Here is a 57671-nt window from a genome sequence, read left to right as displayed (position 1 = left end):
CGCGCACCCAGGCGGTTCATGGCTTCGGCCAGGGCTTCGTGAGCTTCCGGCGACAGGGCGCCCAGCGAGATACCGGCGGAGTCGAAGCGCTTGAGCACCGATTCCAGCGGTTCGACTTCACTGATGTCCAGTGGCTTGTCGAGGGTCTTGACCTTGAACAGGTCGCGGATCATCGACACCGGACGGTTGTCCACCAGCGAGGTGTATTCCTTGAACTTGGCGTAGTCGCCCTGCTGCACGGCGGCTTGCAGGGTGTTGACCACGTCCGGGTTGTACGCGTGGTATTCGCCACCGTGGACGAACTTCAGCAGACCGCCCTGCTGGATCGGCTTGCGCGGACTCCAGGCTTCGGTGGCCAATGCTTTCTGCTCGGCTTCGATGTCGACGAAACGCGCGCCCTTGATGCGGCTCGGCACACCACGGAAGCTCAGCTCGCAAACTTCTTCGGACAAACCAATGGCTTCGAACAGCTGCGCACCGCGATAGGACGCGATGGTCGAGATGCCCATCTTCGACAAGATCTTCAACAGACCTTTGGTGATGCCTTTGCGGTAGTTCTTGAACACCTCGTAGAGGTCGCCCAGCACTTCACCGGTACGGATCAGGTCGCCCAGCACTTCGTACGCGAGGAACGGATAGACCGCCGAGGCGCCGAAACCGATCAGCACCGCGAAGTGATGCGGATCGCGGGCGGTTGCGGTTTCGACGAGGATGTTGGAATCGCAGCGCAGGCCTTTTTCGGTCAGGCGGTGGTGTACCGCGCCGGTAGCCATCGAGGCGTGGATCGGCAGCTTGCCCGGCGCGATATGGCGGTCGCTCAGAACGATCTGGGTACGACCGGCGCGCACGGCTTCTTCAGCCTGATCGGCGACGTTGCGGATCGCCGCTTCGAGGCCGACGCTTTCGTCATAGTTGAGGTCGATGATCTGCCGCTCGAAACCCGGGCGGTCGAGGTTCATCAGCGAGCGCCACTTGGCCGGCGAGATCACTGGCGAGCTGAGGATCACGCGCGAAGCGTGCTCCGGCGATTCCTGGAAGATGTTGCGCTCGGCACCGAGGCAGATTTCCAGCGACATCACGATCGCTTCACGCAGCGGGTCGATCGGCGGGTTGGTCACCTGCGCGAATTGCTGGCGGAAATAGTCGTACGGCGTGCGCACACGCTGGGACAGCACGGCCATCGGCGTGTCGTCGCCCATCGAGCCAACGGCTTCGTAGCCTTGCTCGCCGAGCGGGCGCAGTACCTGATCGCGCTCTTCGAACGTGACCTGATACATCTTCATGTATTGCTTGAGCTGATCGACGTCGTAGAAAGCCGAACCGTGATCGTTGTCTTCCATGGTCGCCTGGATGCGCAGGGCATTCTTGCGCAGCCATTGCTTGTACGGATGACGGGATTTCAGACGGTTGTCGATCGCGTCGGTGTCGAGGATCTGACCGGTTTCTGTGTCCACAGCGAGGATCTGCCCAGGACCGACGCGGCCCTTGGCGATCACGTCTTGCGGCTGGTAGTTCCAGACGCCGATTTCCGAAGCGACAGTGATAAAACCGTTGGTGGTGGTGACCCAGCGCGCCGGGCGCAGACCGTTACGGTCGAGCAGGCACACCGCGTAGCGACCGTCGGTCATTACAACGCCGGCCGGGCCGTCCCACGGTTCCATGTGCATCGAGTTGTACTCGTAGAACGCACGCAGATCCGGGTCCATGGTTTCGACGTTCTGCCACGCAGGCGGAATGATCATCCGCACGCCACGGAACAGGTCGATGCCGCCGGTGACCATCAGTTCGAGCATGTTGTCCATGCTCGAAGAGTCGGAGCCAACGCGGTTCACCAGCGGGCCGAGTTCTTCCAGATCCATCAGATCGTTGCTGAACTTGGTCCGACGGGCCTGGGCCCAGTTGCGGTTGCCGGTGATGGTGTTGATCTCGCCGTTGTGGGCGAGGAAGCGGAATGGCTGAGCCAGCGGCCATTTCGGCAGGGTGTTGGTGGAGAAGCGCTGGTGAAACACGCAGATTGCGGTTTGCAGGCGCTGGTCACCCAGGTCCGGATAGAACGCAGCCAGGTCGGCCGGCATCATCAGGCCTTTATAGATGATGGTCTTGTGGGAAAAGCTGCAGATGTAGTGGTCGGTGTCAGCGGCGTTGGCCACGGACGAACGACGACGTGCGCTGAACAGCTTGACCGCCATGTCCTGATCGCTCAGGCCTTCGCCGCCGATGTACACCTGCTCGATCTGCGGCAGGCGCTCAAGGGCGAGGCGGCCGAGGACGCTGGTGTCGATCGGCACTTTGCGCCAGCCGATCAGTTGCAGACCTTCGGCCAGGATCTCGCGGTTCATGTTCTCGCGAGCGGCTTCGGCCTTGGCCGGATCCTGGTTGAAGAAGACCATGCCCACGGCATATTGCTTGGGCAACTCGACGCTGAAGGCTTCCTGGGCAATCGCGCGCAGGAAGGCGTCAGGCTTTTGAATCAGCAGACCGCAACCGTCACCGGTCTTGCCGTCGGCATTAATCCCACCGCGGTGGGTCATGCAGGTCAGGGCCTCGATGGCCGTTTGCAATAGGGTATGACTGGGTTCGCCCTGCATATGGGCTATCAGGCCGAAACCGCAGTTATCCTTGAATTCATCTGGTTGGTACAGACCTGCTTTCATAGACACTTTCTCACCAGGCTGCCTCTTTTCGAGGCAAATTTCTTTTCAATTCAACCACTTGCATCTCGCGCCGAACGTACGCCGGCTTAGCGGGGGCAAAAGGGTGGTCATTGTACACAGCGACACAGAGGCTCACAAATTTGACGACGAAATGTCGCAAATTCATGTCGCATTTGTGAAAGGTTTAAAGCGATCTGCTGTGCTAGTCAAAACTTTTTTTAATTTTGACCGCAACGACTCAAAGACTACTGTGACGCAGACACCACAAGGCACGCGGTCTGTAGAGACGGCGCGCACTTGTAGAGATTTTGAGGTGCTTGGAGAGGCGGCCTGGGTAAGGCCGCCGAATCTTCAGCGAGTTGTTGCCAGTTCCTGTTGGACGCTGGCGACAGTGCGAGGCCAAGGTTTACCAGCCTGAACCTTCGCTGGCAAGGCCTTGATGGCAGAAACGGCCGCATCACGATTGGCAAAGCTGCCATAGGTGATCACGTAGAGCGGCTTGCCGTTGAGGACTTTCTTGAAATAACGGTACTCGCCGCCCTGCTCCTTGACGAAGCTTTGTGCGGCCGATTCGGAGCTGGTGCCGAGGATCTGCACCACGTAGTTGCCCGGTGCTTGACCGGCGTACCAGCTACCGCCAGCGGCTTTGGCGACAGTGACCGGCTTCTCGGCGGCTTTCTCGACAGGTTTGGCGGCGGCGACAGGCTTGGCCGGCGCTGGGGCAGGCTTGGCGACTGGAGCGGCCGGAGCAGGCACTGGCTTGGCCGTGGCAACCTGAGTCGGTGCCGGTGTCGGTTTGGCCGCAGGGACCGGAGCCGGCGTCGGTGCAGGACCGGCCGGCACACCGACAGGCGGCGCAGTAGTGGTCACGGTTGGCGGCGTATTGCTGGAACCTTCCAACGGCACACCGTCGTCACCCTCGGTAATACCGCCCGCCGCTTCGGCCAATGGCTTGCGCATGACCGGTTGCGAATTGCCGACCAGCGGCAACGGCATCGGCTGGGTGTTACCGGCGAACTCCACGTTCGGTGCGCCACCCTGGCCCAATGGCAGCTGTGCCTGTTCATTGGCCGGTGCGCCAGTGGTCGGCGCCTTGTTGCGACCGGGCATCAGCCAGGCGGCAGCGACCGCCACCACGACGACGGCGGAAATCGCCAATACGTGTTTCTTCGGCATGTTGAACCCCATACTTGGACGCTTGACCGCAGAGCGGCTGGCAATCATGACTTCGATCAGAGCATCGCGAGCGACCTGGTTGATGTTGCCCGGCCAACCCTCGGAGCTTTCGTGAATATCAGAGATCTGATCCGCGGTGAAAAGTTCGACGCCACGGCCGGCGCCTTCGAGCCGCTGGTCGAGATATTCGCGGGTTTCTTCTTCGGTGTACGGCTGCAATTCGATGACGTGGAAGCGCTCTTCCTCAAGGTGCAGCGCCTCAAGCTGAGCAATCAGCGACGACTCACCGAACAGGAACACATGCGGACGGCCTTCCGGCGCGCCGGCGCCCAACGCCATGAGAGCTTCGAGGGCAGACTCGTCGAGCTGCTCGGCATCGTCCACCAGCAGATAGACTTCCTGACCGGTCAGCGCCAGTTGCACGACCTGATCGAGGATCGCCCCGACGTCGGCCTGGGCCACGTCCAGCGCCTGGGCAACCTGACGCAGCACACCGGCCGCATCGCCGGCGCCACGGGCGGAAACCACAACACTTTGAACCGACTGCTTGTTGGTGCTGGCAACCAGCGCCTGGCGCAGCAACGTCTTGCCGCTGCCCTGAGGGCCGGTGACCACCAGCAGCAACTGGCTGTAACGCGCCAGGTGGTGCAGTTGACCCAGCACCGGCTTGCGCTGGGCCGGGAAGAATTTGAAGCCCGGGACCCGAGGAGCGAAAGGGTCATGACTTAACTGGAAATGGCCGAGGAACGCCTCGTCGGCATGCAAACTAGTCATCGGAATCTTATTAACCTTTAAGCTGAGCCAGAGCGCGGTAATCCGCTCCCAGCGTGGCCTGTAGAACCTCTTTCGGATAATCGTCGGTCACTACCGCTTCGCCCATCCGGCGCAGCAGCACCAGGCGCAAACGACCGTCGATCACTTTTTTGTCAATTGCCATGTGTTCGAGAAAATCGGCTTCGGTCATCTCTGTCGGCGGCACCACCGGCAGGCCGGCACGCTGGAACAGACGAATCCCGCGATCGCGCTCCTGCTCGCTGATCCAGCCCAGGCGCGCGGACATTTCCAGCGCCATCACGGTGCCAGCGGCAACCGCTTCGCCATGCAACCAGACACCATAGCCCATGTGGGTTTCGATGGCGTGGCCGAAGGTGTGGCCGAGGTTGAGTGTGGCGCGCACACCGGTTTCTTTCTCATCGGCGCCGACCACCGCAGCCTTGGCCGCGCAGGAGCGCTCGATGGCATAGGTCAGGGCTTTCTGATCCAGCGCGCGCAGGGCGTCGACGTTGTCTTCGAGCCAGGTCAGGAACGGCTCGTCGCAGATCAGGCCGTACTTGATGACTTCGGCCAGGCCTGCCGACAGCTCGCGCGCTGGCAGGGTTTTCAGGGACGCAGTGTCGATCAGCACCACGTTCGGTTGATAGAAGGCGCCGACCATGTTCTTGCCCAGCGGGTGGTTGATTCCGGTCTTGCCGCCCACCGACGAATCGACCTGGGACAGCAGCGTGGTAGGAATCTGGATGAAATCGACGCCGCGCTGGTAGCAGGCGGCTGCAAAACCGGCCATGTCGCCGATCACTCCGCCACCAAGGGCGATTACCGTGGTGCGACGATCGTGACGCGCGGTCAGCAGGCCGTCGAAGATCAGTTGCAGGGTTTCCCAGTTCTTGAAGGCTTCGCCGTCCGGCAGCACCACGGAAACCACAGAGAATTGCGACAGGCCGCGGGTCAGACGCTCGAGATAGAGCGGCGCAACGGTCTCGTTGGAGATGATTGCCACTTGCCGCCCATGGATGTGCGGAGCCAGCAATTCAGGCTGATCCAACAGTCCTTCGCCAATATGAATCGGGTAGCTGCGCTCGCCTAGATCGACCTTGAGTGTCTGCATGTGTCCCCACAGTGAAGATGGAAGCAGGCGTCCTGCCTTGAATTATCGGATGTCCCCGGTCTTGAGTGATGTGACGCCGCTTGCATGCGATCCGCCACAACCCTCGACAGAACGCCGAGGATAGCGCATTTCGAGCGGCGCTTTAACGGGGCGGAAGCTGCTGCAGGCGGTCGAGAATATCGAGCACGACCATGCGTGGTGGCCGCTCGTCGGTTTCCACCACCAGATCGGCGATTTCCCGATAAAGCGGATCACGGATCGCCAGCAGGTCGCGCAAGGTTTTCTCGGGATTGGCCGTGCGCAGCAGCGGCCGATTGCGGTCGCGAGAAGTGCGGCCGACCTGCTGCTCGACGGAGGCATGCAGATACACCACCCGTCCACCCTCATGCAGGGCCTTGCGGTTGGCATCGCGCATCACCGCACCGCCGCCCGTCGCCAGCACGACGCCGTCGAACGCGCACAGCTCGGCGATCATCGCCTGCTCACGATCACGAAAACCGGGCTCGCCTTCCTTGTCGAAGATCCACGGGATATTGGCGCCCGTACGCAGTTCAATTTCCTTGTCGGAATCCTTGAACGGCAGGCGCAGCTCTTTGGCCAGTAATCGGCCGATGGTGCTTTTTCCAGCACCCATCGGTCCTACAAGAATCAAATTTCGCACAGAATCAACGACTCACAGCAATCGCCTGGTTATTCATGATACGCGGAGTGAGGAATACCAGCAGCTCGGATTTTTTCTCCGAAACCACATCACGCCGGAAAAGGCGGCCAAGATACGGCACATCGCCAAGAAATGGCACCTTATCTACGACCTTGCTTTGAGTATTTGAGAAAACCCCACCAATCACGATGGTCTCGCCGTCGTTCACCAGCACTTTGGCGTTGACCTCGTTTTTCTTGATCGGCGGTACATCCTGCACTTTGTTCAGGTAGTCCGGTTCGTCCTTGGTGACCTTCACCTCCATGATGATGCGGTTGTCCGGGGTGATCTGCGGCGTGACCTCCAGCGACAGCGAGGCCTCCTTGAACGACACCGACGTAGCGCCGCTGGAGCTGGCTTCCTGATAGGGGATCTCGGTGCCCTTGAGGATCTTCGCGGTCTCTTTGTCGGAGGTAACCACCTTGGGCTGCGAGACGATTTCACCGTTGCCGGTCTTCTCCATCGCCGTCAGCTCAAGGTCCAGCAAGACGTTGTCGGTGATGAACGCAATGCCGATCCCGGACGTGTTGTTGACCGTACCCATGTCGACGAACGGCGAGTTGGTGCTGGTGCTGCCCGGCGTACCAATGGTGGTCGACGAGCCATTGCTGACCCCTGAAGTATTCCAGTTGCCCTTGTTCTGGATCGATCCGCCCCAGCGCACGCCCAGACTTTTGTCGTAATCGACGTTGGCCTCGACGATCCGCGCCTCGATCATCACCTGACGCACCGGGATATCCAGTTGCGCCACGATCCGCCGCAGCTCGTCGAGACGATCCTGGGTCTGGTAGGCAATGATGTTGTTGGTCCGCTCATCGACGGTGATCGAACCCCGTTCGTCGACCTTGGCTTCGGCACTGGTGACCGACTGGAACAGCTTGGCGATGTCCGCAGCCTTGGCGTAGTTCACTTGCAGCAGCTCGCGGCGCAGCGGCGCCAGCTCGGCGATCTGTTTCTGCGATTCCAGCTCCTGCCGCTCACGAGCCGCGATCTCATCCGCCGGCGCCACCAGCAACACGTTGCCGACCTTGCGCTTGTCCAGGCCTTTGGTCTTGAGCACCAGATCCAGCGCCTGATCCCATGGCACATTCTGCAGGCGCAAGGTGATCCCGCCCTGCACCGTATCGCTGGCCACCAGATTGAGGTTGGTGAAGTCGGCGATCAGTTGCAGCACCGAACGCACATCGATGTCCTGAAAGTTGAGAGAGAGCTTTTCGCCGTTATAGGTGTTGCGGTCGGCGTTGCGCTTTTGCAGGTCATCGACGGTCAACGGCCGGATGCTGACGGTCAGCTTGTTGTCGGTCTGGTAAGTGGAATAGTCGAAGGTGCCGCTGGGCTCGACGGTGATGGTCGCCCGATCACCGCTGACGCCGGCATTGACGAACTGCACCGGGGTGGCGAAGTCCTTGACGTCGAGGCGCACCCGCAACGGCTCGGGCAATTGGGTGCGAGCAAAATTGAGAATGATCTTGCCGTCATGTTCCTGGATGTCCGGCGCAATGGTCGGGTCGGACAGGTCGATGACGACATTGCCCTCGCCCGCCGTGCCACGCTGGAAGTCCACGCCACGGATAGCCTTGGCCGTCGGCGCGAACGCCCGAGCCGGTGCCGCCACGGGTGTGGCGCGCGGAGCTCGAGTCGCTGGCTTCGCGGCGGCGACCTTGGAGCCCTGCCCGACCACCACGAACAGCGTGTTCCCCTCGACCCGGGCGTCATACGGCGCCAACTGCGTCAGGTTGATGATCAACCGGGTACGGTCGTTGGCCTCGACCACTGTGGCAGTGCGCGCATTTCCGCTACCGAGGTCGCGAGTCTTGCTCGCGAGCTGGCTGGCCACTCCCGGCAGATCCAGAGCAATCCGCGCAGGCGAATCGGTGGTGTAGCCCTTGGGCTGTGGCGGTGGGCCGTCGAACGACAGCTTCAACTCGACGCGATCGCCCGGCAGCGCCGCAACGTCCAGCGTCTTCAGATTGGCCGCTTGAACCATCGGCGACAGCAGCGCTATCCATAGCGAAAAACCGAGGGTGGAGAAAATCCTGTTCATTGTTCGACTTCCACTATGAGTGCTCTTTCAAAGGAATGGTGCGCGGCCGCTCCAGCCAGGCCCCTTCGCCATCGGGAACGATTTCGACCACATCGACCTGGGAGGCGCTGATCGCGACGATGCGCCCGTCATTGCGCCCCAGGTAATCGCCGACTTTCAGCCGATGCACCCCGCCCGCCCCGCGCAGCAGCGCAAAGGAGCCGGAGGCATTGGCAATCGTGCCGACCATCTCGAATTGCTCGATGTTGAAACCTTCGAGGTACTGCTTGACCCGGTTCGGGTCCGGCTTGACGTTGCGCGAACCATGCTGCTGCCCGGCCAGATCGACCCGCACCTGACGCGAGAACGGGCTGCGCAGGCTGGCGGCGCTGTAGGTGAACGTCGGGTAGGAACGGAAGGTCGGCGTCGGCTCGATCTTGCCCGGCGGTCGCAGGCGCACTTCATTCATGTAGGCGTCGAGATCGCTGAAGTCGTTGCCGCCGCAACCGCTCAAGCCCAGCGTCAAGGTCGACAATAGAAGGAAACGGATCGGGCTCATTTTTGCAGCCCCTTGTCGTTGTAGCGGTACGTCTTGGCGAGGATGCTCATGCGCAACTTCGTCCCGCCTTCCGGGTTGGCCGGCGCCAGCTCGAAGTCGTGCAGGGTCACGATCCGCGGCAATCCGGCCACACCGCTGACGAAGGTGGCGAGGTCGTGATACGCGCCTGTGACGGTGATCTGGATCGGCAATTCGATGTAGAACTGCTGCGTCACCTCCGGCAACAGCTTGATCTCCTCGAATTCAAGACCGCTGCCCAGACCGGTGCGCGTGATGTCTTCCAGCAGCCCCGGCACTTCGGTGTCGCTGGGCAATTGCCGCAGCAGGACGCCGAACGAGTTCTCCATTTCCTTCATCTGCTGGGTGTACAGCTCGAGATTGGCCGCCAGGTGCGCCTTGCTGGTGAACTGCTCCTTGAGCGTGGCCTCCTCCGCACGCTTGAGCTCAAGCTGGTTTTCCATGTCGCTGACGAAAAAGTTGTAGCCCAGCGCCAGGACCAGGATCATCAATAGCGCCCCGGCCAGGCCTTTGACGGCCGGCGGCCAGGAGCCGATGTTGCTGGTATCCAGGTCGTTGAAATCGATATTGCGCAGGCTTGCGAACCATTCGGACGGTTTCATTGATCGTCCTCCAGGTTCTTGGGCCGGGTCTGACGTACGGTCAGTTGAAAGACGTTGGCCTGATCCAGTTGCCCGGCCGTGGTCGCCTTGACCTCGTTCAGGCTCGGCGCATCGAACCAGTCGGATGCATCGAGATTGCGCATCAGGTCGGACACCCGATTGTTCGACTCCGCCGCGCCGCTGATCGACAGGGTCTTGCCGACCATCTTCACGCTGGTGAAATACACCCCGTCAGGCAGGGTGCGCGCCAGTTGATCGAAAATCCGCCCGCTGACCTGCCGGTTGGCCTGCAGGTCCTGGATGATGCGCATCCGCTCCACCAATTGCTGGCGACGTGCCTTGAGCTCGCTGATCTGCTGGATCCGCTCATCGACCACCGCGATCTGTTTGCCGATGTAATCGTTGCGCGCCTGCTGCCGCTCAATGGCGGTGCTGAAAACCTGAGCAGCAATGAAGACCGCGCCGACCGAGCCGACCACTACGCCGGTCAGGGTCAGCAGGAAGCGTTTGCGTCGTTCTTCGCGGCGTTCCTCACGCCAGGGTAAAAGGTTGATCCGCGCCATCAGTCGAAACTCCTGAGCGCGAGCCCGCAGGCAATCATCAGGGCCGGCGCATCACTGGCCAAGGCCCCGGCGTTGACCTTGCTGCTCAAGGCCATGTCGGAAAACGGATTGGCGACCTGGGTCGGCGTGCCCAGGCGCTCTTCGATCAGCCGATCCAGCCCAGGCACCGACGCCGTGCCCCCGGCCAGCAGAATGTGGTCGACCGCGTTGTACTGGCCGGAGGCGAAGAAGAACTGCAGGGAACGCGAGACCTGCTGCACCAGCGCCTCGCGAAAGGGCTGCAGAACCTCGCTGACATAATCGTCCGGCAGACCACCCTGCTTCTTGGCCAGCCCGGCCTGCTCAAGGGTCAGGCCATAACGGCGCTGGATTTCCTCGGTCAATTGACGCCCGCCAAACAGTTGCTCGCGGGTGTAGATGATCCGGCCGTTGTGCAGGACGCTGAGGGTGGTCATGGTGGCGCCGATATCGACCACCGCAACGGTCAGGCGCTCCTGGGAAGCCGCCAGTTGCGTGGCCAGCAGGCCGAACGAGCGCTCGAGCGCATAGGCCTCTACATCCACCACCCGCGCAGTCAGGCCGGCAAGGGCCAGCGCCGCCTCACGGACTTCGACGTTTTCCTTGCGACAGGCGGCCAGCAGCACGTTGACCCGCTCGGGGTTACGCGGTGAAACGCCCTGGACTTCGAAGTCAATGGCGACCTCGTCCAGCGGATAGGGGATGTATTGATCGGCTTCAATCCTGAGCTGGTTTTCCAGCTCGTCGTCGGACAGCCCGGCGTCCATTTCGATGACCTTGGTGATCACCGCCGAACCGGCCACCGCCACCGCCACGCTCTTGAGCCCGGTACGCGCCTTGACCAGTACCCGGGACAGGGCATGCCCGACGCCTTCGAGTTCGGCAATGTTCTTCTCGACCACGGCGTTGGCCGGCAACGGCTCCACCGCGTACGCCTCGACCCGGTAGCGCTCACCCTGACGGCTCAGCTCCAGCAGCTTCACCGATGTGGAGCTGATGTCGATCCCCAGTAACGTGTTGTTCTTTTTGTTGAAGAGTCCTAGCACTACCAATTCCCTATGACTATCCGTGAGTTACGGACTCTGTAATGCGCATTGCGTTCCCTCGCCCCGTCTTGACAGAAGCGCAAATGACGCCCCCAGCGGAAAAGTGCTTATAATGCCCAGCGATTTTTTCCGCTTTTTACTGCCGGCGCGGGCCGTTCTGTGTGTTTCCGGAACCCTGTCGCCCAATTCATTCTTTGCCCTGGATGTCCAAAAGCCTTGATTCGTCTGCTGAAATTCTTCGGTTGGTCCATCGTCGCCGTTTTTTGCGGACTGCTTTTAGGTCTCAGCGGCGCGTTTCTTTACCTTAGTCCGGGTTTGCCATCTGTGGAGGCGCTGAGAAGCATTCAGTTGCAGATTCCGCTCCGGGTGTACAGCAGCGACAACAAGTTGATCGCGGAATTTGGCGAAATGCGCCGCACACCGATCCGTTTCGCCGACATTCCCCCCAATTTCATCAATGCGTTACTAAGTGCTGAAGACGACAACTTCGCCAACCACTATGGCGTCGATCCGAGCAGCCTGATGCGCGCCGCGACCCAACTGGTCAAGAGCGGACACATCCAGTCCGGCGGCAGCACCATCACCATGCAGGTGGCGAAGAACTTCTTCCTGACCAGCGAACGCAGCTTCTCGCGCAAGACCACGGAAATCCTCCTGGCCCTGCAGATCGAACGGCAGCTGACCAAGGACGAGATCCTTGAGCTGTACGTGAACAAGATTTATCTGGGCAACCGCGCCTACGGCATCGAGGCGGCGGCGCAGGTGTATTACGGCAAGTCGATCCGTGAGGTCAGCCTGGCGCAGATGGCGATGATCGCCGGCCTGCCGAAAGCCCCGTCGCGCTTCAACCCGCTGGCCAACCCGGCGCGCAGCAAGGAGCGTCGTGACTGGATCCTCGGGCGCATGTACAAGCTCGGCAAGATCACCGAGGCCGACTACACCGCCGCCATCAACGAGCCGCTGAACGCCAGCTATCACGTGCCGACCCCGGAAGTGAACGCGCCGTACATCGCCGAGATGGCCCGCGCCGAAATGGTCGGCCGCTACGGCAGCGATGCCTATACCGAAGGTTTCCGCGTCACCACCACGGTGCCGAGCAACCTGCAGGAAATGGCCAACACCGCGCTGCACGAAGGTTTGATGACCTACGACCAGCGTCATGGCTACCGTGGCCCTGAATCGCGTCTGCCGGGCAAGACCCATGAAGCCTGGGCCACCGAGCTGACCAAGCAGCGCACCATCAGCAGCCTCGAGCCGGCCATCGTCACCCAGGTCGACAAGAACGGTTTGCAAGTGCTGACCCGCACCGGCGAAGAGCACGTGGCGTGGGACACCATGAAATGGGCCCGTCCGTTCCTCAATACCAACAGCATGGGCGCCGCGCCGCGTCAGCCATCGGATGTCGCGCAGGTCGGCGACCTGGTGCGCGTACAGCGCCAGCCGAACAACTCGTTGAAGTTCAGCCAGATTCCTCAGGCACAGGGCGCGCTGGTCTCGCTGGACCCACAGAACGGCGCGATCCGTTCGCTGGTCGGCGGTTTCGCCTTCGAGCAGAGCAACTACAACCGCGCGATGCAGGCCAAGCGTCAGCCGGGCTCGAGCTTCAAGCCATTCGTCTACAGCGCCGCACTGGATAACGGCTACACCGCCGCCAGCCTGGTCAACGACGCACCGATCGTGTTCGTCGACGAGTACCTGGACAAGGTCTGGCGCCCGAAGAACGACACCAACACCTTCCTCGGCCCGATCCGTCTGCGTGAGGCGCTGTACAAGTCGCGTAACCTGGTTTCGATCCGCTTGCTGCAGGCGATGGGCGTAGGCAAGACCATCGACTACATCACCCGCTTCGGTTTCAACAAGCAGGACCTGCCGCCCAACCTGTCCCTGGCGCTGGGCACCGCGACCCTGACACCAATGGAAATCGCCACCGGCTGGAGCACTTTCGCCAACGGCGGCTTCAAGATCACCCCGTACATCATCGACAAGATCGAAAGCCGCAACGGCGACACGCTGTTCGTCGCCAACCCGCCGACCGTACCGCAGGGCGGCGCGGCGACCGACGGCATCGCGGCACCGGCGACCCAATCGATCACCGTCAACGCAGCGCCGGTCCCGGGTGAAGCGCCGGGCAGCGCAGCAATGCCACAAGCTCCAGCAGTCGCCGAGCGCATCGTCGATGGTCGCACCACGTACATCCTCAACAGCATGTTGCAGGACGTGATCAAGCTCGGCACCGGTCGTCGTGCACTGGCCATGGGTCGCAGCGACATCGCGGGTAAAACCGGTACCACCAACGAATCCAAGGATGCGTGGTTCTCCGGTTACAACGCCGATTACGTGACCACGGTCTGGACCGGTTTCGACCAGCCGGAAAGCCTTGGTCGCCGGGAGTTCGGCGGCACCGTGGCGCTGCCGATCTGGATGAACTACATGAGCGCTGCGCTCAAGGACAAGCCGCCGCATGTCCAGCCAGAGCCGGAAGGCATCCTCAGTCTGCGGGTGGACCCGGTCAGCGGCCGCGCGGCCACGCCGAGCACACCGGGCGCCTACTTCGAACTGTTCAAGGCCGAAGACACGCCGCCGTCGGTCAACGAGATCGGCAACGGCACCGTGCCGGGCAGCCCGCTGCCAGCGGATGAGCAGGCGCCGATAGACTTGTTCTGATCCCGATCCTGATCCGCTAAAAAGCCCCGCCTTCGTGAGAAGTGCGGGGCTTTTTTATTGCCTTCAGGATTAGTGCTGGATGAACCGGCCACTCCCGACACAAAACCCTCAGGCACAAAAAAGCCCCGACTCTCACGAGCCGGGGCTTTCGGTTGAAGCGCTACAACGACTTAGCCGTTGAACACGTCATCCACGCTTTTCAGCGGGTAGTGCTTCGGATACGGCAGGGTGGCCACACCGGTCTCGATCGCAGCCTTGGCCACGGCGTCGGAGATCAGGGTGATCAGGCGCTTGTCCATTGGCTTCGGAATGATGTACTCACGACCGAATTCCAGCTTGATGCCGCCGTAGGCGTCGCACACTTCCTGTGGAACCGGCAGTTTGGCCAGTTCACGCAGAGCGTTGGCAGCAGCCACTTTCATTTCTTCGTTGATGCGCTTGGCGCGAACGTCCAGGGCACCACGGAAGATGAACGGGAAACCCAGCACGTTGTTGACCTGGTTCGGGTAGTCCGAACGGCCGGTGGCCATGATCACGTCGTTACGGGTGGCGTGAGCCAGTTCCGGGGAGATTTCCGGATCCGGGTTGGAGCACGCGAAGACGATCGGGTTGGCCGCCATGCGCTTCAGTTGCTCGGCGCTCAGCAGGTTCGGGCCCGACAGGCCGACGAATACGTCAGCGCCTTCGATGGCGTCGTCCAGCGTGCGTTTCTCGGTAGCGTGAGCAAACACAGCCTTGTACTGGTTCAGGTCGTCACGGCCAGCGTGGATCACGCCGGTACGGTCGATCATGAAGATGTTCTCGACCTTGGCGCCCATGCTCACCAGCAATTTCATGCAGGAGATAGCGGCAGCGCCGGCGCCCAGGCAGACGATCTTGGCTTCGCCGAGGGTTTTGCCAGCGATTTCCAGGGCGTTGATCATGCCCGCAGCGGTCACGATCGCGGTGCCGTGCTGGTCATCGTGGAATACCGGAATGTCGCACTGCTCGATCAGAGCGCGTTCGATCTCAAAGCACTCAGGCGCCTTGATGTCTTCCAGGTTGATGCCACCGAAGGTGATGGAAATGCGTTTTACGGTGTCGATGAAGGCTTGCGGGCTTTCGGAGTCGACTTCGATGTCGAATACATCGATGCCGGCGAAGCGCTTGAACAGCACGCCTTTACCTTCCATCACTGGCTTGGAAGCCAGTGGGCCGAGGTTACCCAGGCCCAGAATCGCGGTGCCATCGGAAATGACTGCAACCAGGTTGCCCTTGCCGGTGTACTTGTAGGCCAGTTCAGGATCGCGAGCGATCTCGCGCACTGGTTCAGCTACGCCGGGGCTGTAGGCCAGCGACAGGTCGCGGGCAGTAGCAGTGGCCTTGGTGAGCTCGACACTCAGCTTTCCTGGACGAGGATGGGCGTGATATTCGAGAGCGGCAGTTTTCAGATCAGACATTTTGGCATTCCGCTTTTTACTGTTGGACAGACTGGTCAGCGAGGATACGCGCCTCGCAAAGTCCCCACAAGACTGCCCGGTCACCCCTGTCAAGCGCCCTGCCCTACGACTTTGGGCCAAGAGCCACGGCGCACAAGGGCTTGACTGTTCACAATCGACAGAAAAAATGTCTACAATTTTTATTCAGCGAGACGATTGCAACATCGAAGGATCGGTCAGCGGCAACAACCAGCGGGCCTGACCCGGTTTCAATCCGCCCCGTCGCGAACGGTCGACCACCCAGCCCCGGGCCTCGATCTGCTTGCCCTTCAGCGCTTGCAACGACGCGTCATCGAAACGCTCCAGCAGATTGGGTGCAACACGCAGTACAAGCTTGTCCTGCAATTCGATCCAGATTCCGCCACGATTGCGCTGAACCTTGCTCACACGACCGCTGACCACGGCGAAACCCGATCGCTCGATCTGCTCCGCTTTCAGTACAGGTGAGCGCTTCCACAGGCCAAGACCGGCCTGCCGTGCACGTCGTTCGGCAGCCTGCTGGCAATCGACAAGATCGACATTCGGCGCCACCGCGACCTGGAAACCGAGGCCATCGGCGAGCATTTGCGCTTCGAGATTCTCACCCTTGGCGCTGAAAACATGGGCCAGGGTCCGGCCGTAATGATCTTTGGACTCGGCGCCGAGTTGCAGGCCGACCCGACCGCCGCTCTCTGCGACCAATGCTTCGAGACGCTTGCGCGCCGCTACCGCGAATGGCTCGTCGCTGCGACCCTGCTTGCCGAGCTCAGGGGTGTTGAGCCCGATCATCCGCACGCTGCGCCCGTCGCTCAGGCGCAAGGTGTCGCCGTCGACCACGCGCTGCACGGAGACGCTGGTCAGGCCGGCGGGCGCCGGACAGAAAGCCTGGGCGCCGGACAGCCAAATCGCGGACACAAAAAAAGCGCCCGCAAGGGACGCCTTTTTCATCAGACCGGAAAAACCATTGAGGCTTTCCAGAATGAAGGGCCTTAGGCCTTTTTCGCGCCGAAAGCACCGAAACGGTCGGCGAACTTCTGAACGCGACCACCGGTGTCCAGAGTCTTCTGCTTACCGGTGTAGAACGGGTGGCACTCGTTGCAAACGTCGATCGCCAGGGCTTTGCCGAAGGTCGAACGGGTTTCGAACTTGTTGCCGCAGCTGCAGGTAACAGCAACTGCTGGGTATTCTGGATGGATATCAGCTTTCATGGTGTCTTCCTCAGGCTAGCGTGCCGCCACCCAACACTATTGTTGAATACCGCACGTAATTAGGCCGCGGATTCTACCAGACAATGCTAATCACGCAAGCTGTCACTGAGACCGACCGTCTGCTAGGCTCCCGCCCTTCTTCACCGCCCCGCCTATGAGAATCCTCCGCGTGCCCGACGCCATTCTGCGCCTCGCCCTGCCTTCGCCCCTGCGCCGCCTGTTCGACTATCGGGCCCCGGCCGGCGTGCTGCGTTCGCAGTTGCAACCGGGCATGCGCCTGCGAGTACCGTTCGGTCGGCGGGAAATGATCGGGATTCTGGTGGAAGTCACTGACACCAGTGAAGTGCCGGTGGAGAAGCTCAAACCGGCGCTGGCCCTGCTCGATGCCACGGCGCCGCTGCCGCCGGCACTGTTCAAGCTGTGCCTGTGGACCGCCCAGTATTATCAGCACAGCCTCGGCGACACCTTGAGTTGGGCACTGCCGGTCCTGTTGCGTCAGGGCGAATTGGCCGAGGCCCGCCAGGAACGCTTCTGGTCCGCCGCCCCCGGCGCCAGCCTCGATGACCCGCGCATCGCCCGCGCGCCGCGCCAGCGTGAAGCCCTGGCGACTTTGGCCCAGCATCCTCACGGCGTCGCCCATCAGTTGCTGAGCAAACTGATGCTGAACAAGGACAGCCTCGATCTGCTGCTGGCCAAGGATCTGGTGCAGGTCGAAGTGCGCCGCCACGCCCCCGGTGCACGCCACGAGCACTGGCTGGCCCAGCCGGAGTTGCCGCTCAACAGCGAACAACGCGCCGCGTATGAAGCGATTCGCGCCGGTTTCGACAGTTATCACGCGTTCCTGCTGGCCGGTGTCACCGGCAGCGGCAAGACCGAAGTCTATCTGCAACTGATCCGCGAAACCCTCGAAGCCGGCAAGCAGGCGCTGGTGCTGATCCCGGAGATCAACCTCGGCCCGCAGACCCTGGCGCGCTTCGAACAACGCTTCAACGCCCGCATCGCCCTGCTGCACTCGGCAGTCAATGATCGCGAACGGCTCGACGCCTGGCTCGCCGCCCGCGACGGCGAGGCCGACATTATTATCGGTACCCGCTCGGCGCTGTTCACCCCGATGAAAAAACCGGGGCTGATCATCATCGACGAAGAACACGACGGTTCCTATAAACAGCAGGAAGGCCTGCGCTACCACGCACGGGACCTGGCGCTGGTGCGGGCACGGCAGGAAAACATCCCGATCGTCCTCGGTTCAGCGACGCCATCGCTGGAAAGCCTGCACAACGCCTACACCGGTCGCTACGGGCTCCTGCGCCTGAACGAGCGGGCCGGCGGCGCCAAGCAGCCACGCTTCCTGCGCCTGGATGTGAAAAGTCGTCCACTGGACAGCGGCATTTCCGGGCCGATGCAGCAAGCCATCGGCCAGACCCTCGCTGCCGGCCAACAAGTACTGGTGTTTCTCAACCGCCGGGGGTTTGCCCCGACTCTGCTGTGCCACGATTGCGGCTGGATGTCCGAGTGCCAGCGCTGCGATGCGCGGATGACCGTGCACCAGCGCTACGGCGAACTGCGCTGCCACCACTGCGGTTACGTCGAGCGCGTGCCGCGCCAGTGTCCGAAGTGCAACAAGGTCGATCTGCGGCCGGTGGGCGCCGGTACCGAGCGGGCCGAGGAGCGGCTGGCGATTCTGTTCCCGGACTATCCGGTACTGCGCGTCGACCGCGACAGCACGTCGCGCAAGGACGCCATGAATCAGTTGTTCGCCACGATCCAGAAAGGTCAGCCGTGCATTCTGGTCGGCACGCAGATGTTGGCCAAGGGTCACCACTTCCCCCGGGTCACCCTGGTGTCGATCCTCGATGCGGACGGCGGATTGTTTTCCGGTGACTTCCGCGCCAGCGAGCGCATGGCGCAGTTGATCGTGCAGGTCGCCGGTCGCGCCGGACGGGCGGAAGAACCGGGCAAGGTGATCATTCAGACGCACCTGGCCGACCATCCTTTATTGGTGCAACTGACCGAACAGGGCTATTTCGCCTTCGCCGAACAGGCCCTGAGCGAACGCCGCGCCGCCGGCCTACCGCCGTTCTCGCATCTGGCACTGTTGCGCGCCGAAGCCCACAAGCCGGGGCAGGCCGAAGGTTTTCTTGATGAAGCCTGCAGCGAAGCCGAGCGCTTGCTGGCCGAGCAGAACCTGAGCGGCATCGAACTGCTGGGACCGGTGCCTGCGCCGATGGAACGTCGGGCCGGACGCTTCCGCGCGCAGCTGCTGTTGCAGGCCACGGCCCGGGCGCCGCTGCATCGGTTGCTGGCGAGCTGGCTGCTGGCGCTGGAGCAGATGCCGAGCGGCCGGGCGGTGCGCTGGTCGCTGGATGTCGATCCGGTGGATCTGTACTGACCGGGCAAAACCGCTCGAATTGTCACCACACATCCACATCCTGCCTGCTAAGGTTGGCAAGCCCGTCTTCGCAACGGATAATGCCCAGTTTTTCCACCCGCGCATCGATGCGCCGCCGCGCTTGCGGTCGAAAGAGAAGACCATGAAAGACACCATTCGCCAGCTGATCCAACAAGCCCTCACCCAACTCGTCAACGAAGGTGTGTTGCCTGAAGGCCTGACGCCGGCGATCCAGGTGGAAAACGCCCGGGACAAGACCCACGGCGACTTCGCCAGCAACATCGCGATGATGTTGGCCAAGCCTGCGGGCATGAAGCCGCGCGACCTGGCAGAGAAAATCATCGCAGCCCTGCCGGCTGACGAGAACGTCACCAAGGCCGAAATCGCCGGCCCAGGCTTTATCAACTTCTTCCAGAACACTCAAGCGCTGGCCTCGCGCCTCGACGCCGCACTGGCCGACGCTCACGTTGGCGTGCGCAAGGCTGGCCCGGCGCAACGCACCGTGGTCGACCTGTCGGCACCGAACCTGGCCAAAGAGATGCACGTCGGCCACTTGCGCTCGACCATCATCGGCGACGGCGTGGCCCGTGTGCTCGAGTTCCTCGGCGATACCGTGATCCGTCAGAACCACGTTGGCGACTGGGGCACCCAGTTCGGCATGCTGATGGCGTACCTGCAGGAAAACCCGATCACCAGCGACGAGCTGTCGGACCTGGAAAACTTCTACCGCGCCGCCAAGCAGCGTTTCGACGAGTCCCCGGAATTCGCCGACCGCGCCCGTGGCCTGGTGGTCAAGCTGCAGGCCGGCGATGCCGAATGCCTGGCGCTGTGGACCAAGTTCAAGGACATCTCGCTGTCGCACTGCCAGAAGATCTACGAACTGCTCAACGTCAAACTGACCATGGCCGACGTGATGGGCGAAAGCGCCTACAACGACGACCTGATCAACGTGGTCAACGACCTGAAAGCCGCCGGCATGCTGGTCGAAAGCAACGGAGCCCAGTGCGTGTTCCTCGACGAATTCAAGAACGCCGAAGGCGAGCCGCTGCCGGTGATCATCGTCAAGGCTGACGGCGGCTACCTGTACGCCACCACCGACCTGGCGGCCGTGCGCTATCGCAGCGGCAAACTGAAGGCCGACCGTGCGCTGTACTTCGTCGATCAGCGTCAGGCCCTGCACTTCCAGCAAGTGTTCGCCGTGGCGCGCAAGGCCGGTTTCGTGACCCATCCGATGGAAATGGAACACATGGGCTTCGGCACCATGAACGGCGCCGACGGCCGTCCGTTCAAGACCCGTGATGGCGGCACCGTGAAGCTGATCGATCTGCTGACCGAGGCTCAGGAACGCGCCTACACCCTGGTGAAGGACAAGAATCCGGAGCTGGCCGAAGACGAGCTGCGCAACATCGCCAAAGTCGTGGGCATCGGCGCGGTGAAATACGCCGACCTGTCGAAGCACCGCACCAGCGACTACAGCTTCAACTTCGACCTGATGCTCAACTTCGAAGGCAATACCGCGCCGTACCTGCTGTACGCCTACACCCGCGTGGCCGGTGTGTTCCGCAAGCTGGGCAAGGATTTCAGCGAAGTCGACGGCCAGATCGTCCTCGAAGCGGCGCACGAACAGGAACTGGCGGCCAAACTGGCGCAGTTTGGTGAAGTGCTGAACAACGTTGCGGAAAAGGGCACGCCACACACTCTGTGCACCTACCTGTACGACGTCGCCGGCCTGTTCTCCAGCTTCTACGAGAACTGCCCGATCCTCTCCGCCGAGACTCCGACACAAATGCAAAGCCGTCTGCGCCTTGCCGCGCTGACCGGCCGTACCCTCAAGCAAGGCCTGGAACTGCTCGGCCTGGAAACCCTGGAGCGTATGTAAGTTGGCTGCCAAGAAAAAACCTGCACCCAAGCGTGGCGCCAGCCGTTACCAAGCTCCTGCAAAGCAACCGATCCCGGGTTGGCTGTGGATGGCCATCGGCCTGACGGTCGGCGCGTTCATCGTGTTTCTGATGAAACTGGAGCCGGGCAAAGGCAGCGACACGGTCAAGCGCGAGAAGATCGAGCAACAGCAGCAACAGAAAGCCACCAAGATCGCCGAGGCCAACAAGACCCCGCCGAGCCCGACGCAACCGGTGAAGCCGAAGTACGACTTCTACACCCTGCTGCCGGAATCGGAAGTGATCGTACCGCCTGACGCGGTGCCGGAGAAAACCCTGCCGACGCCACAAGTGCCGGCAATCCCGACCACGCCGGTGACCCCGGCCGAAGCGGCGAAGATCGACACGGCGCGCGCGCAGGCTGCACTGGCCGGGATTACCCCGCCGCCAGCGCCACCGGTGACCAAGGCTGCGCCGGTGACCAAGTTCTTCCTCCAGGCCGGTTCGTTCCGCAAAGAGGCCGATGCCGACAAGGTGCGCGCGCAGATCATTCTGCTCGGCCAGGCGGTAGCGGTTGAATCCGGGACGGTGAAGGATGAAACCTGGTATCGCGTACTGGTCGGCCCGTTCAGCAACCGCGAACAACTGACCACCGCCCAGAAACAACTGGCGGGCGCAGGGTTCAGCAACCTGTTGTTACAACAACGCCAGAGCCGCTGATCCCTCCCCACTGATCGTTCCCACGCTCTGCGTGGGAATGCAGCTCGGGACGCTCCGCGTCTCCTGCCGCAGGGACGCAGAGCGTCCATTGAGGCATTCCCACGCGGAGCGTGGGAACGATCACGTACAAAGCACCGCTCGTCCCCTCTCCTTCCCCGCAGTTGAAATCCTCTCCACCACCCCCATATGAATGGGCATAAGGCATTTTCGCCCCGCAGTGTGGAGACTCTTCCCTTGACCACCATCGTTTCAGTCCGCCGCCACGGCAAAGTCGTCATGGGCGGCGACGGCCAGGTTTCTCTCGGCAACACCGTGATGAAAGGCAACGCGAAGAAAGTTCGCCGCCTGTACCACGGCCAGGTCATCGCCGGTTTCGCCGGTGCCACCGCCGACGCCTTTACCCTGTTCGAACGTTTCGAAGGCCAGCTCGAGAAACATCAGGGCCACCTGATCCGCGCCGCCGTCGAACTCGCAAAAGAATGGCGTACCGACCGTTCCCTGAGCCGCCTCGAAGCGATGCTCGCGGTCGCCAACAAGGACGCCTCCCTGATCATCACCGGCAACGGTGACGTGGTCGAACCGGAAAACGGCCTGATCGCCATGGGTTCCGGTGGCGGTTACGCCCAGGCCGCTGCCAGCGCGCTACTGAAAAAGACCGATCTGTCGGCCCGCGAAATCGTCGAGACCGCTCTCGGGATCGCCGCCGACATCTGTGTATTCACCAACCACACTCAGACCATTGAGGAGCAGGATCTCGCTGAAGAAGCCTGAGTCGGCCCTGTGCCACGGCTTGTTTCTGCTTGAGGACCGTCAATTATTATGTCCATGACTCCCCGCGAAATCGTCCACGAACTCAATCGCCATATCATCGGCCAGGACGATGCCAAACGCGCCGTCGCGATTGCCCTGCGCAACCGCTGGCGCCGCATGCAGCTGCCTGAAGAGCTGCGTGTTGAAGTGACCCCGAAGAACATCCTGATGATCGGCCCGACCGGTGTCGGTAAAACCGAGATCGCCCGTCGCCTGGCCAAGCTGGCCAACGCGCCGTTCATCAAGGTCGAAGCGACCAAGTTCACCGAAGTCGGCTACGTCGGCCGCGACGTCGAATCGATCATCCGTGATCTGGCCGATGCCGCGATCAAGATGCTGCGCGAGCAGGAAATGACCCGCGTTCGCCACCGCGCCGAAGACGCTGCCGAGGACCGTATCCTCGACGCGCTGCTGCCGCCGGCACGCATGGGCTTCAGCAACGAAGAAGCGCCGAGCCCGGACTCCAACACCCGCCAGCTGTTCCGCAAGCGCCTGCGCGAAGGTCAGCTGGACGACAAGGAAATCGAGATCGAAGTCGCCGAAATGGCCGGCATCGAGATCGCCACGCCGCCGGGCATGGAAGAGATGACCAACCAGCTTCAGTCCCTGTTCGCCAACATGGGCAAGGGCAAGAAGAAGTCTCGCAAGCTCAAGGTCAAGGAAGCGCTGAAACTGGTGCGCGATGAAGAGGCCGGCCGCCTGGTCAACGAAGAAGAGTTGAAGGCCAAGGCCCTGGAAGCGGTCGAGCAGCACGGTATCGTGTTCATCGACGAAATCGACAAGGTCGCCAAGCGCGGTAATGTCGGCGGCGCCGATGTGTCCCGTGAAGGCGTACAACGCGACCTGCTGCCGCTGATCGAAGGCTGCACCGTCAACACCAAGCTGGGCATGGTCAAGACCGACCACATCCTGTTCATCGCCTCCGGTGCGTTCCACCTGAGCAAGCCGAGCGACCTGGTGCCTGAACTGCAAGGCCGTCTGCCGATCCGCGTCGAACTCAAGGCCCTGAGCCCGGAAGACTTCGAGCGCATCCTCAGCGAACCGCACGCCTCGCTCACCGAGCAATACTGCGCGCTGCTGAAGACCGAAGGCCTGAACATCCAGTTCCAGCCTGACGGCATCAAGCGTCTGGCGGAGATTGCCTGGCAGGTCAACGAGAAGACCGAGAACATCGGTGCCCGTCGCCTGCACACGCTGCTCGAGCGCCTGCTGGAAGAGGTGTCGTTCAGTGCCGGCGACCTGGCCAGCGCCCATGACGACAAGGCGATCCTGATCGACGCCGAGTACGTCAACAGCCACCTGGGTGAATTGGCGCAGAACGAAGATCTGTCCCGTTATATCCTGTAAGCCATACTGACAGTGGTCGTGAAACTGTGGGAGCCATCGGCTCCCACAATTTTTTTCACCTGACGGAACGCCGGCAATGACCCAACTCCCCACCGACATCAAACTGCACAAAGCCTCGAAAACCCTGTCGCTCAAATACGCGTCCGGCGAGGAGTACACCCTGCCCGCCGAATTCCTGCGTGTGCATTCCCCCTCCGCCGAGGTCCAGGGTCATGGCAAACCGATCCTGCAATTCGGCAAGCTGCACGTCGGCCTGACCAAGGTAGAACCGGCCGGTCAGTACGCACTGAAACTGACCTTCGACGACGGTCACGACAGCGGCCTGTTCACCTGGGATTATCTCTACGAACTGGGGCGACGTTATGACGCACTCTGGGCGGATTATCTGGCCGAGCTCAAAGCCGCCGGCAAAACCCGCGACCCGGACGAGTCCGTCGTCAAGCTGATGCTCTAGTCCGCGCCTCGGACTGTTTAGAGGGCATTTTCTAAATTCATCTGTTTGAATGCTCCGCTAAAGCGGCCCGGGATCGGCTGCTTGCGAAAAAAATTAAACTCGGGTAACCAATGGAGCTGGCAAGTTCCCTGCAGTGCTCTACGACTGTAAAGCAGCTATGCAGAATCAACGGTCACCCGAGCAGTAGTACCTGGCATTGGCTGTGGAACTGCACAGCAGAAAACCGGGTACTCGTCTCAGGACAATGGAGCGTCGTAGATGAGTAACAAGAATAACGATGATTTGAAGTACCAAGCCTCGGAAAACACCCTGGGGCTGAATCCTGTCGTTGGGCTTCGCGGAAAGGATCTGCTGGCCTCTGCTCGAATGGTGCTGACCCAGGCCATCAAACAACCGATCCATAGCGTCAAACACGTCACTCATTTCGGCCTCGAATTGAAGAACGTGCTGTTCGGCAAATCAGAACTGCAACCGGCTGGCGATGACCGTCGCTTTGCCGATCCGGCGTGGAGTCAGAACCCGCTGTACAAACGTTACCTGCAAACCTACCTGGCATGGCGCAAGGAACTCCATGCCTGGATCGACGACAGCAGCCTCTCGCCCAAGGACATTGCGCGCGGCCACTTCGTGATCAACCTGATGACCGAAGCCATGGCGCCGACCAACACGGCGGCCAACCCGGCGGCGGTCAAACGTTTCTTCGAGACCGGCGGCAAAAGCCTGCTCGACGGCCTCTCGCATCTGGCCAAGGATCTGGTACACAACGGCGGCATGCCGAGCCAGGTCAACATGGGCGCGTTCGAGGTCGGCAAGACCCTGGGCGTGACCGAAGGCGCGGTGGTGTTTCGCAACGACGTGCTGGAGCTGATCCAGTACAAACCGATCACCGAGCAAGTGCACGAGCGACCGCTGCTGGTGGTGCCGCCGCAGATCAACAAGTTCTATGTATTCGACCTGAGCCCGGACAAGAGCCTGGCGCGTTTCTGCCTGCGCAACAATGTGCAGACCTTCATCGTCAGCTGGCGCAACCCGACCAAGGAACAGCGCGAGTGGGGCCTTTCGACCTACATCGAAGCCCTCAAGGAAGCGGTCGACGTGGTTACCGCGATCACCGGCAGCAAGGACGTCAACATGCTCGGCGCCTGCTCCGGCGGCATCACCTGCACCGCCCTGCTCGGCCATTACGCGGCGATCGGCGAGAACAAGGTCAACGCCCTGACCCTGCTGGTCAGCGTGCTCGATACCACCCTGGACAGCGACGTCGCCCTGTTCGTCGACGAGCAGACCCTGGAGACCGCCAAGCGCCATTCGTATCAGGCCGGCGTGCTGGAAGGCAAAGACATGGCCAAGGTCTTCGCCTGGATGCGCCCGAATGACCTGATCTGGAACTACTGGGTCAACAACTACCTGCTCGGCAACGAGCCGCCGGTGTTCGACATCCTGTTCTGGAACAACGACACCACCCGGTTGCCGGCCGCGTTCCACGGCGACCTGATCGAGATGTTCAAAAACAACCCACTGATCCGCCCCGATGCACTGGAAGTGTGCGGCACGCCGATCGACCTCAAGCAGGTGACCGCCGACATCTTCTCGCTGGCCGGCACCAACGACCACATCACCCCGTGGAAGTCCTGCTACAAGTCGGCGCAGCTGTTTGGCGGCAAGGTGGAATTCGTGCTGTCGAGCAGCGGGCATATCCAGAGCATTCTGAACCCGCCGGGCAACCCGAAATCGCGCTACATGACCAGCGACGAAATGACCGCCAATGCCGATGACTGGCAGGAAAACTCGACCAAGCATGCCGATTCCTGGTGGCTGCACTGGCAGGCGTGGCAAGCGGCGCGTTCGGGCGAGCTGAAAAAGGCACCGACGAAACTGGGCAACAAAGCGTATCCGGCAGGCGAAGCATCGCCGGGCACTTACGTACACGAGCGGTAACCGATACACCTCACTCCCTCCGGGGAGTGAGGTGAACACTGAGATTGCGACCCACAGGGCCTTGAAGCATGCCGCAACCGTTCATCTTTCGTACTGTCGAGCTGGATGGCCAGACCATCCGCACGGCGGTTCGCCCCGGCAAGCCTCACTTGACGCCCTTGCTGATTTTCAACGGCATCGGCGCCAACCTGGAGCTGGTGTTTCCTTTTGTCGCGGCGCTGGATCCGGACCTGGAAGTGATCGCCTTCGACGTGCCCGGTGTCGGTGGTTCTTCGACGCCGAGACGACCGTATCGCTTTCCGGGACTGGCGAAACTCACTGCACGGATGCTCGACTACCTCGACTACGGACAGGTCAACGTGATCGGCGTGTCCTGGGGTGGTGCGCTGGCGCAACAGTTCGCCTATGACTATCCCGAGCGCTGCAAGAAGCTGGTACTGGCAGCGACGGCGGCGGGCGCGGTGATGGTGCCGGGCAAGCCGAAGGTGCTGTGGATGATGGCCAGTCCACGGCGCTACATCCAGCCGTCCCATGTGATCCGCATCGCCCCGATGATCTACGGCGGCTCGTTCCGCCGCGACCCGACACTCGCCGCCAGCCATGCGGCCAAGGTGCGTTCGGCGGGCAAGCTCGGCTACTACTGGCAACTGTTCGCGGGCCTTGGCTGGACCAGCATTCACTGGCTGCACAAGATCCATCAGCCGACCCTGGTGCTGGCCGGTGACGACGATCCGCTGATCCCGCTGATCAACATGCGCATGCTGGCCTGGCGGATTCCCAACGCCCAGTTGCACATCATCGATGACGGTCATCTGTTCCTGATCACCCGGGCCGAAGCCGTGGCGCCGATCATCATGAAGTTCCTCCAGGAGGAACGTCTTCGTGCAGTGATGCACCCCCACCCGACACCGCTGGGCGGATAACCGGCCCGGTCCGGCTTTCTGGACAGCTCCTTGCAGAGCCTTTTCAAAGTGCGTGGCAGGACGCCGCGCAGGCAACAACCCGCAACAGCGTCTATGGTGTTCTGGTTCGGTGTGTTTGTTTTTGACCTGAAGACGAAGGAGTGTTGAGTCATGCGCGACAAACCAGCGACGGGCGTAGTGCCTAGTCCTGCCGTTTTCATCAATGCACAAAGTGCAATGACCGGCCTGCGTGGCCGCGACCTGATTTCGACGTTGCGCAGCGTAGCCGCCCACGGCCTGCGCAACCCGATTCACAGCGCGAGGCACGCGTTGAAACTCGGCGGCGCGCTCGGACGCGTGCTGCTCGGCGAAACCCTGCACCCGACCAACCCCAATGACAGCCGCTTCGCCGACCCGGCCTGGAGCCTCAACCCGTTCTACCGCCGGAGCCTGCAGGCTTATCTGAGCTGGCAGAAACAGGTCAAGAGCTGGATCGACGACAGCAGCATGAGCGATGACGATCGCGCCCGTGCGCACTTCGCTTTTTCCCTGATCAACGACGCCGTTTCGCCCTCCAACACACTGCTCAATCCGCTGGCGATCAAGGAGCTGTTCAACTCCGGCGGCCACAGCCTGGTGCGCGGGCTGAGCCATCTGTTCGATGATCTGTTGCACAACGATGGCCTGCCGCGCCAGGTGACCAAGCAGGCTTTCGAAGTCGGCAAGACCGTCGCCACCACCACCGGCTCGGTGGTGTTTCGCAACGAAATGCTCGAGCTGATCCAGTACAAGCCGATGAGCGAAAAGCAGTATTCGAAACCGCTGCTGGTGGTGCCGCCACAAATCAACAAGTACTACATTTTCGACCTGAGCCCGAACAACAGCTTCGTCCAGTACGCCCTGAAGAACGGCTTGCAGACCTTCATGATCAGCTGGCGCAACCCGGATGTGCGCCATCGTGAATGGGGGCTGTCGACCTACGTCGAAGCCGTGGAAGAAGCGATGAACATCTGCCGGGCGATCACCGGCGCCCGCGAAGTCAACCTGATGGGCGCCTGCGCCGGGGGGCTGACGATCGCCGCGTTGCAGGGGCACTTGCAGGCCAAGCGGCAACTGCGGCGGGTCTCCAGCGCGACCTATCTGGTGAGCCTGCTCGACAGCCAGATCGACTCTCCGGCGACGCTGTTTGCCGATGAACAGACCCTCGAAGCGGCCAAGCGCCGCTCCTATCAGAAAGGCGTGCTGGACGGTCGCGACATGGCCAAGGTGTTCGCCTGGATGCGTCCCAACGATCTGATCTGGAGCTACTTCGTCAACAACTACCTGCTGGGCAAGGAGCCGCCGGCGTTCGACATCCTCTACTGGAACAACGACAGCACCCGTCTGCCCGCTGCATTTCATGGCGATCTGCTGGACTTCTTCAAGCACAACCCGCTGATTCATTCGGGCGGCCTGGAAGTCTGCGGCACGCCGATCGACCTGCAGAAAGTCACGGTCGACAGTTTCAGCGTGGCCGGCATGAACGACCACATCACGCCATGGGACGCGGTGTATCGCTCGACCTTGCTGCTCGGTGGCGAGCGGCGTTTCGTGCTGTCCAACAGCGGCCATGTGCAGAGCATTCTCAACCCGCCGAGCAACCCCAAGGCCAACTACGTCGAAAACGGCAAGATGAGCAGCGACCCGCGCGCCTGGTACTACGACGCGAAAAAAGTCGACGGCAGCTGGTGGCCGCAGTGGCTGGAATGGGTTCAGCAGCGCTCCGGCACCCTGCGCGAAACCCAGATGGCCCTCGGCAACGCGAACTATCCACCGATGGAGGCGGCGCCCGGCACTTACGTGCGTGTGCGCTGACCGGCCCCAACCGCCCTTTAAGAAGACTGGATGAAAACAAGCGAACGGATCCTCGAATGTGCCCTGCAGTTGTTCAACGAAAAGGGCGAGCCGAACGTCTCCACCATGGAGGTTGCCAATGAAATGGGGATCAGCCCCGGCAACCTCTACTACCACTTTCACGGCAAGGAGCCGCTGATTCTCGGGTTGTTCGAGCGCTTCCAGAACGAACTGGCTCCGCTGCTCGACCCGCCTGCGGATGTAGAGCTGGCGCCGGGGGATTACTGGCTGTTCCTGCACTTGATCGTCGAGCGCCTGGCGCAGTACCGGTTCCTGTTCCAGGACCTGTCGAACCTGGCCGGACGGCTGCCGAAGCTGGCCAAGGGCATTCGCAACTTTCTCAACGTCCTGAAGCGCACGCTGGCGTCATTGCTGGCGCGATTGAAGGCGTCCGGGCAGTTGGTCAGTGATACCCAGGCGCTGGGGCAACTGGTCGAGCAGATCACCATGACCTTGCTGTTCTCGCTGGACTATCAGCGGATTCTCGATCGCGAGGGGGAAGTGCGGCTGGTGGTGTACCAGATCATGATGCTGGTGGCGCCGCACCTGTTGCCGCCGGTGAAGGTGGCGACGGAGAGAATGGCTCTGCAATACCTCGAAGATCACGAGTGACCGACCAAACAAAAACGCCCGACCTTCACAGGCCGGGCGTTTTCTTGAGCCCTGAAAATCAGGACTGACTGGTCGGCGTCGACGGGGTCGATGCAACAGTCGGAGCAGGCGCCGGGGTTGGAGCCGAGGCGGAGTTCGACGTGCTTGCCAGTGCTGCCGGTGTGGTCACCGGTTTCGGCGCAGCGGCTTTCGGCGCGGCCGGTTTTTTCACTGCTGGTTTTTTCGCCGCAGCCGGTTTGGCGGCAGGCTTGGCAGCGGGTTTGGCGGCAGCGGTTTTCGCTGCTGGCTTGGCCGCTGGTTTTGCAGCAGGTTTCGCGGCGGCCTTGGCGGCAACCGGTTTGGCCGCGGCTTTCGCTGCGGGCTTGGCGGCTGCGGTTTTGGCCGCTGGTTTAGCTGCTGGTTTGGCGGCAGCCTTGGCCAATGGCTTGGCAGCAGGTTTTGCCGCCGGTTTGGCTGCTGCGGTTTTGGCCGCCACAGGTTGGGTTTTCAGGCCGGTGAGCTTTTCAATCTGCTTGGTCAGGGTATCGACCTTCTTGTGCAGATCCTTCACCTCGTTGCGGCTCGGTACGCCCAGGCGCGAAATCGCACTGTTCAGGCGCTTGTCGAAAGCCCCTTCCAGTTGATCCCACGTGCCCAGCGCGCGATCTTTCACGCCGCTGATACGCGATTTGGCCGAGTTTGCAGAATCCTTGGCAGCATCGACTGTCTTGCCGACTGCAGCCTTGGTGAGCTTCTCGGCTTTCTCGCCGTCTTTGACCAATGTATCGAAGAGCTTGCTGCCGTCAGTGTCGATCTTCGAGTACACGCCTAAACCAGCCAGCCAGATCTTGCGGGAGTAGTCTTCGACTTTCCCGATCCACGAGCTGCCTTCTTTATCGGTGTTCTTTTTACCAGCCATCCCGTTCTCCTTAAGATTTACGCGCGACGCGTTCGAGCAATGCCGTCAGCTCATCGAGCTTAGCAGAGAGTGCCTCAACGTCATGTTTAGACGGAATGCCGATACGATTCAAGGCACTGGCGACACGCGTGTCGAACGCCTTCTCGACCTTGTCGAGCTGAACTTCGACGCGGCCTTTGAAAGAGCTGACTTCGCTCTTGGCTTCGTCGATCTCGGCATTGGCCGCTTCGAGTTTTTCGGTGACGACTTTTTTGCCTTTCTTTTCAACAGTTTGACCAGCCTTGATCAACTCCTGAAAGTACTCGCTGCCCTCCTGACCGACCTTGGTGTAGGCACCCAGGCCTGCCAGCCAGATCTTGCGGGCATAGGATTTGACGTCGCTCAGAGCAGAAGTCGAGGCGTCGATTTTTTTCTTCAAAATAACTTTGGCCATGGTGCACCTCACGCGCAGAAGGTTTGAGGAACTGCCCGGACGTGTGTCGGGCTCAGGCACAAAGTAGGGAGAAAAATTAGAAACGGCACCCTAACAACTGACATAAAAGGCAGGTGCACCACAAAGAAAAAGAGGAGCCCGAAGCTCCCCCTCTGTTCTGTTCAGACCAGCGCCTTGTCCAGCGCCTTCTCGATCTCGGCTTTGATCATGCCGCTCATGGCCGACATCATCAGGCCCAGTTCCACGTCGACCCGGATCGAGTCCTCGGCCACATGCACCGCGCCTTTCACGCCCGAACGCTTGAGGTTCAGGGTGTCACCCGCCCACTGCGGCTCCAGGCCATACTGATCGGACAGTTTCTGCGCCAGCTTGTCGGCTTTCTCGCGGGCAACTTCCTTGCCCAGGCTGTGGGCACGCTCAACACTGATATGGGCCATTGAATGACTCCTGCTTTTTGAATGGGGCTATGAATGCCTGCAACGAATCTTGACCGCCACTGCGGCAAATCGTCCCGAAGGTTGCCCATCTTACCTTTAGCCATTCCAAGACAAAGCATGGCTTGGGGATTAGAATGTCGCGCATTCTCTTTTGGTGACAGCGATATGACTGATCAGCGCAAAGGCAGCGATGCCGAACCCACCACTCACTTCGGCTTCAAAAACGTTCCGGAAAGCCAGAAAGCGGAAAAAGTCGCTGAGGTGTTCCACTCCGTAGCCGCCAAGTACGACCTGATGAACGACCTTCTGTCGGGCGGCATGCACCGTCTGTGGAAGCGCTTCGCAATCGAATTGTCGGGCGTGCGCGCCGGCAACCGCGTGCTGGACATCGCCGGCGGCACGGGCGACCTGACCAAGAAATTCTCGCACCTGGTCGGCCCGACCGGTCAGGTGGTTCTCGCGGACATCAACGAATCCATGCTCAAGGTCGGTCGTGACCGCCTGCTGGATGTCGGCGTGTCGGGCAACGTCGAATTCGTCCAGGCGGACGCTGAAAAACTGCCGTTCCCGGACAACCATTTCGACTGCGTGACCATCGCCTTCGGCCTGCGCAACGTGACGCACAAGGAAGACGCCCTGCGATCCATGCTGCGCGTACTCAAGCCCGGCGGCCGCCTGCTGGTGCTGGAGTTCTCCAAGCCGACCAACGCGCTGATGTCCAAGGCCTACGACGCCTACTCGTTCGCCTTCATGCCGCTGATGGGCAAGCTGATCACCAACGACTCGGAAAGCTATCGCTACCTGGCTGAATCGATCCGCATGCACCCGAATCAGGAAACCCTGAAGTCGATGATGGTCGACGCCGGTTTCGACCGCGTGACCTATCACAACATGACCGCAGGCATCGTCGCCCTGCACCGTGGCATCAAACCCTGATGCTGCTGACCGGGCTGCTCGCCAGCGTCGAACTCGGCCTGAACCGGGTGCTGCGTCTCGACAGCACGGCGCTGCCGCGACTGGCGCATCTGACCGGCAAGGTGATTGCCGTGGATTGCCGCAGCCCGGCGCTGCAACTGTTCATCCTGCCGAGCGATGAAGGCCTGATGCTGGCGTCCCACTGGGAAACCGGCGTCGACTGCACCCTGCGCGCCCCGGCTTCGAGCCTGGTGAAACTGGCCCTGAGCAAGGACAAGACCGGGGTGCTGCACGCACCGGAAGTCGAACTCGACGGCGACAGCGGCGTGCTGCTGGAACTGGCGGGCGTGCTGCAGGACCTTGAGCTGGACTGGGAGTACGAACTCTCGCGCTGGCTGGGCCCGGTCGCCACGCAACTGGTCGGCGGTCACCTGCGCAGCCGCGCCCGCTGGTATCAACAAGGATTTGCCAGCCTCAACCAGAACCTCGCCGAATACCTGGCCGAAGAATCGCGCACCCTCGTCGGGCAGCGCGAAGCCGAAGCCCGTTTCAGCGAACTGGACCGGATCAAACTCGATCTGGAACGTCTCGAGGCGCGCTTCGAGCGCCTTTCCCGATCCCTCGACCCAAGCGATAACGCATGAAGCTGCTCGCCGTCCGCCGTCTGTTGCGCATCCAGCGCGTCGTGATCCGCTACCGCCTCGATGACCTGCTGTTCGATCTGCCATTGCCGTGGTTCCTGCTGGCGCTGCGCTACGCCTTGCCGTGGCGCTGGTTCCCGCGCAAGCCGCTGGACCTGAGCCGTGGTGCACGCCTGCGCCTGGCGTTGCAGGACCTGGGGCCGATCTTCATCAAGTTCGGGCAGATCCTTTCGACCCGCCGCGACCTGCTGCCGGAAGACATCGCCGATGAGCTGATGCGGTTGCAGGACCGCGTACCGCCGTTCGATTCGCAGCTGTCGGTCAAGCTGATCGAAGAACAGCTGGGCAAGAAGATCAGCGAGGTGTTCAGCCGCTTCGACGTCGAACCGCTGGCCTCGGCCTCGGTCGCGCAAGTGCACGCCGCACAGTTGAAGACCGGCGAAGAAGTGGTGGTCAAGGTGATCCGCCCGGGCCTGAAGCCGATCATCGCGCAGGATCTGGCGTGGCTGTTCATCCTCGCCCGCGCTGCCGAAAAGGTCTCCGCCGACGCCCGCCTGCTGCACCCGGTGGAAGTGGTCAGCGACTACGAAAAAACCATCTATGACGAACTCGACCTGTTGCGCGAGGCGGCCAACGCCAGCCAGTTGAAGCGTAACTTCGAAGGTTCGCCGCTGCTCTACGTGCCGCAGGTCTATTGGGACTGGTGCCGGCCGAAAGTGCTGGTGATGGAGCGTATCTACGGGATTCAGGTGACGGATCTGGCGACCCTCGCCGACCAGCGCACCGACATGAAAATGCTTGCCGAGCGCGGCGTGGAGATCTTCTTCACCCAAGTGTTCCGCGACAGTTTCTTCCACGCCGACATGCACCCGGGCAACATCTTCGTCAGCACCGTCAACCCGTGGAGCCCGCAGTACATCGCGATCGACTGCGGCATCGTCGGCAGCCTGACCCCGGAAGACCAGGACTATCTGGCGCGCAACCTGTTCGCCTTCTTCAAGCGCGACTACCGTCGTGTGGCGCAATTGCACATCGATTCGGGCTGGGTGCCGGCGGAAACCAAGCTCAACGAGTTCGAAGCGGCGATCCGCACCGTGTGCGAGCCGATCTTCGAAAAACCGTTAAAAGATATTTCATTTGGCCAGGTGCTGATGCGCCTGTTCCAGACCGCGCGCCGCTTCAACATGGAAGTGCAGCCGCAACTCGTTTTGCTGCAAAAGACCTTGCTGAACATCGAAGGCCTGGGCCGTCAGCTGTACCCGGACCTGGATCTGTGGAACACCGCGCAACCGTTCCTCGAACGCTGGATGCGCGAGCGCGTCAGCCCGAAAGCCTTGATCGGCAACGTCCAGAGCCAGTTCGAACAACTGCCGCACCTGGCCAACATGGCCCGCGACCTGCTCGAACGCATGTCCCAGCCCCACGCCAACGATCCACCGCCGCCGTGGCACAAACGCAAGGACGACTGGTTCCTGCGCCTGCTCGGCAGTGCCCATCTGGCGGGCGGCACGATCCTCGCCGCCGGTGGCCCGTTGCACGAACTGGGGCATTGGCCCGCCGGGATCATGGTGGCAGTCGGCTTGTATCTGGTCGTTCGCCGATAGCCAGTTCCGCGATCGGCTGGCACACTGTTTCAACGCCTGAACCCGACTATTGAAGTGTGGGTTCGCTGTCGGAGTCGAAGATGAAAAACTGGCTGGACGAGATCAAGTGGGACGCCGATGGCCTGGTGCCGGCGATTGCCCAGGATCACAAGACCGGACGCGTGCTGATGATGGCCTGGATGAACCGCGAAGCCCTGGAGCTGACCGCCGCGGAAAACCGTGCAATCTACTGGTCACGTTCCCGTGGCAAGCTGTGGCGCAAGGGCGAAGAGTCCGGCCATGTGCAGACCCTGCATGAAATGCGCCTGGACTGCGACGCCGACGTGATCATCCTGATGGTCGAACAGATTGGCGACATCGCTTGCCATACCGGCCGTCAGAGCTGCTTCTACCGCGTCTTCGAAAACGGCGACTGGAAAACGGTCGACCCGGTCTTGAAAGACCCGCACGCAATCTATTCCGCAGGACACAAACATGAGTGACACCCTGACCCGCCTCGCTCAGGTGCTTGAAGAGCGCAAGGGCGCTGCTGCCGACAGCTCGTATGTAGCCAGTCTGTATCACAAGGGCTTGAACAAGATTCTGGAAAAGGTCGGCGAAGAATCGGTCGAAACGATCATTGCCGCCAAGGACGCCGCCGTCAGTGGCGACTGCAGCGACGTGATCTATGAGACCGCCGACCTGTGGTTTCACAGCATGGTCATGCTCGCCCAACTGGGGCAGCATCCGCAGGCTGTACTCGACGAGCTGGATCGTCGCTTCGGTCTGTCCGGACACGTCGAGAAAGCCTCGCGTCCGTCCGCCTGAACAACTATTAGAGAGGAACAGCAACATGGGCATTTTTGACTGGAAACACTGGATCGTCATTCTGGTTGTCGTGGTGTTGGTGTTCGGCACCAAGAAACTGAAAAACCTTGGCACCGACGTCGGCGAATCGATCAAGGGCTTCCGTAAAGCCATGAACGACGACGAGAAGCCGGCCGATCCGACCGTCACGCCTGCGCAACCGGTGCCACCGGTTCAACCGCAAGCCACCGCTCAGGCCAACCCGCCGCACACCATCGACGTGCAGGCGCAGAAAGTCGAAGAGCCGATCCGCAAAGACGTGTGAGCACTGACTAATGTTTGGTATCAGCTTCTCTGAACTGCTGCTCGTCGGCCTCGTTGCCCTGCTGGTGCTGGGCCCCGAGCGTTTGCCGGGCGCTGCACGCACCGCTGGCCTGTGGGTCGGGCGACTGAAGCGCAGCTTCAACGCGATCAAACAGGAAGTTGAACGTGAAATCGGTGCCGACGAAATCCGTCGGCAACTGCACAACGAACACATTCTGTCGCTGGAGCAGGAGGCGCGGAAGATTTTCACGCCGACCCAGCAAGAGCCGACACCAGTGCCGCCGATTGCAGAGCAGACGCCAGTGGCTCCCGTTGCGGAGCAAACGATTCATGCGCCGACAGCGAGCGTCGAACACGTTTCTGCCACAGCCGCTGAGGCTGCACCGGTGATGAGGCCGATTGAACCTGTTGCTCCAGCCGCTGCGCCAGCCACACCGGCGCCCCAAGACACCACTTTGCCGCCGCGAGCCCCATGAGCGATCTCCCCGAAAACGACCAGCACATGCCGCTGGTTTCGCACCTCACCGAGTTGCGCACCCGCCTGCTGCGCTGCGTCGCGGCGATCTTCATCATCTTCGCCGGGCTGTTCGCCTTTACCCAGCAGATCTACACCTTCGTCTCGACGCCGCTGCGCAGTTACTTGCCGGCCGGCGCGACGATGATCGCCACCGACGTGTCGTCGCCGTTCCTGACGCCGCTGAAGCTGACGATGATGGTGTCGCTGTTCCTCGCGATCCCGGTGATCCTGCACCAGATCTGGGGTTTCATCGCGCCGGGCCTGTACAAGCACGAGAAACGTGTCGCAGTGCCGTTGCTGATCTCCAGCATCCTGCTGTTCTACACCGGTATGGCATTCGCCTATTACTTCGTGTTCCCGCTGATCTTCAAGTTCTTCGCCTCGGCCACCCCGGCCGGCGTGGAAATGATGACCGACATCACCAGCTACCTCGATTTCGTCATGACGCTGTTCTTTGCCTTCGGCGTGGCGTTTGAAATCCCGGTGGCCGTGGTGCTGCTGGTGTGGATCGGCGTGGTCGACGTCAAATACCTGAAGAAGATCCGCCCGTACGTGATCATCGGCTGCTTCGTGGTCGGCATGATCCTGACCCCGCCGGACATCTTCTCCCAGACCCTGCTGGCCGTGCCGATGTGGATGCTGTTCGAAGTCGGCATCCTGTTCGGCAGCCTGGTCAGCAAGCGCGAGCGACCGGACGAAACCGTCGACGACCACAACGACCAGCCGCCAGCGACGCAGCCATGAACCTGCTGTTGCTCGAAGAGGCCGATTTCATTGCGGCCGACCGCGTCGTGCTGCGTGATCGACGCCTGACCCACATGCAGGAAGTCCACCGCTCGGAAGTCGGCGACAGCCTGCGGGTCGGACGCATCAACGGGTTGATGGGCTCTGCCGAGCTGCTGCGCCTGGAAGCGGGCGAAGCCGAACTGCGGGTCACCCTCGATCAGCCACCGCCGGCCAAGCTGCCGCTGACCCTGGTACTCGCCCTGCCACGCCCGAAGATGCTGCGTCGGGTGTTCCAGACCGTGGCGACCATGGGTGTATCGAAGGTGATTCTGGTCAACAGCTATCGCGTCGAGAAGAGTTTCTGGCAGACGCCGTTTCTCGAACCGGAGGCGATTCGCGAGAATCTGATCCTCGGCCTCGAACAGGCCCGCGATACCGTGCTGCCGGAAATCATCATCGAGAAGCGCTTCAAGCCGTTCGTCGAAGATCGCCTGCCGGCCATCACCGACGGCACCCTCGGCCTGGTCGGCCATCCGGGCAACTTCCCGCCCTGCCCGCGTGCCCTGAACGAACCGGTGACCCTGGCCATCGGCCCCGAGGGTGGCTGGATTCCCTACGAAATCGACCTGCTGGGCAAATCCGGCCTGCAACCGGTGCAACTCGGCGATCGCATCCTGCGGGTCGAAACCGCCGTCACTGCCCTGCTCGCCCGCCTGTTCTGAACCGCTCTGGCGCCCTTCGGCGCCAGACAAATTGCGTTACAGATTGCCATCACTCAGCCGATACAGTCTCCATAAGTCCAATTAGTGGTCCGAGGGGAGTCGTCGCATGTACCGTTGGTTAGCCGAGAATCTTGGAAACGTCAGCGTCAAACGCAAGCTGGGCATCGGTTTCGGCCTGGTGTTGCTGCTGACCCTGTTGATCACCTTCACCGGCTGGACCGGCATGAGCGGCATCATCAGCCGCGGTGACAAACTCGGTTTCATCTCCAGCCTCAACGAGCTGACCAAGGACCTGCGCCTGGCGCGTCTGGACTACGAAATGCGTCGTGGCGAACAAGGCCCGGGCACAGTCAACGACCTGCTCGGCAAACTCGACAGTGGCCTGCAAACTGCTCGCAGCCTGATCGAACAACCATCCGACGCGGCGATGGTCGATCAGCAACTGGCCGCCGTTGCCGAATACAAGCGCGCCTTCGCCGACATGACCCAGGCCACTGCCCTGCGCGAAGACGCCCGCAGCAAACTCGGCGCCACCGCCGACAATGCCGTAGCCAAAGTCGCCGAAGTCGAGAAATCCATGCTGCAAGGCGACAGCGTTGCCCAGTTCAACGCGGTGATCGACCTCAGCAAACTGATCCAGCAGGCCCGTTTCCAGGTGCGCGGCTACACCTACAGCGCCAAGGCCGAGGCCGAACAACCGGCCCTCGACGCCATCGACAACGCCCTTAAAAACCTCGAGACCCTGCCGGCCAAATTGCCGGAACAGCATATCGCCAACCTGCAACAGGCCACCGAGTCGCTGAAAGCCTATCGCGCCGCTGTCAGCCAGTTCCGTGATTCGCAGGTTGCCAGCGCCAAGGCGCTGGCCCGCATGTCGACCCAGGGCGACCTGTTGATGGACATCAGCAAGAAACTCACCGACTCCCAGACCATCGTGCGTGACACCGATGCCGCCAGCGCCAAGAACCAGTTGCTGATCGCCACCCTGCTGGCCGTGGCCTTCGGCCTGCTAGCCGCCTGGGCGATCACCCGGCAGATCATCATTCCGCTGGAGCAAACCCTGAAAGTCGCCGAGCGTGTGGCCGCCGGTGACCTGACCCACAACCTGATCTCCCAGCGTCGCGACGAACTCGGCCAGTTGCAGCGTTCGATGCAGAGCATGACCCAAGGCCTGCGCGACTTGATCGGCGGGATCAGCGACGGCGTCACCCAGATCGCCAGCGCCGCCGAAGAACTGTCGGCCGTGACCGAGCAGACCAGCGCCGGCGTGAACAATCAGAAAGTCGAGACCGATCAGGTCGCCACCGCCATGAACGAAATGGCTGCCACCGTGCAGGAAGTCGCGCGCAACGCCGAGGAAGCTTCGGAAGCGGCCGTCGCCGCTGACCAGCAGGCCCGCGAAGGCGACAAGGTGGTCGGTGAAGCCATCGCCCAGATCGAACGCCTGGCCACTGAAGTCGGCCACTCCACCGAAGCCATGGGCGAGCTCAAGCGCGAAAGCGACAAGATCGGCAGCGTCCTCGATGTGATCAAGTCTGTGGCCCAGCAAACCAACCTGCTGGCCCTCAACGCCGCCATCGAAGCGGCCCGTGCCGGTGAAGCCGGACGAGGTTTCGCGGTGGTCGCCGACGAAGTGCGCAGCCTCGCCCAGCGCACCCAGAAGTCCACCGAAGAAATCGAAGAGCTGATCGTCGGCCTGCAGAACGGCACCCAGCAAGTGGCGACGATCATGGACAACAGCCGCACACTGACCCAGAGCAGCGTGGAGCTGACCCGCCGTGCCGGTGGTTCGCTGGAAAACATCACGCGCACCGTGTCGGCGATTCAGGCGATGAACCAGCAAATCGCAGCGGCGGCCGAGCAGCAGAGTGCCGTGGCCGAAGAGATCAACCGCAGCGTGCTGAACGTGCGGGATGTATCGGACCAGACGTCGGCGGCGAGTGAAGAGACAGCGGCCTCCAGCGTCGAGCTGGCGCGCCTGGGTACTCACCTGCAAACGTTGGTGGGACGCTTCAAGGTTTAAACCGCGCAAACAAAAATCGCAGCCAATGGCTGCGATTTTTTTTGCCCTGCGCTTAGAGAACCTGGCGCAGGAAAGCCTGGGCCCGAGGATCCTTCGGTGCATCGAAGAACTCGGCCGGCGAGGCGTCTTCCAGCAGTTTGCCGTGATCGAAGAACAGCACCCGATCCGCCACTTCCCGGGCAAAGCCCATTTCGTGGGTCACGCAGACCATGGTCATGCCTTCCACGGCAAGGTTTTTCATCACGTCCAGCACTTCACCGACCATTTCCGGATCGAGGGCCGAGGTCGGCTCATCGAACAGCATGACTTTCGGGTCCATCGCCAGCGCCCGGGCAATCGCCACGCGCTGCTGCTGACCGCCGGACAGGCGCGAAGGATATTCGCGGGCCTTCTGGGCGATGCCGACCTTTTCCAGCAACGCCAGGGCCTTGGCCTCGCTTTCCTTCTGGCCACGCTTGCGCACGACTTTCTGCGCCAGGCAGAGGTTTTCCAGCACGGTCATGTGCGGGAACAGGTTGAAATGCTGGAACACCATGCCGACTTCGCGGCGGTAGGCGTTGACGTCGGTTTTCGGGTCGGCCAGTTGCAGGCCGTCGATGCTCACCGAGCCGGAATCGAATTCCTCCAGACCATTGAGGCAGCGCAGGAAGGTCGATTTGCCGGAACCGGACGGGCCGATCACCACCAGTACTTCACCCTTGGCCACGTTGGTGCTGACGTTATCCACCGCGCGCACCACCTGCCCACGGGTGTCGAAGACTTTTACCAGATCGCGGACTTCAATCACTTTGCGCGAGCCTCCGCTCAAGCCGACTGGCGATTTTCGACAGCGGCAGGTTGATCAACAGGTACAGGCCGGCAACGCAGAACAGGATCTCGAACGGCGAGAACGAGGTGGTGATCACTTCACGACCGCTTTTCAGCAGCTCGGTAATGGCGATCACCGACACCAGCGAGGTGTCTTTCACCAGACTGATGAACTGTCCGGCCAGCGGTGGCAGCACGCGCTTGAGGGCTTGCGGCAACACCACATGACGCATCGACTGGCCAGCGCTCAGACCCAGCGAACGGGCGGCTTCGTTCTGCCCACGGGCAATCGACTGCACGCCGGAACGGATGATTTCCGCCACGTAGGCGCCGGTGAACAGCGACAGCGCGGCGATCCCGGCGAACTCCCGGGACAGGTTCATCACCGTGCCGATGAAGAAGTAGAAAATGAATATCTGCACTAGCAGCGGCGTGCCGCGCACCAGTTCGACATAGATCGTCGACAGGTCTCGCAGGGTCGGGTTGCTCGACAGTCGGCACAGCCCGGTCGCCAGACCGATCAACAGGCCCAGCACGCCGGACACCACCGACAGCCAAAGCGTCGTCCACAGGCCCCACAGCAGCGGCCCCGCCGCCCAATGTCGGGTCACGCCCACGACGTCGCCCTCGGCCACATCGTCGCCCTGGGCGAATTGCAGGCTGTTTTCGTCGACGGTCAGGTGCTGCTCGTCACCGGCATCGTTGCGCAGGGTGACTTGCGCGCTGCCGCCCTTGCGCACCAGTTCGCTGACGGTGGAAATGTCGGTGGCGCGCTGGGTTTCCTCGGCCTGATAGGCGAAGTACTGCGGCACGCGGTTCCAGCGCCATTCGTAGGACATCAGCGACGTGGCGTAATACAGCGCGCCAGCCAGGCCGATCAGCACCAGCACGGTCAGGACGTGCCAGGGCCATTGGGCTTTTTTCTGTTTCATTGAATGTTTCTCTGATTCGCTCGTTCCCACGCTCTGCGTGGGAACGCATCCTGTGACGCTCTGCGTCACGCTTGCGAAGGGACGCGGAGCGTCCCGGGCGGCATTCCCACGCGGACGGTTCGACGCCTCGACGTGGGAACGATCGGCGAGCGGGAGTTATTCCATGTCCTTGAGCCACTCGGTGCTCTTGAACCACTTGTCATGGATGCGATCGTAGGTGCCGTCTTCGTGGATCTGGTGCAGGAAGTTGTTGATGAAGTTGATGCTGTCGTAGTCACCCTTCTTCAGGCCGAAGGCCAGCGGCTCGTAGGTGAACGGCTTGTCGAGGAACACCAGTTTGCCGGCGCCGACCTTGTTCACCGCGACCACGTTGTACGGCGCGTCGTAGATGAAGGCGTCAGCCTTGCCGTTGACCACGTCGAGCACGGCTTCCTGCTCGTTGTCGTAGCCGTGGTACTTGGCCTTGGCGATCAGCTTCTTGGCGACCATTTCGCCGGTGGTGCCGAGTTTGGAGGTGATGCGGTAGTCGGCGGTGTTCAGGTCTTTGTAGGACTTGATGGTGCCTTCCAGCTCTTTGCGGATCAGCAGGGTCTGGCCGACCACGATGAACGGTTCACTGAAGTTCAGGCGCAGGTTGCGCTCCTGGGTCAGGGTCATGCCGCTGCCGATCATGTCGAACTTGTCGGTCATCAGCGCCGGGATGATCCCGTCGTAACCGGTCGAAACCAGCTCCAGCTTGACGCCCATGGCCTTGGACATGGCTTTGAGGATGTCGACTTCGAAACCGATGATCTCGCCGCGCTTGTTGGTCATCTCGAACGGCATGTAGGTCGGGTCCATGCCAACTTTCAAGGTGCCGCGCTTGACCGCGTCATCGATTGCGCCGGCCTGCGCCGCATTGACTGCAACCAGTGCCGTGACGCCGACCAGCAGCATCGACAGATACTTCTTCATCTTCAAGTCCCCAAAACCATTGCGTTTGCGGCGCGAAAACCGACAGAGGTGGACAAGATTGTCCGGGTGCGCCAATTCGGGGACGGATGCTAACGCACTCGATTTTTTGCACAAGGTTTAATGGACGATTTGTTTAACAATCAAGGGCCGGGGTGAGAGGCGCCTTTAATCGAGAACAAAAAAAACCCCGCTTTCGCGGGGTTCTTCATCAGGCCGGTTGCGCCTGCAAGCTCACAGGCTTGAGCGGCAGCAACGGCGCATGGGGATCGGCTTTCACCGAGGCCCGCCACGCGTCCAGCCACTCGGCGTGACCTTCGGCCCACACCTGCTCGTGCAGACGGGCCAGGGCGACCGGGTCGCTCAGCAGTTGCAGGCGATCATGGTTGTTCAGCCCGGCCGGGCCAACCTTGATCGCGTGACGCACACGCTCCTGACGCAGCCATTCGATCGGCTCGGCCTCACCGTGACGCGAGGTCGCCAGCGAGCACGCCAGGGCGTTCTGCTGCGGGTCGACCACGGCGCGGACAAAGCCGTCGTTCAGCGCATGCCAGCGGTTTTCGTGGGTGTACTGATCAGTGGCCAGCAGCGCCTGTGGCGGATTGTATTCCTCAGGGATGAGGAACAGGCTCTCGTCACGGGACTTCAGGCCCAGGCCCACACGGCTGGAAATCACCGACACCGGAATCGACAGCATCAGCGAACCGACGATCGGCACCAGCCACCACAGGAAGCTCGGGTTCAGCCAGATCACCAGCAGCGCCCAGAGGAAGCCCAGCAGGGTCTGCGGACCATGACGCTTGACCGCTTCGCTCCATGGCGTGGAGTCGTCGTCACGCTGTGGCGAGTTCCAGGTCGCGGCCCAGCCGAGGAACGCGGCGAGGACGAAACGGGTGTGGAAAATCATCCGCACCGGCGCCAGCAGCATGGAGAACAGCATCTCCAGCAGCATCGACAGGGTCACCTTGAACTTGCCGCCGAACTCTTTCGCGCCTTTGGCCCAGATCAGGATGATGCTCAACAGCTTCGGCAGGAACAGCAGCACGATGGTCGTCGAGAACAGTGCGACCGCTTTATCCGGGTGCCATTGCGGCCACAGCGGATAGAGCTGACGCGGCTCCATGAAATACTGCGGTTCCATCAGCGTGTTCACCGCCAGCAGCGCGGTGGACAGCACCAGGAAGAAGAACCACAACGGCGCCGACAGGTAAGACATCACGCCGGTCAGGAACACCGCACGGTGCACCGGATGCATGCCCTTTACCAGGAACAGACGGAAGTTCATCAGGTTGCCGTGGCACCAGCGACGGTCACGCTTGAGTTCGTCGAGCAGGTTCGGCGGCAGTTCTTCATAGCTGCCCGGCAGATCATAGGCAATCCACACGCCCCAGCCGGCACGGCGCATCAGCGCAGCTTCAACGAAGTCATGAGAGAGGATCGCACCGGAGAACGCACCTTTGCCCGGCAACGGCGCCAGGGCGCAGTGGTCGATGAACGGCTTCATGCGGATGATCGCGTTGTGACCCCAGTAGTGGGATTCACCCAGCTGCCAGAAGTGCAGGCCGGCGGTGAACAGCGGACCGTAAACGCGAGTGGCGAACTGCTGCATGCGTGCATACAGCGTGTCCATGCCCGAGGCACGCGGCGCGGTCTGGATGATGCCGGCGTCCGGAGTGGCCTCCATCAGGCGTACCAGACTGGTCAGGCACTCGCCGCTCATCACCGAGTCGGCGTCGAGCACGACCATGTACTTGTAGTCACCGCCCCAGCGACGGCAGAAGTCGTCGAGGTTGCCGCTCTTGCGTTTGACGCGACGGCGACGGCGGCGATAGAAGATCTTGCCGAAGCCCTTGGCTTCACGGCAGACGTCCAGCCAGGCCTGCTGTTCGGCGACGCAGATATCGGTGTCGTTACTGTCGCTGAGCACGAAGAAGTCGAAGCGATCCAGGTCACCCGTGGCCGCCACCGACTCGAACGTCGCGCGCAGACCGGCGAACACCCGAGGCACGTCTTCGTTACAGATCGGCATCACCAGTGCGGTGCGCGCGTCTTTCGGAATCGGCTCGTTACCGGCGCTTTTACCGGAGATCCGGTATTTATCGTGACCGGTGAGCAACTCGAGGAAGCCCATCAGCGCGGTCCAGAAACCGGCCGATACCCAGCAGAACAGAATCCCGAACATGATCAGGATGCTGGTCTGCAGCGCATACGGCAGCACTTGCGTGGCGGTTTGCAGCAGCGGTTGATGCAGGACTTCTTCCAGATCGACGAACGACCAGCCCTGGTACGGCATGATGCCTTTCATGTACCAGCCGGCGACGATGGTCTGACCCAGCATCAGGATCAGCAAAATGTAGCGACGGATCGAACCGACAGTGCGCCAGCGCGCAGCCGGCAGCACGTTTTCGTCTTTCGGCGGTTGCGGCGGGTTGGTCCGGCCGGTCAGGCGGCGCCAGCCACGCACCAGGATATTGGTGCGCCATGGCTCCGGCACGACCTTGGTCCGACGAATCGGTGGAGTGGCCTTGAGGCGGACTCGACCGCTGGCGTCTACGCCCAGCATTTCCGCGTCTTCCAGCTCTTCGGCGGTGCTCAGGGTCAGGCGCTTTCCGACCGAAGCCTGGGCGGCTTCGGTCGGCGCGTCGAACGTCGAGGACGACAGGCGTTCATGCAATTCGCTGAAGGACTGGCAGCCCGCGAGTTCCGCGCGCTGCTCGTCGGTCATCGGCAGATGCGCCAGGTACTCGGACAGAGTCTCTGGCTGTACTTGAGAGTTACTCATCGGCAGGCAACTGATAGCTCCAGGTCTCGGTCAGGACTTCTTCAGTCGGTGCCGATTCCGGTGTGGCTGGGGCCGCGTCCGCAGCGGCTGGCTGCTTGGCGTCTTTGTTGGCCTTGTCCTTGGCGTCTGTCGCTGGCTTGGCGTCGGCCTGTTTGGCTTCGGCGGCCTTGGCTTCCTTGTCGGCTTTCTCTTGTTGCTTGGCGGCGACCTTGTCGGCCTTGGCAACCGAGGAGTTGGACGCCGGCAGCGAGGTCTTGGCCAGATCGGCCGGGACGATGTTCTGCACCAGTGCGGCACGCATCTCGGTCGACTTGCTCGCGTCCTTGATCTTCATCCGCAGGGTCAGGCGCCAGCCCTTGGTTTCAGGGTTGTAGCGCACGCTGTTCTCGACCAGTTCGGCGTTGTCGCCGACGCTGACCTGGCTGCGAACGTCCGCATCCGGGGCCAGGGCCGCCAAGGACGGGCCTTCGAAATCGACCAGATAGGCAACGCTGCCATCCGGCTGACGGATCAGGTTCGATTGCTTGACGTCACCGGTCGAACGCAGGGTCTGCTTGACCCAGGCGCTGTCCGGCGCGTGAATCGCCGCTTCGTCCATGGTCCAGTGCATACGATAGGCGAAGTCCAGCGGCTGGCCTGGCTCCGGCAGTTTTTCCGGGTTCCAGAACGCAACGATGTTGTCGTTGGTTTCGTCGGCGGTCGGGATCTCGACCAGATCGACGGTACCTTTACCCCAGTCACCCTTCGGCTCGATCCAGGCGCTTGGACGCTTGTCGTAGCGGTCGTCGAGGTCTTCGTAGTGGCTGAAGTCACGGCCACGTTGCAGCAGACCGAAACCACGCGGGTTCTCGACGCTGAACTGGCTGACAGCCAGATGTTTAGGGTTGTTCAGAGGGCGCCAGATCCACTCGCCGTTGCCGGCATGGATCGACAGACCGCTGGAGTCGTGCAGTTCGCGACGGTAGTTGAGCACTTTCGACGGCTGGTTGGCGCCGAACAGGAACATGCTGGTCAGCGGCGCGACGCCGAGCTTGCCAACCTTGTCACGCAGGTACATCTGGCCTTTGACGTCGACGATGGTGTCGCTGCCAGGACGCAGGATCAGACGGTAGGCGCCGGTGGCGCGCGGCGAATCGAGCAGAGCGAAGATCACCAGGTGCTTGTCGCCCGGCTTCGGCTGCTGAATCCAGAACTCGCGAAAACGCGGGAATTCTTCGCCCGATGGCAGAGCGGTATCGATCGCTAGACCACGGGCCGACAGACCGTAGGTGTGCCCCTTGCCGACGACGCGGAAGTAGCTCGCGCCCAGCATGGTCATGATTTCGTCTTGCTTGTCAGCCTTGTTGATCGGGTACAGCACACGGAAACCGGCATAGCCCAGTTGTTCGGTGGCCTTCGGATCGAACTGCAGATCGCCGAAATCGAAACGGCTCGGATCGTATTTGATCTCTTCGACGGTGTTCGCGGTGATTTCGTTGATTTTAACCGGCGTATCGAAGTGCATGCCCTGATGATAGAAGGACAGCTTGAACGGGTTCTTCTGGTCGGCCCATTCGGCTTTTTCGGTGCGGAAACGAATCTTTTGATAGTCCGCGAACTTCATGTCACGGAATTCGTTCGGCAGGTTGCTGCGCGGGGCTTCGAATTTCTGCCCGGCCAGCTCTTTGGCCTTGGCCGACACATCGTCTAGATTGAATGCCCAAAGCTGGCCGGCGCTGAGCAGGCAGAGTACTGCCGAGCCCGCTACCAGAGCGCTGCGCAAGCGTTTGGCAGACAATTTTGCTGCATTACAGGGACTAACAATCACGAGCAACCCTCGCCGAAAACAGATCAATAAACCAACGGCCAGATGAAGTGCCTGTGAGGGATTCGGTACAAAAAAACCGACCTTTCAGGGCACCCTTGCCAAGTTGGCGAGCATTGTTCCGACTCCGCTGGGTCAAAATGATTCCCCAATCGGATCCGGACAAGTCTCTACCTAAGTCAAAATGGACCAACGAACGCTGATCCCCGTAGCGCGCGATTATCTAGTAGCCCGCGTGACAACGCATCAGGGGTAACAAAGTATTTATCGCGAAAATTCCCTGTTTTCAGTCGAAAAGCCCTTAAAAAGTTGTTTCAAGCACTTTCATGTCTGTAACAGGAAGGTTACCGGGCCATCGTTGACCAGGTGCACCTGCATATCCGCGCCGAATCTACCTGATGCCACAGTGCCATGCATCTGTTTCGCTTTGCTTAATAGATAGTCGAACAATTCCTCGCCCAGCGCCGGAGGGGCAGCGGTCGAGAAACTCGGACGCAACCCGCTTTTGGTGTCGGCAGCCAGGGTGAACTGAGAGACCAGCAGCAGCCCGCCGCCCACATCCGCCAAAGACAGATTCATCTTGCCTTCGGCGTCACTGAATACTCGATAGTTAAGCAGCTTATGCAGAAGTTTGTCGGCGCTGGCCTGCGTGTCGTCGGGTTCGACCGCCACCAGCACCAGCAAACCCTGATCGACGCTGCCGACCACCTCCCCCGCCACTTCGACCCGCGCGCCTTTCACGCGCTGCAAAAGCCCCTTCATGCTTCTTCGGGCGGCAGGTCGAGCAGGCGCCGGGCCATGTTGCTGGCGGCGCGGACCAGCGCATCAGTGATGCCCGGTTCGGACGCGGCATGACCGGCGTCGCGGATCACCTGCAGCTCGCTGTTCGGCCAGGCCTGATGCAGTTCCCAGGCATTGTCGAGCGGGCAGATCACGTCGTAGCGGCCGTGGATGATCACACCCGGCAGGTGGGCGATCTTGCCCATGTCGCGAATCAACTGGTTCGGCTCAAGGAAAGCGTTGTTGGTGAAGTAGTGGCATTCGATCCGCGCAATCGACAAGGCGCGCTGCGGCTCGGAGAAACGGTCGACCACCAGCGGGTTCGGCCGCAGGGTCGCGGTGCGCCCTTCCCAGGTCGACCAGGCCTTGGCCGCATGCATCTGGGCGATCTGGTCGTTGCCGGTCAGGCGTTTGTGGAAAGCGCTGAGCAAGTCATCACGCTCGTCCAGCGGGATCGGCGCGATGTAGTCCTGCCAGTAATCGGGGAACAGACGGCTGGCACCGGCCTGGTAGAACCATTCGATTTCTTGCGGGCGGCAGAGAAAGATCCCACGCAAGATCAGACCATGCACGCGCTCCGGGTGGGTCTGCGCGTAAGCCAGCGCCAGGGTCGAGCCCCAGGAGCCGCCGAACAACACCCATTTCTCGATGCCCAGGTGTTTGCGGATTCGCTCGAGGTCTTCGACCAGATCCCAGGTGGTGTTGTTTTCCAGGCTGGCGTGCGGCGTGGAGCGACCGCAACCGCGCTGGTCGAAGGTGACAATGCGATACAGGTTCGGATCGAAGTAGCGACGGCTCTGGGCATCGCACCCGGCACCCGGGCCACCATGGATGAACACCACCGGCAAACCTTCCGGTGAACCGCTTTCGTCGACGTACAGCGTATGGGTGTCGTCGACGGCCAGATCGTGCCGTGCGTGAGGTTTGATCTGCGGAAACAAAGTCTGCATTGCGCGCTCCGTAAGGGTCGAGGTCATCCCTGGGGGGACTTCTATTATTCTGCCGTCCGGCATCATAAACCCGATTTACGTCAATGAGCATGCCCGTGCGCTGTCACAATTTGTCAGCCATGAACCCCAGCAGGTTTTCGTAGAGCCGATCGACTTCGGCGACCTGATGCCGCGCCCGCAGGCAGCCGTGAACCAACCCTTCGCCGTAATACAGCGTGACCTCGCCCCCGGCGGCGGACAGTCGTTCGGCGTAGCGCACACCGTCGTCGCGCAACGGATCGAACTGCGCCACGCCGATCCAGGCCGGGGGCAATCCGCTGAAGTCATCAGCGAGCAACGGCATGGACCAGGCATTCGGTTGTGGCGTGCCGCGCAGGTACAACGCGTGATAACAGTCCACGTCGTTGCTGGTCAGTAACGGCGCATCGGCGCATTCGCTGCGTGACGGCAGATGTTCGTCGCCGCCCAGTCCGGGATAGATCAGCACCTGAGCGCCGGGCAGAGGCTCGTCGGCATCGCGCAAAGCCAGGCACAACGCGGCGGCGAGAGTGCCACCGGCGCTGTCGCCGGCCACCAGCATCCGCTCGCGGTCGAAGCCGAACGATCCGTCGCGCAAGGCACGCCAGACACTCAGGCAATCGTCGAACCCGGCGGGAAAGGGATGCTCGGGAGCAAGCCGATAATCAACTGCCACCACCATTGTCCCCAGCGCCATGGCCAGTTCGCAGCAGATGAAATCGTGGGAGTCGAGCCCGCCGACTACCCAACCGCCACCGTGCAGGTACACCACACAGGATGGTGACGCAGCAGACGGGCGATAGGCGCGAACCGGCACCGCCCCCAACCGAAAGTCCTCCACCTCAAGCCCTGCCGGTCGCGGCGGGGTGAACGCCCGGCACATCTCGTCATAGCCCCGGCGCAATCCAGCGAAGCTGCTGTCATCACTGGCGAAGCTTTCGGTTCTGGCGACAAACGCCGCCATCGCCGGAGAAAGTGGATAAGTGCCCATCAGTTTTTCAGACTGGCCTGAACCGTGGCCACGCCATCCTTGCCGTCGAAACTGCTGACACCCGCCAGCCAGCGCTGCAAATCTTCCGGGTGCTCACGCAGCCAGTTCTTTGCCACTTCTTGGGGTGTCTTGCGCTCCATGATCGGCACCATCAACTGGCTTTCCTGAGCGGCGGTGAAGGTCAGGTTTTCCAGCAGTCGATGGACGTTGGGGCAGCGCTCGGCGTAGTCCGTCGAGGTGACGGTGGAAACGGTGGCGGCGCCTTCGTTCGGGCCGTAGACATCGTCGCTGCCGGTCAGGTAGGTGATTTTCATGTTGATGTTCATCGGGTGCGGGGTCCAGCCGACGAACACCACGAATTCCTTGCGGTTCACCGCCCGCTGCACGGCGGCGAGCATGCCGGCCTCACCGGATTCGATGATCTTGAAATCCTTCAGACCGAAATGGTTGGTTTCGATCATGGTCTTGATCGTGGTGTTGGCGCCGCTGCCGGGCTCGATGCCGTAGATCTTGGCGCCTAGCTGATCCTTGAACTTCGCGATGTCACCAAAGGTTTTCAGCCCCGCCGCCGCGACATAGTCCGGCACTGCCAGCGTCGCCTGAGCGTCGGCCAGGCTTGGCTTGTCCATCACTTTGACTTGATTGGCAGCGAGGAACGGCGCGATGTTCTTGTCCATCGCCGGTTTCCAGTAGCCGAGGAAGATATCCAGACGCTTGTCGCGGATGCCGGCAAAGATGATTTGCTGCACGGCGCTGGTCTGTTTGCTTTCGTAGCCGAGACCATTGAGCAGCACGTCGGCCATGCCGCTGGTGGCGATCACGTCGGTCCAGTTGACCACACCCATGCGCACGGCCTTGCAGGAAGCGTCGTCATTGGCCATGGCGCCGGCGCTGAGCAGCGCACTGCCGGTGAGGATTAACGCACAACGAGTGAACAGTTTTTTCATGTGGGATCGTCTCGTGCGGCAGCGGTTTATTGTTCGGATCGGTGTCTTCTTGCACCGTGGCCGAACATTACGCAGCAGACGAGACGGAAAAGCGACCTGTGGCGACCGGGATTTGCACGGTGGCGACTGTTTGGCTATGCCCCCGATGCAGCTCGTTCCCACGCTCTGCGTGGGAACGATCACGACAGACTCAGTTGTAGTGCTTTTCGCCCCAGGCGAGCAGCCCTTGCAGCAACTCCTTGAGCACCACCCGCGTCGGCTCCGCCAGATCGGCGCGGTAGCGGAACGGTTCGAACTCTTCCATATAGGTGCACTGGCCCAGTTCCAGTTGCACGGCGTGGATGTTCTCGGCCGGGTTACCGTAGTGACGGGTGATATGGCCGCCCTTGAAGCGTCCGTTCAGCACATGGCTGTAATCGCCGTGGCGTGCGCAGATCGCTTCCAGTTGCGTGGCCAACTGCGGATCGCAACTGGCGCCGTTGAAGGTGCCGAGGTTGAAGTCCGGCAGCTTGCCGTCGAACAGGTGCGGGATCACCGAACGGATCGAATGCGCATCGAACAACAGTGCGTAGCCGAACTCGGCCTTCAGCCGCGCCAGTTCTTCCTGCAAGGTGCGGTGGTACGGGGTCCAGATCTGTTCCAGGTACGTCGCACGTTCTTCTTTCGACGGTTCCTTTCCTTCCTTGAACAACGGAATACCATCGAACAGCGTCGCCGGGTACAGGCCCGTGGTGGCACCGACGTACATCGGTTTGTCGTCGGACGGCCGGTTCAGGTCGATGACGAACCGCGAGTACTCGGCCGCCAGCGTGCTGGCGCCCAGTTCGGCGGCGAAGTCGTAGAGCTGCGGAATATGCCAGTCGGTGTCCGGCAGGCTTTTCGCGTCCGGGATCAATCCGGCCTCGACGACCGGCGTCAGGCGCACACCCGCGTGGGGCATGCTGATCAGCAGCGGCACGCGACCTTGTTTGAAATTCAGAACCTTATCCACAACCGTTCTCCTACAGACTTGATTCAACGCCGTGACGCACGACGCGTTTGTCCAGTTCACCACCCAGCCAGTACGCCAGATCCGCCGGCCGGTCGATGTGCCAGGCGACGAAATCCGCCACCTTGCCGACTTCCAGCGAACCGTGGGTATCGGCCATGCCCAAGGCTTGCGCCGCATGAATCGTCGCCCCGGCCAGGGCTTCTTCCGGGGTCATGCGGAAACAGGTGCAGGCCATGTTCAGCATCAGGCGCAACGACAGCGCCGGCGAGGTGCCGGGGTTGAGGTCGCTGGCAATGGCGATTTTCACTTTGTGTTTGCGCAGGGCTTCCATCGGCGGCAACTGGGTTTCGCGCAGGAAGTAGAACGCGCCCGGCAGCAACACCGCGACGGTGTCGGATTCGGCCATGGCGATCGCGTCGTCTTCATCCATGAACTCCAGATGGTCGGCGGACAACGCGTGATAGCGCGCGGCCAGACTGGAGCCGTGCAGCGACGACAATTGCTCGGCGTGCAGCTTCACTGGCAGACCCAGCTTTTGCGCGGTGATGAACACCCGCTCGACCTGCTCCGGGGAGAACGCCAGGTATTCACAGAAGGCATCCACCGCGTCCACCAGCCCTTCGGCAGCCAGCGCGGGGAGCATCTCGGCGCAAATGTGCTCGATGTAATCGTCAGCGCGATCCTTGTATTCCGGCGGCAATGCGTGGGCGGCCAGGCAGGTGCTGCGCACGCTGATCGGCAGCTCGGCGGCGAGGCGACGGATGACCCGCAGGATCTTGCGTTCACTGGCCAGATCGAGGCCGTAGCCGGATTTCATTTCGACCGTGGTCACGCCGTCACGCATCAGGCTTTTCAGGCGTTTCGCGGCGCTGGCGAACAGTTCGTCTTCCGAGGCTTCGCGAGTGGCGCGCACGGTGCTGGCGATGCCGCCGCCGGCTGCTGCGATTTCCGCGTAGCTGACGCCTTGCAGGCGTTTCTCGAACTCACCGCTGCGGTTGCCGCCGAACACGGTGTGGGTGTGGCAGTCGATCAGGCCGGGGGTGACCCACGCGCCTTGCAGATCGTTGACCGCCGGGTATTCGCCGGACGGCAATTGAGTGCGCGGGCCGATCCACTCGATGTGTGCACCGGACGTCACGATGGCCGCATCCTCGATGATCGAGTAGACGCCTTGCGCCATGGTTGCGACGTGGCAGTGTTGCCAGAGGGTTTTCATCCCAGGTCCTCGTCTTGCGATCGTTCCCATGCTCTACGTGGGAATGCCTCAAGGGACGCTCCGCGTCCAGTGACGCGGAGCGTCACGGGCTGCATTCCCACGCGGAGCGTGGGAACGATCGGTGGTGGGGTTAAAGGCTCGGCAGCAGTTTCGCCGGAACCAGTTCAGTCAGAATGCGCGAAGCCAGAAGCTCGGTCGCTGCATTGATGTCCGGCGCGAAGAAGCGGTCCTTCTCGTAGAACGGTACTTCGCGACGCAGAATCGCCCGGGCCTTTTCCAGTTTGGTCGAGGTCTTCAGGCCGTTGCGCAGATCCAGACCTTGCGCCGCCGCCAGCCACTCCACCGCGAGAATCCCGCGCGTGTTCTCGGCCATTTCCCACAGGCGCTTGCCGGCGGCCGGGGCCATCGACACGTGGTCTTCCTGGTTGGCGGAAGTCGGCAGGCTGTCCACCGAATGCGGATGGGCCAGCGCCTTGTTCTCGCTGGCCAGTGCGGCCGCAGTCACTTGGGCAATCATGAAACCGGAGTTCACGCCACCGTTGGCCACCAGGAACGGCGGCAGTTGCGACATGTGCTTGTCCATCATCAGCGAGATGCGACGCTCGCTCAGGGAACCGATTTCAGCGATGGCCAGCGCCATGTTGTCAGCGGCCATGGCGACTGGTTCGGCGTGGAAGTTACCACCGGAAATCACGTCGCCTTCAGCCGCGAACACCAATGGGTTGTCGGACACGGCGTTGGCTTCGATGACCAGCACTTCAGCGGCCTGACGGAACTGAGTCAGGCACGCGCCCATGACTTGCGGCTGGCAGCGCAGCGAGTACGGATCCTGCACCTTTTCGCAGTTCTGGTGCGAGTCGGAGACTTCGCTGCGTTCGCCGAGCAGATCGCGGTAAGCGGCGGCGGTGTCGATCTGGCCTTTCTGGCCACGGGCAGCGTGGATACGGGCGTCGAACGGCGAGCGCGAACCGAGCACCGCTTCCACCGTCAGACCACCCAGCGCCAGCGCGCCAGCGAACAGGTCTTCACCTTCGAACAGACCGCGCAAAGCGAATGCTGTAGAGACCTGAGTACCGTTGAGCAGCGCCAGACCTTCTTTGGCAGCCAGCGTCAGCGGGGTCAGACCAGCGACTTTCAGCGCCTCGGTGGCTTCCATCCACTCGCCCTTGTAGCGCGCCTTGCCTTCACCCAGCAGCACCAGCGACATGTGCGCCAATGGCGCGAGGTCACCGGATGCGCCCACCGAACCTTTCAACGGAATGTGCGGATAAACCTCGGCGTTGATCAGGGCGATCAGAGCATCGATCACCACGCGACGGATGCCGGAGAAACCACGGCTCAGGCTGTTGACCTTGAGCACCATGACCAGGCGCACCAGCTCATCGCTGATCGGCTGGCCGACGCCGGCGGCGTGGGACAGCACCAGCGAGCGCTGGAGGTTTTCCAGGTCTTCGCTGGCGATGCGGGTCGAGGCCAGCAGGCCGAAACCGGTGTTGATGCCGTAGGCCGTGCGGTTCTCGGCGAGGATCTGCTCGACGCAGGCGACGCTGGCTTCGATCTGCGCCGAGGCGCTGTTGTCGAGGGTCAGCTTGACCGGGTTCTGGTAGACATCACGCAGTTGGGCCAGGCTCAGTTGGCCGGGGATCAGGTTCAGCGCAGTCATTTATGTGCTCCTTTTGTGAGTTCGTCTCTTGAATAAAGAGAAACTACCAGTCGCTCCGGAGCATTCCGTTATCCGTCGCCTCTCGTCTTTTGGACGATCCGCGCCTTGGCACGCTGGTATGGGCAGTTGTCAGTGCAAATTCGGCAGTACGTGGTGCAGCAAATCCGAGTCCTTCAACACGCTCGCGGCAGCGGCGATATCCGGCGCCAGCCAGCGGTCCTGATCGTAGGCCGGGACCTTCTCGCGCAGCAGTCGCCACGCCACATCGGTGCCGGCGCCGAAGCGTTGTTCCTTGAGAAATTCAAACGCCTGGGCCGCGAGCAGGTACTCGATGGCGAGGATCTGCGTGCAGTTTTCCAGTGCGCGGTGCAGCTTCAGCGCGGCGTTGGTGCCCATGCTCAGGTGGTCTTCCTGCAGGCCCGAAGTGACGTAATTGTCGAGCACCGCCGGTTGCGCCAACTGGCGGTTTTCCGCGCACAGCGACGCGGCGACGTATTGCACGATCATCATCCCGGAGTTCACCCCCGGATTGGCCACCAGAAACGCCGGCAGACCGCTGACATGCGGGTTGATCAGTCGATCCAGACGCCGCTCGGCAATCGAGCCGATTTCGGCCATCGCGATCGCCAGCAGATCCGCCGCCAGCGCCACCGACTGCCCATGCGGGTTGGCCTGGGACATCACCCTGAAGTTGTCCGGTGTGCCCAGCAGCAACGGGTTGTCAGTGCAGCCGTTGAGTTCGGTTTCGATCTGTTTGATCGCGTGTTCCAGCTGATCGCGCGCGGCGCCGTGCACCTGCGGGATCGAGCGGATGCTCAGCGCATCCTGGGTGCGAATGCCTTTGCTCGTCGCAATCACTTCGCTGCCATCGAGCAGCGCCCGCAGATTGACGCCGACTTGTTGCATGCCCGGGTGCGGCTTGAGCGCGATGATCTCGGCGTCGAACGCGGCGATCTGGCCGCGCTGCGCTTCGAAACTCATGGCACCGACCACGTCCGCCCATTGCACCAGACGCGTGGCATCGGCGATGGCCAGGCAGCTGAGACCGGTCATGCACGGCGTGCCATTGACCAGGCACAAACCGTCCTTCGCGCCGAGTTGCAGCGGTTGCAGGCCTTCTTCGGCCAGCGCTTGCTGCGCAGAGACAACCTGCCCGCGATAGCTGACATTGCCCACGCCCAGCAGCGCGATGCCGATGTGCGCCATGTGGGTCAGGTAACCCACCGAGCCCTGGGACGGCACTTGCGGGGTGATGCCGCGATTGAGCAGCGCCAGCAGCGCTTCGACCACTTGGCGATGAATCCCGGATTTGCCGTGGCTGTAATTGCGGATCGCAGCGCACATGATGGCGCGGGTCTGCTCGTCGGCCAGCACCGGGCCGACGCCGCAGGCATGGCTGAGCAAGGTGTTGCGCGACAACTGACTGAGCTGCTCGCCCTGCAGCGAGACGTTGGACAAACCGCCCAGCCCGGTATTGACGCCATAAGCACGTTCGCCGCTGGCAACGATGCGCTGGACGATGCCCTGAGCATTTTCGATGCGCGCCCAGGTCTGGGCCGACAGCTCGAGCTGCGCGCCGTGACGGGCTACCGCGACCACATCCTGCCAACGCATCGGGGCGTCGGCGATAACGATTTTTTCAGCCTGGGACATCTAAAACCTCTTTAACCTGATCGTCACGGAATACATTCCCACGCAGACGGTTCGACGCCTCGACGCGGGAACGAACCTCAAACCACCGCCGCCCGCCGCTGCACGAAGCGGTCAACATACTCGTCCGCCGGCGAGTGCAGGATCTCTTTCGGCGTACCGACCTGGATCAGGCGGCCGTCCTTGAGGATCGCGATGCGGTTGCCGATGCGCACAGCCTCGTCGAGGTCGTGGGTGATGAAGACGATGGTCTTGTGCAGGGTCTTTTGCAGCTCCAGCAACTGATCCTGCATCTCGGCGCGGATCAGCGGATCGAGGGCACTGAACGCTTCGTCCATCAGGATGATGTCGGTGTCCGCCGCCAGGGCGCGGGCCAGGCCGACACGCTGGCGCATGCCACCGGAGAGCTGGTGCGGGTATTTGTTTTCGTAGCCTTTGAGGCCCACGGTGTTGATCCAGTGCAGTGCGCGTTCGGCGCACAGCTGCTTGGTCTCGCCGCGCACTTTCAGGCCGTAGGCGACGTTGTCGAGGACGGTCTTGTGCGGCAGCAGGCCGAAGCTCTGGAACACCATGCTGATCTTGTGCCGGCGAAATTCGCGCAGGGCTTCCATGTCGTATTGCAGGATGTCCACGCCATCCACCAGGATCGCGCCGCTGGTCGGGTCGATCAGGCGATTGAAGTGGCGCACCAGCGTGGATTTGCCGGAGCCGGACAGGCCCATGATCACGAAGATCTCGCCGGTGCCGATGCTCAGGGACAAGTCGTTGACCCCGACCACGCAACCGGTTTCGTTCAGCACCTGATCCTTGGTCTTGCCCTGGCCGACCATCGCCAGGGCGTCCTTGGCGCGGTTGCCGAAAATCTTGAAGACGTTTTTGACTTCGATCTTGCTCACGGTTGCGTTGTTCATTTGCTCACCTCATGCCGTGGCCGACCATACGCCTGGGTAATGCGGTCGATGACCACTGCGAGAATCACGATCGCCAGACCGGCTTCAAGACCGCGTCCGACGTTGAGGGTCTGGATGCCTACCAGCACGTCTTCACCCAGGCCACGGGCGCCGATCATCGAGGCGATCACCACCATCGACAGGGCCATCATGGTGGTCTGGTTGATACCGGCCATGATGCTCGGCAGGGCCAGCGGCAGTTGCACGCCGAACAGCTGCTGCCAGCGGTTGGCGCCGAAAGCGTTGATGGCTTCCATCACCTCGCCGTCGACCTGGCGGATGCCCAGATCGGTCAGACGGATCAGCGGCGGCGCAGCGTAGATCACGGTGGCGAAAATCGCCGGCACCTTGCCCAGACCGAACAGCATCAGCACCGGGATCAGGTACACGAAGCTGGGCATGGTCTGCATGATGTCGAGCAGCGGCATCAGGATCGAACGCAGGCGATTGCTGCGCGCCGAGAGAATCCCCAGCGGCACACCGATCAGCACCGAGATGACCGTGGCGACCATCATCAGCGCCAGCGTTTGCATCAGTTTGTCCCACAGGCCGACGGCGCCTACCAGGAACAGCAAACCGACGATCACGGCGGTGGTCACGACTTTGCGCGTGGCGTGCCAGGCAACGCCCGCGACGATGGCCAGCATCAGCCACCACGGCGCTGCGCGCAGCAGGCCTTCAAGGTTGACGATGGCCCA

Annotated in this window: 51 protein-coding genes and 1 pseudogene (2 of these 52 running past the window's edge); 22 read left to right on the top strand and 30 right to left on the bottom strand. The window is 61.7% G+C overall.

Annotated elements, in window-relative coordinates:
* From gltB to AC07VV_RS17205, 9 genes are all read right to left on the bottom strand, one after another.
* Positions 1-2654, bottom strand: partial view of a glutamate synthase large subunit gene (gltB, locus tag AC07VV_RS17245; protein ID WP_495036905.1) — the 5' portion only. It extends 1792 nt beyond the left edge of the window; 2654 of the gene's 4446 nt are visible here — the first part of the coding sequence; it begins with the start codon at positions 2652-2654; its stop codon lies off the left edge, out of view.
* A 351-nt stretch (positions 2655-3005) separates the two neighbouring features.
* Positions 3006-4604, bottom strand: a complete 1599-nt coding sequence (locus tag AC07VV_RS17240) for an AAA family ATPase (protein ID WP_495036904.1) — start codon at positions 4602-4604, stop codon at positions 3006-3008.
* 10 nt (positions 4605-4614) lie between these two features.
* A complete protein-coding gene (gene aroB, locus AC07VV_RS17235) occupies positions 4615-5715 on the bottom strand; it encodes a 3-dehydroquinate synthase (protein ID WP_495036903.1) in 1101 nt (366 codons plus the stop codon).
* A 142-nt stretch (positions 5716-5857) separates the two neighbouring features.
* Positions 5858-6376 (bottom strand): shikimate kinase AroK, encoded by a 519-nt coding sequence (aroK, locus tag AC07VV_RS17230; protein ID WP_045121685.1) that lies wholly within the window; start codon positions 6374-6376, stop codon positions 5858-5860.
* 4 nt (positions 6377-6380) lie between these two features.
* Positions 6381-8459: a type IV pilus secretin PilQ gene (locus AC07VV_RS17225; RefSeq protein ID WP_495036902.1), complete on the bottom strand. Its 2079-nt coding sequence runs from the start codon at positions 8457-8459 to the stop codon at positions 6381-6383.
* Positions 8460-8472: 13 nt separating this feature from the next.
* Entirely contained in the window at positions 8473-8997 is a 525-nt protein-coding gene (locus AC07VV_RS17220; RefSeq protein ID WP_096819917.1) for a pilus assembly protein PilP, read from the bottom strand.
* Entirely contained in the window at positions 8994-9617 is a 624-nt protein-coding gene (pilO, locus tag AC07VV_RS17215; protein WP_495036901.1) for a type 4a pilus biogenesis protein PilO, read from the bottom strand. Before pilO ends, AC07VV_RS17220 begins: the two co-directional genes overlap by 4 nt.
* Positions 9614-10180, bottom strand: a complete 567-nt coding sequence (locus AC07VV_RS17210) for a PilN domain-containing protein (protein WP_495036900.1) — start codon at positions 10178-10180, stop codon at positions 9614-9616. The genes pilO and AC07VV_RS17210 overlap by 4 nt, the downstream gene beginning before the upstream one ends.
* The gene (locus AC07VV_RS17205) at positions 10180-11244 is read right to left on the bottom strand and encodes a pilus assembly protein PilM (protein WP_495036899.1); all 1065 of its coding nucleotides are present in this window, start codon (positions 11242-11244) and stop codon (positions 10180-10182) included. Before AC07VV_RS17205 ends, AC07VV_RS17210 begins: the two co-directional genes overlap by 1 nt.
* Positions 11245-11463: 219 nt before the next feature.
* Between AC07VV_RS17205 and AC07VV_RS17200 the strand changes: the two genes are divergently transcribed.
* Positions 11464-13908 (top strand): penicillin-binding protein 1A, encoded by a 2445-nt coding sequence (locus AC07VV_RS17200; RefSeq protein WP_495037064.1) that lies wholly within the window; start codon positions 11464-11466, stop codon positions 13906-13908.
* A 170-nt stretch (positions 13909-14078) separates the two neighbouring features.
* Here the strand turns inward: AC07VV_RS17200 and AC07VV_RS17195 are convergent, their stop codons facing one another.
* The 3 genes from AC07VV_RS17195 to rpmE all read right to left on the bottom strand — a co-directional run bounded on the left by AC07VV_RS17195 (position 14079) and on the right by rpmE (position 16573).
* Complete coding sequence (locus AC07VV_RS17195; protein WP_096819922.1) at positions 14079-15347, bottom strand: malic enzyme-like NAD(P)-binding protein; 1269 nt, start codon at positions 15345-15347, stop codon at positions 14079-14081.
* A 183-nt stretch (positions 15348-15530) separates the two neighbouring features.
* A complete protein-coding gene (locus tag AC07VV_RS17190; protein WP_495036898.1) occupies positions 15531-16313 on the bottom strand; it encodes a thermonuclease family protein in 783 nt (260 codons plus the stop codon).
* A gap of 41 nt (positions 16314-16354) precedes the next feature.
* Complete coding sequence (gene rpmE, locus AC07VV_RS17185) at positions 16355-16573, bottom strand: 50S ribosomal protein L31 (RefSeq protein WP_007975586.1); 219 nt, start codon at positions 16571-16573, stop codon at positions 16355-16357.
* 169 nt (positions 16574-16742) lie between these two features.
* Between rpmE and AC07VV_RS17180 the strand changes: the two genes are divergently transcribed.
* The 10 genes from AC07VV_RS17180 to AC07VV_RS17135 all read left to right on the top strand — a co-directional run bounded on the left by AC07VV_RS17180 (position 16743) and on the right by AC07VV_RS17135 (position 29515).
* Entirely contained in the window at positions 16743-18962 is a 2220-nt protein-coding gene (locus tag AC07VV_RS17180) for a primosomal protein N' (protein WP_495036897.1), read from the top strand.
* 142 nt (positions 18963-19104) lie between these two features.
* Complete coding sequence (gene argS, locus AC07VV_RS17175; protein WP_495036896.1) at positions 19105-20841, top strand: arginine--tRNA ligase; 1737 nt, start codon at positions 19105-19107, stop codon at positions 20839-20841.
* Between the two features lies 1 nt (position 20842).
* Positions 20843-21559, top strand: coding sequence for an SPOR domain-containing protein (locus tag AC07VV_RS17170; RefSeq protein ID WP_096819926.1), 717 nt, complete (start codon positions 20843-20845; stop codon positions 21557-21559).
* A 234-nt stretch (positions 21560-21793) separates the two neighbouring features.
* Complete coding sequence (hslV, locus tag AC07VV_RS17165) at positions 21794-22330, top strand: ATP-dependent protease subunit HslV (protein ID WP_003220875.1); 537 nt, start codon at positions 21794-21796, stop codon at positions 22328-22330.
* Positions 22331-22378: 48 nt separating this feature from the next.
* Positions 22379-23716 carry an ATP-dependent protease ATPase subunit HslU gene (gene hslU / locus AC07VV_RS17160; protein ID WP_096819927.1) on the top strand — a complete coding sequence of 446 codons (1338 nt, stop codon included), beginning with the start codon at positions 22379-22381 and terminating at the stop codon, positions 23714-23716.
* Positions 23717-23792: 76 nt separating this feature from the next.
* A complete protein-coding gene (locus AC07VV_RS17155) occupies positions 23793-24170 on the top strand; it encodes a gamma-butyrobetaine hydroxylase family protein (RefSeq protein WP_085711048.1) in 378 nt (125 codons plus the stop codon).
* Positions 24171-24428: 258 nt separating this feature from the next.
* Positions 24429-26108, top strand: a complete 1680-nt coding sequence (gene phaC, locus AC07VV_RS17150) for a class II poly(R)-hydroxyalkanoic acid synthase (protein ID WP_495036895.1) — start codon at positions 24429-24431, stop codon at positions 26106-26108.
* A gap of 68 nt (positions 26109-26176) precedes the next feature.
* Complete coding sequence (gene phaZ, locus AC07VV_RS17145; RefSeq protein ID WP_085732561.1) at positions 26177-27031, top strand: poly(3-hydroxyalkanoate) depolymerase; 855 nt, start codon at positions 26177-26179, stop codon at positions 27029-27031.
* A gap of 150 nt (positions 27032-27181) precedes the next feature.
* On the top strand, positions 27182-28864 hold the full coding sequence (gene phaC / locus AC07VV_RS17140) for a class II poly(R)-hydroxyalkanoic acid synthase (protein WP_495036894.1): 1683 nt from the start codon (positions 27182-27184) through the stop codon (positions 28862-28864).
* Positions 28865-28894: 30 nt separating this feature from the next.
* Positions 28895-29515, top strand: a complete 621-nt coding sequence (locus tag AC07VV_RS17135) for a TetR/AcrR family transcriptional regulator (RefSeq protein WP_096819930.1) — start codon at positions 28895-28897, stop codon at positions 29513-29515.
* A 58-nt stretch (positions 29516-29573) separates the two neighbouring features.
* Here the strand turns inward: AC07VV_RS17135 and AC07VV_RS17130 are convergent, their stop codons facing one another.
* The 3 genes from AC07VV_RS17130 to AC07VV_RS17120 form a co-directional block, all read right to left on the bottom strand.
* Positions 29574-30413 (bottom strand): phasin family protein, encoded by an 840-nt coding sequence (locus AC07VV_RS17130; RefSeq protein ID WP_273538711.1) that lies wholly within the window; start codon positions 30411-30413, stop codon positions 29574-29576.
* 10 nt (positions 30414-30423) lie between these two features.
* Entirely contained in the window at positions 30424-30846 is a 423-nt protein-coding gene (locus tag AC07VV_RS17125) for a phasin family protein (protein WP_096819932.1), read from the bottom strand.
* 161 nt (positions 30847-31007) lie between these two features.
* Positions 31008-31283, bottom strand: coding sequence for a polyhydroxyalkanoic acid system family protein (locus tag AC07VV_RS17120; protein ID WP_085711042.1), 276 nt, complete (start codon positions 31281-31283; stop codon positions 31008-31010).
* 165 nt (positions 31284-31448) lie between these two features.
* Between AC07VV_RS17120 and ubiE the strand changes: the two genes are divergently transcribed.
* The 11 genes and pseudogenes from ubiE to AC07VV_RS17065 all read left to right on the top strand — a co-directional run bounded on the left by ubiE (position 31449) and on the right by AC07VV_RS17065 (position 39541).
* Positions 31449-32219 carry a bifunctional demethylmenaquinone methyltransferase/2-methoxy-6-polyprenyl-1,4-benzoquinol methylase UbiE gene (gene ubiE, locus AC07VV_RS17115; protein ID WP_007952418.1) on the top strand — a complete coding sequence of 257 codons (771 nt, stop codon included), beginning with the start codon at positions 31449-31451 and terminating at the stop codon, positions 32217-32219.
* A complete protein-coding gene (locus tag AC07VV_RS17110; RefSeq protein WP_495036893.1) occupies positions 32219-32842 on the top strand; it encodes a ubiquinone biosynthesis accessory factor UbiJ in 624 nt (207 codons plus the stop codon). Before ubiE ends, AC07VV_RS17110 begins: the two co-directional genes overlap by 1 nt.
* The gene (gene ubiB, locus AC07VV_RS17105) at positions 32839-34443 is read left to right on the top strand and encodes a ubiquinone biosynthesis regulatory protein kinase UbiB (protein ID WP_495036892.1); all 1605 of its coding nucleotides are present in this window, start codon (positions 32839-32841) and stop codon (positions 34441-34443) included. The genes AC07VV_RS17110 and ubiB overlap by 4 nt, the downstream gene beginning before the upstream one ends.
* An 80-nt stretch (positions 34444-34523) precedes the next feature.
* Positions 34524-34925, top strand: a complete 402-nt coding sequence (hisI, locus tag AC07VV_RS17100; RefSeq protein WP_007909357.1) for a phosphoribosyl-AMP cyclohydrolase — start codon at positions 34524-34526, stop codon at positions 34923-34925.
* Positions 34918-35250 carry a phosphoribosyl-ATP diphosphatase gene (locus AC07VV_RS17095; RefSeq protein ID WP_007952422.1) on the top strand — a complete coding sequence of 111 codons (333 nt, stop codon included), beginning with the start codon at positions 34918-34920 and terminating at the stop codon, positions 35248-35250. The genes hisI and AC07VV_RS17095 overlap by 8 nt, the downstream gene beginning before the upstream one ends.
* A 25-nt stretch (positions 35251-35275) precedes the next feature.
* On the top strand, positions 35276-35554 hold the full coding sequence (locus AC07VV_RS17090; protein WP_007952423.1) for a twin-arginine translocase TatA/TatE family subunit: 279 nt from the start codon (positions 35276-35278) through the stop codon (positions 35552-35554).
* A gap of 10 nt (positions 35555-35564) precedes the next feature.
* Positions 35565-36029 carry a Sec-independent protein translocase protein TatB gene (gene tatB / locus AC07VV_RS17085; protein ID WP_495036891.1) on the top strand — a complete coding sequence of 155 codons (465 nt, stop codon included), beginning with the start codon at positions 35565-35567 and terminating at the stop codon, positions 36027-36029.
* The gene (tatC, locus tag AC07VV_RS17080) at positions 36026-36814 is read left to right on the top strand and encodes a twin-arginine translocase subunit TatC (RefSeq protein ID WP_493071414.1); all 789 of its coding nucleotides are present in this window, start codon (positions 36026-36028) and stop codon (positions 36812-36814) included. Before tatB ends, tatC begins: the two co-directional genes overlap by 4 nt.
* A complete protein-coding gene (locus AC07VV_RS17075; protein ID WP_493071416.1) occupies positions 36811-37518 on the top strand; it encodes a 16S rRNA (uracil(1498)-N(3))-methyltransferase in 708 nt (235 codons plus the stop codon). The genes tatC and AC07VV_RS17075 overlap by 4 nt, the downstream gene beginning before the upstream one ends.
* Before the next feature lie 106 nt (positions 37519-37624).
* Positions 37625-38686: pseudogene (locus AC07VV_RS17070) on the top strand (methyl-accepting chemotaxis protein); the annotation flags it as partial.
* Entirely contained in the window at positions 38669-39541 is an 873-nt protein-coding gene (locus tag AC07VV_RS17065) for a methyl-accepting chemotaxis protein (RefSeq protein ID WP_371858587.1), read from the top strand. The pseudogene AC07VV_RS17070 and the gene AC07VV_RS17065, both read left to right, overlap by 18 nt.
* A 52-nt stretch (positions 39542-39593) precedes the next feature.
* On the opposite strand, the gene AC07VV_RS17060 is transcribed toward AC07VV_RS17065, so the two are convergent.
* From AC07VV_RS17060 to AC07VV_RS16990, 15 genes are all read right to left on the bottom strand, one after another.
* Complete coding sequence (locus AC07VV_RS17060; protein WP_457382708.1) at positions 39594-40328, bottom strand: amino acid ABC transporter ATP-binding protein; 735 nt, start codon at positions 40326-40328, stop codon at positions 39594-39596.
* A complete protein-coding gene (locus AC07VV_RS17055; protein ID WP_249482686.1) occupies positions 40321-41280 on the bottom strand; it encodes an amino acid ABC transporter permease in 960 nt (319 codons plus the stop codon). Before AC07VV_RS17055 ends, AC07VV_RS17060 begins: the two co-directional genes overlap by 8 nt.
* 156 nt (positions 41281-41436) lie before the next feature.
* On the bottom strand, positions 41437-42234 hold the full coding sequence (locus AC07VV_RS17050) for a transporter substrate-binding domain-containing protein (RefSeq protein ID WP_085711037.1): 798 nt from the start codon (positions 42232-42234) through the stop codon (positions 41437-41439).
* A 208-nt stretch (positions 42235-42442) separates the two neighbouring features.
* Positions 42443-45013 carry a glucans biosynthesis glucosyltransferase MdoH gene (gene mdoH, locus AC07VV_RS17045; protein ID WP_495036890.1) on the bottom strand — a complete coding sequence of 857 codons (2571 nt, stop codon included), beginning with the start codon at positions 45011-45013 and terminating at the stop codon, positions 42443-42445.
* Positions 45006-46820: a glucan biosynthesis protein G gene (locus AC07VV_RS17040; RefSeq protein ID WP_495036889.1), complete on the bottom strand. Its 1815-nt coding sequence runs from the start codon at positions 46818-46820 to the stop codon at positions 45006-45008. Before AC07VV_RS17040 ends, mdoH begins: the two co-directional genes overlap by 8 nt.
* Before the next feature lie 321 nt (positions 46821-47141).
* Positions 47142-47579, bottom strand: coding sequence for a D-aminoacyl-tRNA deacylase (gene dtd / locus AC07VV_RS17035; protein ID WP_065260939.1), 438 nt, complete (start codon positions 47577-47579; stop codon positions 47142-47144).
* Positions 47576-48547, bottom strand: a complete 972-nt coding sequence (gene pip, locus AC07VV_RS17030) for a prolyl aminopeptidase (protein WP_096819940.1) — start codon at positions 48545-48547, stop codon at positions 47576-47578. The genes dtd and pip overlap by 4 nt, the downstream gene beginning before the upstream one ends.
* 103 nt (positions 48548-48650) lie before the next feature.
* Complete coding sequence (locus AC07VV_RS17025) at positions 48651-49556, bottom strand: alpha/beta hydrolase (RefSeq protein ID WP_495036888.1); 906 nt, start codon at positions 49554-49556, stop codon at positions 48651-48653.
* The gene (locus AC07VV_RS17020; protein WP_495036887.1) at positions 49556-50503 is read right to left on the bottom strand and encodes a choline ABC transporter substrate-binding protein; all 948 of its coding nucleotides are present in this window, start codon (positions 50501-50503) and stop codon (positions 49556-49558) included. Before AC07VV_RS17020 ends, AC07VV_RS17025 begins: the two co-directional genes overlap by 1 nt.
* Positions 50504-50693: 190 nt before the next feature.
* Entirely contained in the window at positions 50694-51494 is an 801-nt protein-coding gene (hutG, locus tag AC07VV_RS17015) for an N-formylglutamate deformylase (protein WP_495036886.1), read from the bottom strand.
* 10 nt (positions 51495-51504) lie between these two features.
* Positions 51505-52710, bottom strand: coding sequence for an imidazolonepropionase (gene hutI, locus AC07VV_RS17010; protein WP_495036885.1), 1206 nt, complete (start codon positions 52708-52710; stop codon positions 51505-51507).
* Positions 52711-52840: 130 nt separating this feature from the next.
* A complete protein-coding gene (hutH, locus tag AC07VV_RS17005) occupies positions 52841-54373 on the bottom strand; it encodes a histidine ammonia-lyase (RefSeq protein WP_495036884.1) in 1533 nt (510 codons plus the stop codon).
* A 129-nt stretch (positions 54374-54502) separates the two neighbouring features.
* Positions 54503-56026, bottom strand: coding sequence for a histidine ammonia-lyase (hutH, locus tag AC07VV_RS17000; RefSeq protein ID WP_495036883.1), 1524 nt, complete (start codon positions 56024-56026; stop codon positions 54503-54505).
* Positions 56027-56103: 77 nt separating this feature from the next.
* A complete protein-coding gene (locus AC07VV_RS16995) occupies positions 56104-56934 on the bottom strand; it encodes a quaternary amine ABC transporter ATP-binding protein (protein ID WP_102622793.1) in 831 nt (276 codons plus the stop codon).
* Positions 56931-57671, bottom strand: the 3' portion of a protein-coding gene (locus AC07VV_RS16990) for an ABC transporter permease (protein ID WP_096819948.1). Its footprint extends 111 nt past the window's final position; the window shows 741 of its 852 coding nt (coding positions 112-852); the start codon falls outside the window, past its right edge; the stop codon is at positions 56931-56933. The genes AC07VV_RS16995 and AC07VV_RS16990 overlap by 4 nt, the downstream gene beginning before the upstream one ends.

It is taken from the genome of Pseudomonas sp. GW821-FHT02C04, assembly GCF_059421845.1.
This window is presented reverse-complemented; position numbering and strand designations above follow the sequence as displayed.

What these genes read in the sequence shown, in the direction of transcription:
- AC07VV_RS17240 (WP_495036904.1), bottom strand. Translation starts at nt 4,604, where the DNA reads ATGACTAGTTTGCATGCCGACGAGGCGTTCCTCGGCCATTTCCAGTTA.
- aroB (WP_495036903.1), bottom strand. Translation starts at nt 5,715, where the DNA reads ATGCAGACACTCAAGGTCGATCTAGGCGAGCGCAGCTACCCGATTCAT.
- AC07VV_RS17225 (WP_495036902.1), bottom strand. Translation starts at nt 8,459, where the DNA reads ATGAACAGGATTTTCTCCACCCTCGGTTTTTCGCTATGGATAGCGCTG.
- AC07VV_RS17220 (WP_096819917.1), bottom strand. Translation starts at nt 8,997, where the DNA reads ATGAGCCCGATCCGTTTCCTTCTATTGTCGACCTTGACGCTGGGCTTG.
- pilO (WP_495036901.1), bottom strand. Translation starts at nt 9,617, where the DNA reads ATGAAACCGTCCGAATGGTTCGCAAGCCTGCGCAATATCGATTTCAAC.
- AC07VV_RS17210 (WP_495036900.1), bottom strand. Translation starts at nt 10,180, where the DNA reads ATGGCGCGGATCAACCTTTTACCCTGGCGTGAGGAACGCCGCGAAGAA.
- AC07VV_RS17195 (WP_096819922.1), bottom strand. Translation starts at nt 15,347, where the DNA reads ATGTCTGATCTGAAAACTGCCGCTCTCGAATATCACGCCCATCCTCGT.
- AC07VV_RS17190 (WP_495036898.1), bottom strand. Translation starts at nt 16,313, where the DNA reads ATGAAAAAGGCGTCCCTTGCGGGCGCTTTTTTTGTGTCCGCGATTTGG.
- rpmE (WP_007975586.1), bottom strand. Translation starts at nt 16,573, where the DNA reads ATGAAAGCTGATATCCATCCAGAATACCCAGCAGTTGCTGTTACCTGC.
- argS (WP_495036896.1), top strand. Translation starts at nt 19,105, where the DNA reads ATGAAAGACACCATTCGCCAGCTGATCCAACAAGCCCTCACCCAACTC.
- hslU (WP_096819927.1), top strand. Translation starts at nt 22,379, where the DNA reads ATGTCCATGACTCCCCGCGAAATCGTCCACGAACTCAATCGCCATATC.
- AC07VV_RS17155 (WP_085711048.1), top strand. Translation starts at nt 23,793, where the DNA reads ATGACCCAACTCCCCACCGACATCAAACTGCACAAAGCCTCGAAAACC.
- phaC (WP_495036895.1), top strand. Translation starts at nt 24,429, where the DNA reads ATGAGTAACAAGAATAACGATGATTTGAAGTACCAAGCCTCGGAAAAC.
- phaZ (WP_085732561.1), top strand. Translation starts at nt 26,177, where the DNA reads ATGCCGCAACCGTTCATCTTTCGTACTGTCGAGCTGGATGGCCAGACC.
- phaC (WP_495036894.1), top strand. Translation starts at nt 27,182, where the DNA reads ATGCGCGACAAACCAGCGACGGGCGTAGTGCCTAGTCCTGCCGTTTTC.
- AC07VV_RS17135 (WP_096819930.1), top strand. Translation starts at nt 28,895, where the DNA reads ATGAAAACAAGCGAACGGATCCTCGAATGTGCCCTGCAGTTGTTCAAC.
- AC07VV_RS17130 (WP_273538711.1), bottom strand. Translation starts at nt 30,413, where the DNA reads ATGGCTGGTAAAAAGAACACCGATAAAGAAGGCAGCTCGTGGATCGGG.
- AC07VV_RS17125 (WP_096819932.1), bottom strand. Translation starts at nt 30,846, where the DNA reads ATGGCCAAAGTTATTTTGAAGAAAAAAATCGACGCCTCGACTTCTGCT.
- AC07VV_RS17120 (WP_085711042.1), bottom strand. Translation starts at nt 31,283, where the DNA reads ATGGCCCATATCAGTGTTGAGCGTGCCCACAGCCTGGGCAAGGAAGTT.
- ubiE (WP_007952418.1), top strand. Translation starts at nt 31,449, where the DNA reads ATGACTGATCAGCGCAAAGGCAGCGATGCCGAACCCACCACTCACTTC.
- AC07VV_RS17110 (WP_495036893.1), top strand. Translation starts at nt 32,219, where the DNA reads ATGCTGCTGACCGGGCTGCTCGCCAGCGTCGAACTCGGCCTGAACCGG.
- ubiB (WP_495036892.1), top strand. Translation starts at nt 32,839, where the DNA reads ATGAAGCTGCTCGCCGTCCGCCGTCTGTTGCGCATCCAGCGCGTCGTG.
- hisI (WP_007909357.1), top strand. Translation starts at nt 34,524, where the DNA reads ATGAAAAACTGGCTGGACGAGATCAAGTGGGACGCCGATGGCCTGGTG.
- AC07VV_RS17095 (WP_007952422.1), top strand. Translation starts at nt 34,918, where the DNA reads ATGAGTGACACCCTGACCCGCCTCGCTCAGGTGCTTGAAGAGCGCAAG.
- AC07VV_RS17090 (WP_007952423.1), top strand. Translation starts at nt 35,276, where the DNA reads ATGGGCATTTTTGACTGGAAACACTGGATCGTCATTCTGGTTGTCGTG.
- tatB (WP_495036891.1), top strand. Translation starts at nt 35,565, where the DNA reads ATGTTTGGTATCAGCTTCTCTGAACTGCTGCTCGTCGGCCTCGTTGCC.
- tatC (WP_493071414.1), top strand. Translation starts at nt 36,026, where the DNA reads ATGAGCGATCTCCCCGAAAACGACCAGCACATGCCGCTGGTTTCGCAC.
- AC07VV_RS17075 (WP_493071416.1), top strand. Translation starts at nt 36,811, where the DNA reads ATGAACCTGCTGTTGCTCGAAGAGGCCGATTTCATTGCGGCCGACCGC.
- AC07VV_RS17065 (WP_371858587.1), top strand. Translation starts at nt 38,669, where the DNA reads ATGCAGAGCATGACCCAAGGCCTGCGCGACTTGATCGGCGGGATCAGC.
- AC07VV_RS17055 (WP_249482686.1), bottom strand. Translation starts at nt 41,280, where the DNA reads ATGAAACAGAAAAAAGCCCAATGGCCCTGGCACGTCCTGACCGTGCTG.
- AC07VV_RS17050 (WP_085711037.1), bottom strand. Translation starts at nt 42,234, where the DNA reads ATGAAGAAGTATCTGTCGATGCTGCTGGTCGGCGTCACGGCACTGGTT.
- mdoH (WP_495036890.1), bottom strand. Translation starts at nt 45,013, where the DNA reads ATGAGTAACTCTCAAGTACAGCCAGAGACTCTGTCCGAGTACCTGGCG.
- dtd (WP_065260939.1), bottom strand. Translation starts at nt 47,579, where the DNA reads ATGAAGGGGCTTTTGCAGCGCGTGAAAGGCGCGCGGGTCGAAGTGGCG.
- pip (WP_096819940.1), bottom strand. Translation starts at nt 48,547, where the DNA reads ATGCAGACTTTGTTTCCGCAGATCAAACCTCACGCACGGCACGATCTG.
- AC07VV_RS17025 (WP_495036888.1), bottom strand. Translation starts at nt 49,556, where the DNA reads ATGGGCACTTATCCACTTTCTCCGGCGATGGCGGCGTTTGTCGCCAGA.
- AC07VV_RS17020 (WP_495036887.1), bottom strand. Translation starts at nt 50,503, where the DNA reads ATGAAAAAACTGTTCACTCGTTGTGCGTTAATCCTCACCGGCAGTGCG.
- hutI (WP_495036885.1), bottom strand. Translation starts at nt 52,710, where the DNA reads ATGAAAACCCTCTGGCAACACTGCCACGTCGCAACCATGGCGCAAGGC.
- hutH (WP_495036884.1), bottom strand. Translation starts at nt 54,373, where the DNA reads ATGACTGCGCTGAACCTGATCCCCGGCCAACTGAGCCTGGCCCAACTG.
- hutH (WP_495036883.1), bottom strand. Translation starts at nt 56,026, where the DNA reads ATGTCCCAGGCTGAAAAAATCGTTATCGCCGACGCCCCGATGCGTTGG.
- AC07VV_RS16995 (WP_102622793.1), bottom strand. Translation starts at nt 56,934, where the DNA reads ATGAACAACGCAACCGTGAGCAAGATCGAAGTCAAAAACGTCTTCAAG.